This window comes from Coralliovum pocilloporae, assembly GCF_030845175.1.
GTDB lineage: Bacteria > Pseudomonadota > Alphaproteobacteria > Rhizobiales > Cohaesibacteraceae > Coralliovum > Coralliovum pocilloporae.
Window position 1 is genome coordinate 346,029 of record NZ_CP132542.1, and the last position, 55,214, is coordinate 401,242.

Annotated in this window: 61 protein-coding genes and 1 tRNA gene (2 of these 62 cut by a window edge); 29 read left to right on the plus strand and 33 right to left on the minus strand. The window is 54.6% G+C overall.

Features of this window, described 5'->3' with window-relative positions; translation table 11 throughout:
- On the plus strand, positions 1-244 hold the end of the coding sequence (locus RA157_RS01675; protein WP_350334749.1) for an HpcH/HpaI aldolase/citrate lyase family protein. Its footprint begins 644 nt before the window's first position; 244 of the gene's 888 nt are visible here — the last part of the coding sequence; the start codon falls outside the window, past its left edge; the stop codon is at positions 242-244.
- Between the two features lie 5 nt (positions 245-249).
- Here the strand turns inward: RA157_RS01675 and RA157_RS01680 are convergent, their stop codons facing one another.
- On the minus strand, positions 250-852 hold the full coding sequence (locus RA157_RS01680; protein WP_350334750.1) for a flavin reductase family protein: 603 nt from the start codon (positions 850-852) through the stop codon (positions 250-252).
- 2 nt (positions 853-854) lie between these two features.
- On the minus strand, positions 855-1,424 hold the full coding sequence (locus RA157_RS01685) for a nitroreductase family protein (RefSeq protein WP_350334751.1): 570 nt from the start codon (positions 1,422-1,424) through the stop codon (positions 855-857).
- A 187-nt stretch (positions 1,425-1,611) separates the two neighbouring features.
- On the opposite strand from RA157_RS01685, the gene RA157_RS01690 reads away from it, so the two are divergent.
- Entirely contained in the window at positions 1,612-2,577 is a 966-nt protein-coding gene (locus RA157_RS01690) for an RgsD C-terminal domain-containing protein (protein ID WP_350334752.1), read from the plus strand.
- Positions 2,578-2,602: 25 nt separating this feature from the next.
- On the opposite strand, the gene RA157_RS01695 is transcribed toward RA157_RS01690, so the two are convergent.
- The 3 genes from RA157_RS01695 to RA157_RS01705 form a co-directional block, all read right to left on the minus strand.
- Entirely contained in the window at positions 2,603-3,433 is an 831-nt protein-coding gene (locus RA157_RS01695) for a lysophospholipid acyltransferase family protein (RefSeq protein ID WP_350334753.1), read from the minus strand.
- Between the two features lie 124 nt (positions 3,434-3,557).
- A complete protein-coding gene (thrS, locus tag RA157_RS01700) occupies positions 3,558-5,507 on the minus strand; it encodes a threonine--tRNA ligase (RefSeq protein ID WP_350334754.1) in 1,950 nt (649 codons plus the stop codon).
- A 139-nt stretch (positions 5,508-5,646) separates the two neighbouring features.
- Positions 5,647-6,495: a PhzF family phenazine biosynthesis protein gene (locus RA157_RS01705; RefSeq protein WP_350334755.1), complete on the minus strand. Its 849-nt coding sequence runs from the start codon at positions 6,493-6,495 to the stop codon at positions 5,647-5,649.
- A gap of 30 nt (positions 6,496-6,525) precedes the next feature.
- Between RA157_RS01705 and RA157_RS01710 the strand changes: the two genes are divergently transcribed.
- On the plus strand, positions 6,526-6,657 hold the full coding sequence (locus tag RA157_RS01710) for a hypothetical protein (protein ID WP_350334756.1): 132 nt from the start codon (positions 6,526-6,528) through the stop codon (positions 6,655-6,657).
- Positions 6,658-6,664: 7 nt separating this feature from the next.
- Here RA157_RS01710 and yidD read toward each other — a convergent pair whose 3' ends face one another.
- Entirely contained in the window at positions 6,665-6,952 is a 288-nt protein-coding gene (yidD, locus tag RA157_RS01715) for a membrane protein insertion efficiency factor YidD (RefSeq protein ID WP_350334757.1), read from the minus strand.
- A gap of 21 nt (positions 6,953-6,973) precedes the next feature.
- Positions 6,974-7,417, minus strand: coding sequence for an iron-sulfur cluster assembly scaffold protein (locus tag RA157_RS01720; RefSeq protein ID WP_350334758.1), 444 nt, complete (start codon positions 7,415-7,417; stop codon positions 6,974-6,976).
- A gap of 453 nt (positions 7,418-7,870) precedes the next feature.
- Between RA157_RS01720 and folE the strand changes: the two genes are divergently transcribed.
- The 3 genes from folE to RA157_RS01735 all read left to right on the plus strand — a co-directional run bounded on the left by folE (position 7,871) and on the right by RA157_RS01735 (position 10,085).
- On the plus strand, positions 7,871-8,515 hold the full coding sequence (gene folE, locus RA157_RS01725; protein ID WP_350334759.1) for a GTP cyclohydrolase I FolE: 645 nt from the start codon (positions 7,871-7,873) through the stop codon (positions 8,513-8,515).
- Between the two features lie 74 nt (positions 8,516-8,589).
- Positions 8,590-9,015 (plus strand): phosphoribosyl-AMP cyclohydrolase, encoded by a 426-nt coding sequence (gene hisI / locus RA157_RS01730; protein ID WP_350336253.1) that lies wholly within the window; start codon positions 8,590-8,592, stop codon positions 9,013-9,015.
- A 65-nt stretch (positions 9,016-9,080) separates the two neighbouring features.
- Positions 9,081-10,085 (plus strand): patatin-like phospholipase family protein, encoded by a 1,005-nt coding sequence (locus tag RA157_RS01735; RefSeq protein ID WP_350334760.1) that lies wholly within the window; start codon positions 9,081-9,083, stop codon positions 10,083-10,085.
- Positions 10,086-10,166: 81 nt separating this feature from the next.
- Here RA157_RS01735 and RA157_RS01740 read toward each other — a convergent pair whose 3' ends face one another.
- Positions 10,167-10,598 (minus strand): CBS domain-containing protein, encoded by a 432-nt coding sequence (locus tag RA157_RS01740; protein WP_350334761.1) that lies wholly within the window; start codon positions 10,596-10,598, stop codon positions 10,167-10,169.
- Positions 10,599-11,077: 479 nt separating this feature from the next.
- Here RA157_RS01740 and RA157_RS01745 point away from each other — a divergent pair, with 479 nt between their 5' ends.
- Complete coding sequence (locus RA157_RS01745; RefSeq protein ID WP_350334762.1) at positions 11,078-11,692, plus strand: PAS domain-containing protein; 615 nt, start codon at positions 11,078-11,080, stop codon at positions 11,690-11,692.
- Between the two features lie 212 nt (positions 11,693-11,904).
- Complete coding sequence (locus RA157_RS01750; RefSeq protein WP_350334763.1) at positions 11,905-12,513, plus strand: PilZ domain-containing protein; 609 nt, start codon at positions 11,905-11,907, stop codon at positions 12,511-12,513.
- A 202-nt stretch (positions 12,514-12,715) separates the two neighbouring features.
- Here the strand turns inward: RA157_RS01750 and RA157_RS01755 are convergent, their stop codons facing one another.
- Positions 12,716-13,429, minus strand: coding sequence for a hypothetical protein (locus RA157_RS01755; RefSeq protein WP_350334764.1), 714 nt, complete (start codon positions 13,427-13,429; stop codon positions 12,716-12,718).
- 693 nt (positions 13,430-14,122) lie between these two features.
- On the opposite strand from RA157_RS01755, the gene RA157_RS01760 reads away from it, so the two are divergent.
- Entirely contained in the window at positions 14,123-14,683 is a 561-nt protein-coding gene (locus RA157_RS01760) for a transglutaminase-like cysteine peptidase (RefSeq protein WP_350334765.1), read from the plus strand.
- 120 nt (positions 14,684-14,803) lie between these two features.
- Here RA157_RS01760 and RA157_RS01765 read toward each other — a convergent pair whose 3' ends face one another.
- The gene (locus RA157_RS01765; RefSeq protein WP_350334766.1) at positions 14,804-15,331 is read right to left on the minus strand and encodes a gamma carbonic anhydrase family protein; all 528 of its coding nucleotides are present in this window, start codon (positions 15,329-15,331) and stop codon (positions 14,804-14,806) included.
- 48 nt (positions 15,332-15,379) lie between these two features.
- Positions 15,380-15,709 carry a DUF6949 family protein gene (locus tag RA157_RS01770; protein WP_350334767.1) on the minus strand — a complete coding sequence of 110 codons (330 nt, stop codon included), beginning with the start codon at positions 15,707-15,709 and terminating at the stop codon, positions 15,380-15,382.
- A gap of 303 nt (positions 15,710-16,012) precedes the next feature.
- On the opposite strand from RA157_RS01770, the gene RA157_RS01775 reads away from it, so the two are divergent.
- A complete protein-coding gene (locus RA157_RS01775; RefSeq protein WP_350334768.1) occupies positions 16,013-16,738 on the plus strand; it encodes a hypothetical protein in 726 nt (241 codons plus the stop codon).
- Between the two features lie 72 nt (positions 16,739-16,810).
- Here the strand turns inward: RA157_RS01775 and RA157_RS01780 are convergent, their stop codons facing one another.
- Together RA157_RS01780 and cysE are read right to left on the minus strand one after the other, a co-directional pair.
- On the minus strand, positions 16,811-17,026 hold the full coding sequence (locus tag RA157_RS01780) for a DUF3126 family protein (protein WP_350334769.1): 216 nt from the start codon (positions 17,024-17,026) through the stop codon (positions 16,811-16,813).
- 120 nt (positions 17,027-17,146) lie between these two features.
- Complete coding sequence (gene cysE / locus RA157_RS01785; protein ID WP_350334770.1) at positions 17,147-17,974, minus strand: serine O-acetyltransferase; 828 nt, start codon at positions 17,972-17,974, stop codon at positions 17,147-17,149.
- A gap of 166 nt (positions 17,975-18,140) precedes the next feature.
- Here cysE and RA157_RS01790 point away from each other — a divergent pair, with 166 nt between their 5' ends.
- Complete coding sequence (locus tag RA157_RS01790; RefSeq protein WP_350334771.1) at positions 18,141-18,929, plus strand: enoyl-CoA hydratase; 789 nt, start codon at positions 18,141-18,143, stop codon at positions 18,927-18,929.
- A gap of 324 nt (positions 18,930-19,253) precedes the next feature.
- Here the strand turns inward: RA157_RS01790 and RA157_RS01795 are convergent, their stop codons facing one another.
- Together RA157_RS01795 and RA157_RS01800 are read right to left on the minus strand one after the other, a co-directional pair.
- A complete protein-coding gene (locus tag RA157_RS01795; protein ID WP_350334772.1) occupies positions 19,254-20,123 on the minus strand; it encodes an alpha/beta hydrolase in 870 nt (289 codons plus the stop codon).
- Positions 20,120-20,878 (minus strand): alpha/beta fold hydrolase, encoded by a 759-nt coding sequence (locus RA157_RS01800; RefSeq protein WP_350334773.1) that lies wholly within the window; start codon positions 20,876-20,878, stop codon positions 20,120-20,122. Before RA157_RS01800 ends, RA157_RS01795 begins: the two co-directional genes overlap by 4 nt.
- Positions 20,879-21,076: 198 nt before the next feature.
- Between RA157_RS01800 and RA157_RS01805 the strand changes: the two genes are divergently transcribed.
- Together RA157_RS01805 and RA157_RS01810 are read left to right on the plus strand one after the other, a co-directional pair.
- Complete coding sequence (locus RA157_RS01805) at positions 21,077-21,325, plus strand: zinc-finger domain-containing protein (RefSeq protein ID WP_350334774.1); 249 nt, start codon at positions 21,077-21,079, stop codon at positions 21,323-21,325.
- 2 nt (positions 21,326-21,327) lie between these two features.
- Positions 21,328-22,533 (plus strand): FAD-dependent monooxygenase, encoded by a 1,206-nt coding sequence (locus tag RA157_RS01810; RefSeq protein ID WP_350334775.1) that lies wholly within the window; start codon positions 21,328-21,330, stop codon positions 22,531-22,533.
- Between the two features lie 31 nt (positions 22,534-22,564).
- Here RA157_RS01810 and RA157_RS01815 read toward each other — a convergent pair whose 3' ends face one another.
- The 4 genes from RA157_RS01815 to RA157_RS01830 all read right to left on the minus strand — a co-directional run bounded on the left by RA157_RS01815 (position 22,565) and on the right by RA157_RS01830 (position 25,810).
- Positions 22,565-23,431, minus strand: coding sequence for a pirin family protein (locus tag RA157_RS01815; RefSeq protein ID WP_350334776.1), 867 nt, complete (start codon positions 23,429-23,431; stop codon positions 22,565-22,567).
- A gap of 175 nt (positions 23,432-23,606) precedes the next feature.
- Complete coding sequence (locus tag RA157_RS01820) at positions 23,607-24,476, minus strand: phosphotransferase (protein ID WP_350334777.1); 870 nt, start codon at positions 24,474-24,476, stop codon at positions 23,607-23,609.
- A 1-nt stretch (position 24,477) separates the two neighbouring features.
- Positions 24,478-25,401, minus strand: a complete 924-nt coding sequence (locus tag RA157_RS01825; RefSeq protein WP_350334778.1) for an EamA family transporter — start codon at positions 25,399-25,401, stop codon at positions 24,478-24,480.
- Between the two features lie 31 nt (positions 25,402-25,432).
- On the minus strand, positions 25,433-25,810 hold the full coding sequence (locus RA157_RS01830) for a RidA family protein (RefSeq protein ID WP_350334779.1): 378 nt from the start codon (positions 25,808-25,810) through the stop codon (positions 25,433-25,435).
- A 338-nt stretch (positions 25,811-26,148) separates the two neighbouring features.
- Between RA157_RS01830 and RA157_RS01835 the strand changes: the two genes are divergently transcribed.
- Genes RA157_RS01835 through RA157_RS01850 form a run of 4 tightly spaced genes read left to right on the plus strand, consistent with a single transcriptional unit; the run spans position 26,149 to position 31,725 of the window.
- Complete coding sequence (locus RA157_RS01835) at positions 26,149-28,242, plus strand: hydantoinase/oxoprolinase family protein (protein WP_350334780.1); 2,094 nt, start codon at positions 26,149-26,151, stop codon at positions 28,240-28,242.
- Positions 28,239-29,897 (plus strand): hydantoinase B/oxoprolinase family protein, encoded by a 1,659-nt coding sequence (locus RA157_RS01840; protein WP_350334781.1) that lies wholly within the window; start codon positions 28,239-28,241, stop codon positions 29,895-29,897. Before RA157_RS01835 ends, RA157_RS01840 begins: the two co-directional genes overlap by 4 nt.
- Positions 29,894-30,970 (plus strand): pyridoxal phosphate-dependent aminotransferase, encoded by a 1,077-nt coding sequence (locus RA157_RS01845; protein ID WP_350334782.1) that lies wholly within the window; start codon positions 29,894-29,896, stop codon positions 30,968-30,970. The genes RA157_RS01840 and RA157_RS01845 overlap by 4 nt, the downstream gene beginning before the upstream one ends.
- Positions 30,967-31,725, plus strand: coding sequence for a maleate cis-trans isomerase family protein (locus RA157_RS01850; RefSeq protein ID WP_350334783.1), 759 nt, complete (start codon positions 30,967-30,969; stop codon positions 31,723-31,725). Before RA157_RS01845 ends, RA157_RS01850 begins: the two co-directional genes overlap by 4 nt.
- A gap of 79 nt (positions 31,726-31,804) precedes the next feature.
- On the opposite strand, the gene RA157_RS01855 is transcribed toward RA157_RS01850, so the two are convergent.
- The 3 genes from RA157_RS01855 to RA157_RS01865 form a co-directional block, all read right to left on the minus strand.
- Positions 31,805-31,889: transfer RNA gene (locus RA157_RS01855), tRNA-Leu, on the minus strand.
- A gap of 124 nt (positions 31,890-32,013) precedes the next feature.
- Positions 32,014-32,517: a xanthine phosphoribosyltransferase gene (gpt, locus tag RA157_RS01860; RefSeq protein WP_350334784.1), complete on the minus strand. Its 504-nt coding sequence runs from the start codon at positions 32,515-32,517 to the stop codon at positions 32,014-32,016.
- Positions 32,514-33,302 carry a competence/damage-inducible protein A gene (locus tag RA157_RS01865; protein WP_350334785.1) on the minus strand — a complete coding sequence of 263 codons (789 nt, stop codon included), beginning with the start codon at positions 33,300-33,302 and terminating at the stop codon, positions 32,514-32,516. Before RA157_RS01865 ends, gpt begins: the two co-directional genes overlap by 4 nt.
- Before the next feature lie 95 nt (positions 33,303-33,397).
- On the opposite strand from RA157_RS01865, the gene sfsA reads away from it, so the two are divergent.
- The 3 genes from sfsA (at position 33,398) to radC (ending at position 35,753) form a co-directional block, all read left to right on the plus strand.
- The gene (gene sfsA, locus RA157_RS01870) at positions 33,398-34,099 is read left to right on the plus strand and encodes a DNA/RNA nuclease SfsA (RefSeq protein WP_350334786.1); all 702 of its coding nucleotides are present in this window, start codon (positions 33,398-33,400) and stop codon (positions 34,097-34,099) included.
- Positions 34,100-34,217: 118 nt separating this feature from the next.
- Positions 34,218-35,042, plus strand: coding sequence for a type I methionyl aminopeptidase (map, locus tag RA157_RS01875; RefSeq protein ID WP_350334787.1), 825 nt, complete (start codon positions 34,218-34,220; stop codon positions 35,040-35,042).
- Positions 35,043-35,051: 9 nt separating this feature from the next.
- Positions 35,052-35,753 carry a RadC family protein gene (gene radC, locus RA157_RS01880; protein WP_350334788.1) on the plus strand — a complete coding sequence of 234 codons (702 nt, stop codon included), beginning with the start codon at positions 35,052-35,054 and terminating at the stop codon, positions 35,751-35,753.
- A gap of 34 nt (positions 35,754-35,787) precedes the next feature.
- On the opposite strand, the gene RA157_RS01885 is transcribed toward radC, so the two are convergent.
- The 5 genes from RA157_RS01885 to RA157_RS01905 are packed head-to-tail and all read right to left on the minus strand — an operon-like array spanning position 35,788 to position 40,609.
- On the minus strand, positions 35,788-37,407 hold the full coding sequence (locus RA157_RS01885) for an NTP transferase domain-containing protein (protein WP_350334789.1): 1,620 nt from the start codon (positions 37,405-37,407) through the stop codon (positions 35,788-35,790).
- Positions 37,404-38,111 carry an XdhC family protein gene (locus tag RA157_RS01890; protein WP_350334790.1) on the minus strand — a complete coding sequence of 236 codons (708 nt, stop codon included), beginning with the start codon at positions 38,109-38,111 and terminating at the stop codon, positions 37,404-37,406. Before RA157_RS01890 ends, RA157_RS01885 begins: the two co-directional genes overlap by 4 nt.
- Positions 38,108-38,428, minus strand: coding sequence for an XdhC family protein (locus RA157_RS01895; RefSeq protein WP_350334791.1), 321 nt, complete (start codon positions 38,426-38,428; stop codon positions 38,108-38,110). Before RA157_RS01895 ends, RA157_RS01890 begins: the two co-directional genes overlap by 4 nt.
- Positions 38,415-39,683: a vWA domain-containing protein gene (locus RA157_RS01900; protein ID WP_350334792.1), complete on the minus strand. Its 1,269-nt coding sequence runs from the start codon at positions 39,681-39,683 to the stop codon at positions 38,415-38,417. Before RA157_RS01900 ends, RA157_RS01895 begins: the two co-directional genes overlap by 14 nt.
- Positions 39,680-40,609 carry an AAA family ATPase gene (locus RA157_RS01905; protein ID WP_350334793.1) on the minus strand — a complete coding sequence of 310 codons (930 nt, stop codon included), beginning with the start codon at positions 40,607-40,609 and terminating at the stop codon, positions 39,680-39,682. Before RA157_RS01905 ends, RA157_RS01900 begins: the two co-directional genes overlap by 4 nt.
- A gap of 251 nt (positions 40,610-40,860) precedes the next feature.
- On the opposite strand from RA157_RS01905, the gene RA157_RS01910 reads away from it, so the two are divergent.
- The 4 genes from RA157_RS01910 (at position 40,861) to RA157_RS01925 (ending at position 44,181) form a co-directional block, all read left to right on the plus strand.
- The gene (locus tag RA157_RS01910) at positions 40,861-41,331 is read left to right on the plus strand and encodes a BLUF domain-containing protein (protein WP_350334794.1); all 471 of its coding nucleotides are present in this window, start codon (positions 40,861-40,863) and stop codon (positions 41,329-41,331) included.
- Positions 41,332-41,485: 154 nt separating this feature from the next.
- A complete protein-coding gene (locus RA157_RS01915; protein WP_350334795.1) occupies positions 41,486-41,917 on the plus strand; it encodes a hypothetical protein in 432 nt (143 codons plus the stop codon).
- Positions 41,918-42,058: 141 nt separating this feature from the next.
- Positions 42,059-43,168 carry a branched-chain amino acid ABC transporter substrate-binding protein gene (locus tag RA157_RS01920; protein WP_350334796.1) on the plus strand — a complete coding sequence of 370 codons (1,110 nt, stop codon included), beginning with the start codon at positions 42,059-42,061 and terminating at the stop codon, positions 43,166-43,168.
- Positions 43,165-44,181: a P1 family peptidase gene (locus RA157_RS01925; RefSeq protein WP_350334797.1), complete on the plus strand. Its 1,017-nt coding sequence runs from the start codon at positions 43,165-43,167 to the stop codon at positions 44,179-44,181. Before RA157_RS01920 ends, RA157_RS01925 begins: the two co-directional genes overlap by 4 nt.
- 12 nt (positions 44,182-44,193) lie before the next feature.
- Here the strand turns inward: RA157_RS01925 and RA157_RS01930 are convergent, their stop codons facing one another.
- On the minus strand, positions 44,194-47,697 hold the full coding sequence (locus RA157_RS01930) for an indolepyruvate ferredoxin oxidoreductase family protein (protein ID WP_350334798.1): 3,504 nt from the start codon (positions 47,695-47,697) through the stop codon (positions 44,194-44,196).
- Positions 47,698-47,856: 159 nt separating this feature from the next.
- Between RA157_RS01930 and RA157_RS01935 the strand changes: the two genes are divergently transcribed.
- Both RA157_RS01935 and rpe read left to right on the plus strand, forming a co-directional pair.
- A complete protein-coding gene (locus tag RA157_RS01935) occupies positions 47,857-48,330 on the plus strand; it encodes an Lrp/AsnC family transcriptional regulator (RefSeq protein ID WP_350334799.1) in 474 nt (157 codons plus the stop codon).
- Positions 48,331-48,421: 91 nt separating this feature from the next.
- Positions 48,422-49,108, plus strand: coding sequence for a ribulose-phosphate 3-epimerase (gene rpe / locus RA157_RS01940; protein ID WP_350334800.1), 687 nt, complete (start codon positions 48,422-48,424; stop codon positions 49,106-49,108).
- 2 nt (positions 49,109-49,110) lie between these two features.
- On the opposite strand, the gene RA157_RS01945 is transcribed toward rpe, so the two are convergent.
- Positions 49,111-49,386, minus strand: a complete 276-nt coding sequence (locus RA157_RS01945; RefSeq protein WP_350334801.1) for a hypothetical protein — start codon at positions 49,384-49,386, stop codon at positions 49,111-49,113.
- A gap of 172 nt (positions 49,387-49,558) precedes the next feature.
- Between RA157_RS01945 and purB the strand changes: the two genes are divergently transcribed.
- Both purB and RA157_RS01955 read left to right on the plus strand, forming a co-directional pair.
- On the plus strand, positions 49,559-50,866 hold the full coding sequence (gene purB / locus RA157_RS01950; protein WP_350334802.1) for an adenylosuccinate lyase: 1,308 nt from the start codon (positions 49,559-49,561) through the stop codon (positions 50,864-50,866).
- Positions 50,867-50,871: 5 nt separating this feature from the next.
- Positions 50,872-51,426 (plus strand): RBBP9/YdeN family alpha/beta hydrolase, encoded by a 555-nt coding sequence (locus tag RA157_RS01955; RefSeq protein ID WP_350334803.1) that lies wholly within the window; start codon positions 50,872-50,874, stop codon positions 51,424-51,426.
- Here RA157_RS01955 and RA157_RS01960 read toward each other — a convergent pair whose 3' ends face one another.
- From RA157_RS01960 to RA157_RS01975, 4 genes are all read right to left on the minus strand, one after another.
- Positions 51,427-51,639 carry a hypothetical protein gene (locus RA157_RS01960; protein ID WP_350334804.1) on the minus strand — a complete coding sequence of 71 codons (213 nt, stop codon included), beginning with the start codon at positions 51,637-51,639 and terminating at the stop codon, positions 51,427-51,429. It abuts the gene before it with no gap.
- A gap of 105 nt (positions 51,640-51,744) precedes the next feature.
- Entirely contained in the window at positions 51,745-52,515 is a 771-nt protein-coding gene (locus tag RA157_RS01965; protein WP_350334805.1) for an HpcH/HpaI aldolase family protein, read from the minus strand.
- A gap of 109 nt (positions 52,516-52,624) precedes the next feature.
- Positions 52,625-53,572, minus strand: a complete 948-nt coding sequence (locus RA157_RS01970; protein ID WP_350334806.1) for a hypothetical protein — start codon at positions 53,570-53,572, stop codon at positions 52,625-52,627.
- A 263-nt stretch (positions 53,573-53,835) separates the two neighbouring features.
- Positions 53,836-54,159, minus strand: coding sequence for a DUF1476 domain-containing protein (locus RA157_RS01975; protein ID WP_350334807.1), 324 nt, complete (start codon positions 54,157-54,159; stop codon positions 53,836-53,838).
- A 303-nt stretch (positions 54,160-54,462) separates the two neighbouring features.
- Between RA157_RS01975 and purC the strand changes: the two genes are divergently transcribed.
- On the plus strand, positions 54,463-55,214 hold the 5' portion of the coding sequence (gene purC, locus RA157_RS01980; RefSeq protein WP_350334808.1) for a phosphoribosylaminoimidazolesuccinocarboxamide synthase. 13 nt of this gene lie beyond the right edge of the window; the window shows 752 of its 765 coding nt (coding positions 1-752); its start codon is at positions 54,463-54,465; its stop codon lies off the right edge, out of view.

Genomic DNA, 55,214 nt, shown 5'->3' on the forward strand with positions numbered 1-55,214 from the left:
AGCCCGCCGGGATGGCTTTACAGCCAAAATGGCAATCCATCCGGCACAGGTCCCGGTTATCAACGACGTTTTCACCCCGGACGATGCAGCAATCACCCATGCAGAAGCGGTCGTCGCGGCATTCGCTGCATCAGAGCAGACGGGTGTCGTCGGACTTGACGGAGAGATGCTTGACCGCCCTCACCTGCTACGTGCCAGGCGCGTTCTTGAACGGGCCCGAGCTGCCGGTATGCTAAACGACTGACCCGATCAGTTCTGCGGCCGATTGAGTGAAAAAACCCGATCAACCGTACTGTAATCCATATATCCGAGGCGGGCCAAAAGCTGCATCTTCTCTGAATCAACCAGGCCGTCTTTCAGATAGGCATCATCAATATGAATGCCGGTCACCTGCCCGATGACCATCCAGTGTTCGGCAGATTCTCCTGAAAGGACAGTCAGGGGCACCGTCTGAAGATAGCGGCATTCCAGTGCTGCAGGCGCTTCCGCGACACGCGGCACCGGCACAGACACGGAGTCGGCCATGGTCAACCCGGCCAGCTCAAACTCGTTCACCTCGCGCTCAACCGGAGCGGATGTGGCATTCATCGCATCCCGCAAGGCATAGGACGCCATATTGCAGACAAAGGCACCGGTTTCCTCGATATTGAGCAGGCTGTCCTTGCGTCCCTGGCTGGAAAACATCACCAGATGAGGCCTGGACGCCACCGCATTGAAAAAACTGTACGGGGCGAGATTGACACTTCCATCCTTACCCACTGAGCTGATCCAGCCAATTGGCCTTGGCCCTACCAGGGCCTTGAACGGATCATGTGGCAAAGTGTGGTCGTTCTTGACCGCGTCGTAATACATGGTCAGCCTTTCCAGGATGTTGTGATGTCTTCAAGGTTCGGTCTTGGCCGCTCGACCGGGGCCTGATCGGGCGTCCCGATATGGATAAAGCCAGCAAATCGCTCGTGATCCTCACAGCCAAGAAAACGGGCCGCAACCGGGTCAAACGCATACCATTCCGTCAGCCACTGCGCGGAATAGCCAAGCGCCCGCGCGCCATGCAGCATATTCATGCAGACCGCACCGGCGGATAATTCCTGCTCCCACACAGGTACTTTGTGGTCAGCATTGACGCAACTGATCACACCAATCACGCGGGGGGCACGGCTGAAACGGTCTTTTTCCTGCTTCAGGCGCTCTTCGGAAGCATCGGGTTCCCGGTCCCGCCAGCACTCGGCAAGCCAAGTGCCTATCATGTCCGCATCTTCCGGGTCATAAAGAACAAACCGCCATGGCGCGAGTTTTCCATGATCCGGCACGCGTGCCGCAATGGTCAGAAGGGTCTCGATCTGCTCATCATCCGGCCCGGGTCCGGTGAGAAAATTTGCCGGCACAGTGCGACGGGAAAGCAGATAATCGCGAAGCTGATCCATAGACCAAAACCCTCTCTTGCAGAGCAAAACCGAAGCCCTGACCTTCTGAGCAAGACTTGACCCCAAAAGGAAATAAGCCTCTGGGGGTGCCTCCACAAGGCCAAACTTCATTGATATAAGGCATTGTTGGAAACAGCGGTGATTCAAAGCTGCGCAAACGCGGCACGACGTTCAAAGGCCAATTGGAATGATACGACTGACATCTGCAATCTTATGGGTTTTGGTCAGCCTGGGAACGGCCTCTGTTTCAGCCCAGACAACTTCTCCCGGTCCACTAGACCTGAACGCAACACTGTCGGACCTGCCTCCACAGGGTCAAACAGGCCCGGACGCATCTCAACAGAACAGTCTTACCGACGGAACCAGTGCACCAGCGGATGCAGAAGCTCTTATCCTACAGCTGCAGGCCCAGCTTCATGCAGACGGGCCACTGATTCCGTCCGGCCTTACCTGGCGCATCTTCCAGGCTGAGGATGGCATTGAAGGTGTAACGCCGATCGGTACGCAGAAAGGCGGCAGTGTTGCCCTTCCACTGCAGCCGGGCTCCTATATTGTCCACGTGAGCTTCGGCCTTGCCAGCGCCATCAAGAAGATTACTGTGCAACAGGACAACCAGTCCGAGACCATCGACCTCAATGCCGGTGGCATGCAGCTTGATTCTGTTGTTGGCGACCGGAGACCGGTGAGCCGCTCACACGTGACATTTGACATCTTTTCCGAGCCGGATCAGGCAGGCAATCGCAAGCTTCTGCATCAGAAAGCGGAGTTCAACAAGATCGTCCGGCTGAATGCGGGAACCTATCATGTCGTCAGCCGGTACGGTGAGAGCAACGCAATCGTCCGCGCGGATATCCGCGTGCGTCCTGGAAAGCTGACCAACGCCACCATCATCCACCGGGCCGCCATGATTACACTGAAATTCGTCAACGAACCCGGAGGCGAAGCCCTGGCCAACACGATCTGGACGGTTCTGACACCCGGCGGGGACACAGTGGCAGAGAATGTCGGCGCCTTCCCCACCATGATCCTTGCAGAAGGCGACTACACAGCGGTTGCCAAGCATGAAGGCGAAATCTTCAACCGCGATTTCTCGGTGGAAGCAGGAGTCAATCGGGATGTGGAAGTCCTATCAACCCGCTTTGAAGCGCAATAATCGCACTTCAGGAGATCATTCCTGGTCAGGCAGCCATTTGTTGTTCTGCTGCCAGTTCGTGAACACGCCTGTACAGTTCATCAGTCAGAGCCTTGCGATCAGACTGCATCTCGAACTGGTCAAATGAGATCAGCGCGCCCACCCGCACATACATGGTCCGCCCTCGTAAACGCTTGAACTCCCGGATCAGAAGCGACAGGCGCAGGGTCTGACTGAACTTGCTGACAAGGTGAAATAGCGGGCCATTCTGTCCTTCAAAGTAAACAGGCATAACAGAGGCCTTTGATGCTTGGATCAGCTTAGCCACAAAGGTTTTCCACGGCAGATCAACAGCCTGGCCGAGAGGCCTCTCGGCAGTGGCAACACCACCAGCAGGAAACACAACAATTGTCGTTCCTTCCGCCAGAAGTCGCAGCGCTTCCTTCTTGGTCGCAATATTCGCCTGCAAGGCTTCCCGACTCTCGGAGAAATCAACCGGCAGGGAATAAGGCCTTATTTCCGGAACTTTCAAAAGTTCACTGTGGATCATCACCTTGTAAGGGCGCCCCAGCTTTTCTGCCAGAGACAGAAGCGCAATACCATCGCCAATCCCGAACGGGTGATTTGCGACAATCACCAACGGCCCTTTCGGAACTGACCGGACCGGCCAGCCCTCCCCCTTGATCGACAACGTCACCCGGATCAGATCCAGAAGGTCGGACATTGGCGTATCGCACTGATCAAGAACGCGTTTCTTCCAGATCGCATAAAGCGGCAGGAACTTGTTTCGACCGGACAATCCTTCCACCAGCCGGATCACCATACGACGCGCGAAAGGGTCCGACGGGCTCGCATAGCTCAACTCTGGAAATTTCACAGGCAGCCTCTAGTTCAACCGGGTTATCTGTTCGGAAAACTAGGTTCTGCAGATGACAGGATGATGAAAGGGCCGGTCAGGTTTCCCCGACCGGCCCTTTAAAAGGCCTGACGACAGAACGACTTCAGCCCTTCCGCCGTTTGACGTCAGGAGGTGTCATTTCCTCAAGCATCATAGCCATGGCATCATCAAAGCTCATGACCGTCTGATCCTTGGAGCCAAGGCGACGAATATTGACAGTCCCCTCTTCCGCTTCGCGATTACCGCAAACGAAAATCAGCGGAACCTTCGTCACTGAATGCTCACGAACCTTGTAGTTGATTTTCTCGTTGCGAATATCCAGCTCAGCCCGAACACCCGCCGCGCGAAGCTTCTGGGCAACCTCAGCAGCATAATCATCCGCAGCAGACGTGATTGTCGTCACAACAACCTGCGTCGGAGCAAGCCACAGCGGGAAGTGACCGGCATAGTCCTCGATCAGGATACCCAGGAAGCGTTCCATGGAGCCGCAGATAGCCCGGTGGATCATCACCGGCGTCTTCTTCTCGCCATCAGCATCAACGAAGAATGCTCCAAAGCGCTCTGGAAGGTTGAAGTCGACCTGCGTGGTGCCGCACTGCCATTCACGTCCGATTGCATCCCGAAGGGTATATTCGAACTTCGGCCCGTAGAAAGCACCTTCACCTGGCAGAATGTCGGTTTTGATCCGACCTTCCGACTGCTCTTCAATCGTCTTCAGAACCTCAGACATGACCGCTTCGGCATGATCCCAGAGCTCATCAGACCCGACACGCTTCTCCGGACGGGTCGACAGTTTCACGACAATCTCGTGGAAGCCGAAATCGGCATAGGTGGAGAGAATCAGATCGTTGATCTTGAGGCACTCTTCCGCCATCTGATCTTCCGTGCAGAAGATATGCGCATCATCCTGAGTGAAGGCACGAACCCGCATCAGGCCATGCAGGGCGCCGGATGGTTCATAACGGGACACAGATCCGAACTCGGACAGGCGCAACGGCAGGTCACGATAGGACTTGAGGCCATGCTTGAAGATCTGCACGTGGCCCGGGCAATTCATTGGCTTGATGGCAAAAACGCGGTCATCTTCCGTCTGGGTGACGAACATGTTCTCACGATACCAGTCCCAGTGCCCGGAGGTCTCCCACAACGCCTTATCGAGAATCTGCGGCGCATTGACTTCCTGATAGCCGGTATCATCCAGCCTGCGGCGCATATAGCTGATCATCTCCTGAAAGACTGTCCAGCCCTTCGGATGCCAGAACACAACGCCAGGTCCCTCTTCCTGGAAGTGATAGAGATCCATCTCGCGACCCAGGCGACGGTGATCCCGTTTCTCCGCCTCTTCCAGCATGTGGAGATAAGCCTTGAGTTCTTTCTCACTTGCCCAGGCAGTGCCATAGATACGGCTCAGCATCGGATTGTTGGCGTCTCCACGCCAGTAGGCGCCAGCGACTTTCATCAGCTTGAAAGCAGGGCCAATCTTGCCAACTGACGGCATGTGAGGGCCTCGACAGAGGTCCAGCCAGTCCCCTTGCCTGTAGATCTTCAGGTCTTCCCCTTCGGGAATCATATCCACCAGTTCGACCTTGTAGTGCTCGCCTTTCTCAGCAAAGAACGCTTTCGCCTCATCACGGCTCCACAACTCTTTGGTAAAGGGTGCATCACGCTCGATAATCTGGCGCATCCGCTTTTCGATGGCCGCAAAATCATCCACGCTAAACGGCTCGTCGCGTGCAAAGTCGTAGTAAAATCCGTTTTCGATAACCGGCCCGATCGTCACCTGTGTTCCCGGGAAAAGATCCTGCACGGCTTCTGCCAGAACATGGGCACAGTCATGCCGGATCAGCTCAAGGGCTTCCGGGGCATCCCGCGTTACGATCTCGATATCTGCGTCTGCATGAATAGGGTCACTCAGATCAGACAGAACACCATTGATCTTGGAGGCAACAGCCTTTTTCGACAGGGATTTGGAAATGGCCAGCGCAACGTCTGCTCCGGATACACCGGGCTCCATTTCTCGCGTGGCACCATCGGGGAAAGTCAGCGTAATCATGTCAGTCTCCTGCTCACTCACTGCATACCGCGCAGGTAAGCGCTTTTTGTCGACTTTCCTCTAAACGCTTCGCAGACGAAGGTCCACCCGCGAGACTGAGAAACAGGATGATTTTGGCATCAGGAGGCGTTTTTGAACCCTATTCCGCGTGAGGATTCATAACGCGGGCTGCGCCGGATACCCGGATAGAGCTTCCTCGTTCATCACTTAAGGTGACCGTAAGTCGTGACGGCATCCCCATATCCTCTCCCTGCCGGATGATGAACTCCCCGCCATGCGGCCAATCCAGATCCCTCAGATACCCGCCAAGAGCCGCAGCGGCTGCTCCGGTGGCCGGGTCCTCAACGACACCTCCAGACGCAAAGGCATTACGGACACGAAATTGCTGATCTGTTTCAGCATGAACAAGGGCAACAGTCACAAGGCCATGACTGTTCATGACATCACGTCCGTACTCAAGGTCATAAGCCATTTCAGCCAGACGGGAACGGGATTGAAGGGCCAGAACCAGATGCCTTGCACCCGCTTCCATCACAGCAGGCGGTATCCGGGCATCAAGATCATCCTCTGTCAGATGAAAGAGATCCAGGGCCTGATTGAGCAGATCGTCTGTTACTGCAGTACTGCGCGTCGGAGGTGACTGCAGAGCGGCCTGAAAGGTGTTGCCAACCTCCTGTCCTTCGACTGTGATATCTGCCTCAGAAAGCTGCAGGTGGAACGTATCACCTCCCTCTTTCATGGCCAGGGCCGCGCCAAGAGCTATGGTGGCATGGCCGCAGAACGGCACCTCCTGCTCTGGAGAGAAATAACGCACAATCCAGCTTTTCTGATCCGTGTCAGGAGCTGCAAAGACCGTCTCGGAATACCCCACATCAGCAGCAATCTGCTGCATGTCTTCCGGTGTCGGCAGTGTCTTATCGATATGGACACCTGCCGGATTACCACCGCGGTCATCCAGCGAAAAGGCTGCAATTCTCTGTATTGTCATCACCGGCTCCCCATCTCTGATAAGTCTCATATGGAAAGCAGCAGGTTGACCGTCAACGGGCAAAATACCGGAGTTCAAAACCCTGGTGTCCCAAATACCGGTGTCCCAAATACCGGTGTCCCCAATACCGGTGTCCCAAATACCGGTGTCATAGTCTCATGATCAGTGCCTAACGCTTTTCAGCGCTGTCTGCCATGGCCCGATAAGTCCAGGGCTTGTACCAGCGCGCCGCCGGAGGAAGCGTTTCAGGAACCGGGTCAAACCCGCAATAACCAAGGGGATTGCAACGAAGAATACGAAACAGCCCCATCCAGCCACCAGCCCAGAAGCCAAAACGCTCCATGGCCTCATGGGTGTAATAAGAGCAGCTCGGCTCATACCGGCAGGAACGCCCGATCAGGGATGACAGGGTCAGTTGATAGGTTCTGATCAGAATTTGCGCGAGACGTTTCAGCACCTGTTTCCTGTCTCTACGACCCTATGCTGCCGCGCCTTCATTTTTCTCGATCTGGGAGACGGCATCCACCACCGCATCAAAGGTCAGAAGCGTCGAGGCATGGCGTGGCTTATAGTCACGCACCGGCTCAAGAAACTGCAGATCAGACCAGCGGCCATTTGGAGCATCACCATTTTCTTTCAGCATGGCATACATCTTTTCACGCACATCACGGAGCTCAGATGCAGATGCACCGACAACGGAGCGAGCCATAATAGAGGATGCTGCCTGGCCAAGTGCACAGGCCTTGACGTCATGGGCAAATTCCGTGACCACGCCATCTTTCATTTTCAGGTCGACGGTCACCGTTGAACCACACAGCTTACTGTGCGCGCGGGCCGTCGCATCCGGTTCGGCCAGGCGGCCGATAAACGGAATATTGCCCGCAAGCTCCAGAATCTTCTGGTTATAGATATCGTTGATCATACTCGAGCGCCCATAGAAACAGTCAGGAGGCCAACTCCTGAACCTCATCATATAATGCCGCATTTGCCCCTTGCACAGAGGAAAAACCCGCACCAGGACATTGTGAACCAGCTCACCACGCCGTAACGTATGGACGAACAGGCGAAATTGCAGACAGAAATGGAGCGGTCACCTTTTATCTTTATTTTGCATTCCAGCACCAAACCGATTATATGCAGTGCGCAAGAGATCGTGACTCTGTGAAGTCATCGATCACGAAACATGATGAGGGCCATTACAGCGCTTTGTCCTTATGGTCGCATCACTTTGCGTTTCGCGTTTAGATTGCTATATTGATTTCTTCATGTGTCTGGTGCGACGAAAAATATGGATGAGAAGTCTTGAAAAGGACAGCTCACAAATTCGTCGTTGGCTATGAGAAAGGCTGGTAAGCCAGCAGCGGAGGTCCAAGAGATGGACGCAGTTGTGAAAGAACTCCTCAAGGCAGACGAAACATCTGCCAACAGCTATGGACTGCACCGCCCTTCCCGCGAGGAAGCGGAAGCGGCTGTACGGACACTGCTGGGCTGGATTGGTGAAGATCCAAACCGGGAAGGTCTTCTGGACACACCGTCACGTGTTGTGAAGGCCTATGGCGAGTTCTTCAAAGGCTATAATGAGGATCCGGATCAGGTTCTTGAGCGCACATTTGAAGAAGTGGGCGGCTATTCCGACATGATTCAGGTCCGGGATATCCCCTTCTACTCTCATTGCGAACATCACATGGTGCCGTTTATCGGCAAGGCGCACATCGCCTATTTCCCATCAAAGGGCGTTGTCGGCCTGTCCAAACTTGCGCGCGTTGTGGATGTTTATGCCCGACGTTTGCAGACCCAGGAAAATCTGACCGCAGAAATTGCCGGTTCCATCGAACGGGCACTGAAACCGCGCGGCCTGGCCATCATGATCGAAGCTGAACATCAGTGCATGTCTTTGCGCGGTGTACAGAAAATCGGCGCGTCCACCATGACCACATGGTTCTCCGGCAATTTCGACGGGGATGCAACATTGCAAGCCCGTTTCATGATGGGTGTCCGCGGGGCTTTGATTACACCATAAGACCGCACTGACCGCCACCTCTACCAGACAGGATTCCGATCGTGACCGTGTTCGCCAGTCGCGCCGATAAGAAAATGCTTGAGGATGGCAAGGAACTCGCCCCCAGGTTTGACGAAAACGGCCTCATTCCCTGCATTACCACTCATGCAGAAACCGGCGACCTTCTGATGGTCGGCTACATGAATGCGGACTCTCTGGCAAAAAGCATCGAATGCGGCGAAGCCGTCTACTGGAGCCGGTCACGGCAGGAGCTCTGGAAAAAGGGTGAAACCAGCGGCCAGACCCAGAAAATCGTCGAGATGCGGACGGATTGCGATCAGGATGCAATCTGGATCAAGGTTCTTGTAGAGGGCAATGGAGCCACATGCCATGTGGGCTATCACTCCTGTTTTTATCGCTCCGTTGAACTTGGCGAGGCAGGCGCGAAACCTCCTGCCCTCAAGTTCGAAGAGACCTCAAAAGTCTACGATCCAGATGAGGTTTATGGTCGCAAATCATAAAAAGTGACCATTTTCACTAAATAAAGAGAAATTTCTGAGATGATGATTTCAAAGGAGAAATTGTCATGCTCTATGATGTTGTCAGGCGCATGCTTCCCCCGGACAGCCGCAACAGTCAGGCTGTTGATGATGAACCGGTTATCTGGGATCCGAGAGAAACAGAGAAACCGTCAATCGGACTGGCCCTGGGTGGCGGTGCGGCGCGCGGATGGTCCCATATCGGTGCTCTCAAGGCCCTGAACGAGGCTGACATCCGCCCGGATATCATCGCGGGCACATCCATCGGCGCCGTTGTCGGCGGCTGTTACGCCGCCAATCATCTTGACATGCTGGAGGATTTCGCTCGCAGCCTTACTGGTCGCCGCATTATCGGCCTTCTCGATTTCAACATAAGAGGTGGTGGCCTGATTGGCGGGTCAAAGCTGAAATCTCTGCTGGAAGATCAGCTCAAGAACATTGCCATTGAATCGCTCAGCCGCAAGTTCATCTGTGTGGCAACCGAGCTCGGCACCGGTCACGAGATCTGGCTGCGCAGAGGACAATTGGTGGAAGCCATGCGGGCCTCCTATGCCCTGCCCGGGATTTTTGAGCCCGTCCCGTTAGGCAAGCGCTGGCTGGTGGATGGCGCTCTTGTCAATCCGGTGCCCGTATCGGTTTGCCGCGCTCTTGGTGCCCGTCTGGTTATCGCCGTCAATCTGAACATGGATACATTTGGTCATGGCTCCGTTCTTCAGGATCTGGAAGTGGGTCAAAGCGAAGAGCCAGAGGTCAAAACGTCCTTTCTCGAAAGTCTTGGTCAAACCAAGCGTTCCATCAAGCGACAGCTCCTGGGCGCATCAGGCCAGGGCCCCGGATTATCATCCGTCATGATGGAAAGCTTCAATATTATCCAGGACCGGATTGCCCGATCACGTCTTGCAGGCGATCCTCCGGACATCATGATCGGGCCACGTGTCGGTGATATCGGGTTGTTCGAGTTCCAGAAAGCAGAGCAGGCGATTGAAGCGGGCTATACGGCAACGGTGCGCCATATCGACGAAATCCGTGACATGACGCGCGCTCTGGCCTGAAGCGATCTGTTGCTCGTCAAACCGCCGTACCGGACGAAAAAATGACTATCGCAGAATGGACGCCAGCAATGGGTCTTGATCCTAGGCAGATGCTATATAGGAGCGCATCTGTTCTGCTTCCTGTTCTGCCTGCCGGATACGACGCTTGACCACATCACCAATCGAGATGATCCCGATGAGCTTGTCCTTGTCCATAACCGGCACATGACGGAAGCGACCGGCCGACATTTTTTCCATGACGGCCATAATCGTATCATCTGAGCATACGGTAACCACCGAGCTGGTCATATGCTTATCGACGGTATCCGATAAGGCGTCCCCGCCACTCTTGGCAACAGCGCGAACAATATCCCGCTCGGACAGAATACCCACAAGTATTCCGTCACCATCGCATACGACAATCGCACCAATCTTCTTTTCCGCCAGAACCTGCGCGACATCTGCCAGTGTCATGGACGGCGCAGCACATGCGACCTCGTTTCCTTTTTCCGCCAACATAGAACCAACTGTCATCGCAACCTCCTTGCTACGGTTTTGGGTTTGCGAAAACCGCCCGGCAGCGCGGTCGATACCCGGAAAGGGTCATGATCACCGGAAGTTGCTGAAGATGCAAGGGCAAGGGCGCGGTTTGCCTGCCTTTCGTCATGCGACTTGAGGTGCATGTGGTACACGCAAAAAAGAAGCCCGGAGCGCTATTTCTGCGCTTCCGGGCTGGTCGCCTCCCAGGATCCCGCCCCGAGATCTGAGATCAAAGTGTGCTCAAATATGAAGTGCAGTCTTTATCGCTGCCTCAGCACCAAAAGGCAATCATAACCGTCTGTTAACCTTAACTGCACCCGCCCCGCGCCATCGCCCTGGCACAAACAGGGTTGGCACACCCTGTGCAAGATATCCGGCAAGGGGTGCATCAGGATGTTCAAACTGTCCCAGTCTTGAACAGATGTCACAATACTGAACAGATAAACGGCCGGGGCCAAAAGGGGCATATCGGGATGAAACATACGGTAACACAGGAACTCTACGAGTACTGGAACAGTCTCCGGCACGGGCGGCTTGCCCCCAATCGCAGCGAAATCGAGCCAAGCGCGATCCGCAACCTCCTGGGCGACACATTCATTCTGGAAGTGGTGGATCGTGACACCTATAACTTCCGCCTCGCTGGCACGCGCCTCTGCGGCTCATACTGCAGGGAGTTGAAAGAACGGAACCTGCTTGATCTTTGGACAGGGCATGACCGCGAGGCGGTGGCAACCCTGCTGGCAACAGTCAGTGAAGACGGTGCAGTCGCGACAGCCGGCTTCTCAGGGCGCACGGAACGGGGACAAACACTCGAATTCGAACTCATCCTGCTGCCACTGATGACAGACGGAGAGAATGTCACCCGGATTCTCGGCGCAATCGTTGCCCACGACACCCCCTACTGGCTCGGCATCTGGCCAATCATCGCACAGAACCTCGGCAGCGTCAGCTTGATCTGGCCGGATGATGAACCTGCATTCCTGCGCCCGATGCGAGCTCAGGCTCAGGCCGAAATGCCTCTGGTTATTACCCAGCAGCCCAGCAAACGTATCGGACATCTGTCAGTCTATCAGGGCGGGAAAACCTGAGCATAGCCAGCCTTTATCCCTCATCGCCCGCGTCACGAAACAGATGAGGTGAAGCAAGAAAGGCTGGATAAGCTATAAATCCCTGCACAATCAGGCATTTTGATGCGCTGGCGTTACCCCCTGTTAACCATAGACACATAGGCTGAAGCTCAGTTGCACTGCATGGAGCATCCATGCAGTATACTTGATTAAGGCAGCATGAGCAGGTCCCGATGATACCCGAGCAAAAGCCCGAGCAGAAAAAACGGCTTTATGAGCGGCGACGCTTCCAGCGCGTCAACATCAACCTGCTTGGCCGTTTCATGCTTGAAAACAAACGGGAATATCCCTGCCAGGTGATCAACATGTCACCGGGTGATGCAGCCATCATTGCGCCTGTAGGCGGCAAACTGAACGAAAAAGTCATCGCCTATGTGGATCACATCGGTCGAATCGAAGGCAAGATTGCCCGTCAGTTTGATGGCGGCTTTGCCGTTCTTCTGAACGCAACCAGCCATAAACGCGAGAAACTGGCAGCACAGCTCACATGGCTGGCCAACCGTGATATTCTCAATCTGCCGGAAGATCGACGCCATGACCGGCAAGAGCCGAAAATCTCCTCGTCCCGCATGACGCTTTCAGACGGAAGACAATATACCTGCCGCGTTATTGATGTTTCACTCTCTGGCGCAGCTGTCTCCATGGCAGTCAAACCGGCAATCGGCACACCCATCACACTTGGAAAAATGCGGGCCCGTATTGTCCGCCACCTTCCTGACGGTGTTGCTGTCGAATTCTCAAGCATCCAGCCGATGGAAGTTATCGAATCCCATCTGAGCTAGAGCAGATCGATTTTCGCAGCCAAGTTTCCGCAACTAGCGAAAACAACCTATGGATACTCAACTCTCTTCCAGCCCTCTATCTCAGTTTTAATTTCTGAACGTATTTTGGAAAGAGCAGCTGCGAAAAAGTTGGAAGCCGGATAAGACCGACTCTTTCAGACCTCCAGAGGTCGACTGAATAAACAATCGACCCTCAAAGAACTCACACCTGATTCAAGAGTTTCATATCGGCTTTATTCAAAGTCAAAACAGTTCCAATCCCGAACCCACGCCACTGTGTTTTGGGAATGTTGGCGCGATTGAGTTTTTCTTCGGTAAATTCCTTTGAAGCATCATATGCAGAAGGTAGTCTGAGAAGTGAACCGAGATGCCTTGAGATATCCTTGTTTCCGAAGCGGCGCACATGATCATGCTGGCCGAAGCGGCGCACTCTTTCTTCAGTTCCAATATCCTGAAAAGTTTCGTCATACTCTCCGTTCATAAACGGAATGATGCATACATGCTTGCCTTTCGCAGTAAGCATTCGGTGCAAATGAAAAAGTGTATAAGCAATATTACATGGTGTGTGCTCAAGCACATGACTATGAAGAATTAGATCAAAATGATCGGAGCGCCAATGATCCAAGTCGCAAAGATCTATGTGCTTACACTTCGGAGCAAAACGCTGATACAACTCAGGATAAAAATCGGCAGTCACATAATTTTCGGATTCTGAAATGAGAGAAATCTTGTTGTAAATGCTACGCTCGGGAGCGATGTGTAGAATTTTCCAGTCGGGCTTAATATCAAGTCTCTCAAGGTACATCCACATCAAGCGGGTACGCTCCAAAGAGCCGCAATTCGCACACTTAGCGTTCGGACGCTTGTTCATATCAACAAACTTATCACCACCGCAAAAATTGCATTCAAATTCCATCGTCAAACCTTCGGCTCGGATCGGGCTCTTAACTCTTAGAAATTTAAAGCATCTGACATACAGCTATGGGAGCAATCAGCAAATGCTTACTCACATATTGAGCTAATTGATATGAATGACTAAAGCAAACCGAAATTTGACCGACGATCCGAAAACACCCCGATCTGCTATCAACCAGCTTTAGCAACGCGAAGCTGCACCTTGCTACCAAATACTGAACAGGTTGACTGCACCAAACCTATCCTAAAATCCGAGGTCGCTCGGGATTCCGTACAACACAGGAACCCTATTTTCTGGTTAAACCGGAAAAAAACAGCATATCTGCATTTTTTTTGACAGGCTGTACTTACCTGTAATCTAGTTGAATCTGCGGACTCAGGCAAAATGTCGCCAGTCAGGCTTGCCCTCCAGCCTGTGACTGACAATTGCTGTTCTTCTTGATTTTAAAAGGCTTTTCGCAACATCAGTGCCGAAGCACATCATTTGATTAAAATTAGAAACAAACAAGACTCAAAACCAAATAAAATACATATAAAAATCAATATTACTTTGAATTAAAACCAATTAATACTTTTATTCGTCTATAAAAACGATTGTGAAATAGTAATCACCATAACGGGGACGGTGATTACTATGAAAAACATCAGATCAAGTCTGAAAGCATGCTATAGATTAACAACGGCGCTCTGTCTCTTGGCAGGCAGTATCTGGACAGCAGAAGCCGCGGATCAGAGGTTCATGCAGGTGGCGGGTGTCACATCCACACCAATTGGTCATGTGCAATTCTGCCGATCCAATCCCAAAGAGTGCCAGATAACGGCAGAACGAGCACCCCTTGTACGGCTGAATGAGGCCACCTGGCGAGAACTTGTTGCCGTGAATGAATATGTAAACCAGAGCGTAGCCCCTGTAACAGATCAGGACCTGTACCAGACGGCGGAATACTGGACATATCCGACACGTTATGGCGATTGCGAAGATTACGCCCTGCAGAAACGCCGCATCCTGATGGAACGCGGCTGGCCATCCGGGGCACTATTGATCACGGTTGTGATCGATACGGATAATACCGGTCATGCTGTGCTGACCGTAAGAACTGATCAGGGAGACTATGTGCTCGACAACCAGGATTACCGCGTTCTGGAATGGGAGAAGACCCCCTATCGCTATGTGAAACGCCAATCACCCAGGAACAGCGGCGTATGGACGCGCATTCTGGATGAAAGACCCAATATTGTCGCGAGTATCCGCTGACAAACCAGCTTTGTAATGGAGACCCCGAAGAACCCGGTCGCGTCCCCACTCCCCGTCCCCAAATAGACCGGGTTCACAAGCCGGCCCTTCCCCGAGGGCCGGCTTACTTTTTAGAAAGATCTACAGAGATACAAGGCCGGACGCATAACGACGGCCGTTTTCGACATAATGTGCGGCAAGTCGACGATTGTTCTGGGCAGACGCATCATCAAGCTCACGAATAACTTTCCCCGGCATACCAACCACCAGAGAATTGTCCGGAATTTCCTTGCCTTCGGGAATAAGCGCATTCGCTCCGATAATACAGTTACGGCCAATACGGACACCGTTCAGAATGGTCGCCCCCATACCGATCAGAGAATTTTCTCCAATCATACAGCCATGAACAATAGCAGAATGGCCGAGTGTACATCCAGCGCCGATGGTCAGAGGAAAGCCCATGTCTGTGTGAAGAACACACATATCCTGAACATTGCTGCCCGCACCCACTGAAATCAGCTCATTGTCACCACGCAACACGGCTCCAAACCAGACAGTCGCATCCTGCTCCAGACGAACCTTGCCAATAACCTGGGCATTATCGGCAACCCAGCACCGGTCCGGATCCACAATTTCCGGCTTGTTCCCATCGAGCATGTAGAGCGTCATAAGCCAGACTCCGTTAGGCAAGGCCTGTTCAAAAGTAAGGGGTTACTATCATCGGAAAGCCAAAACAAAATCCAAAACAAACAGACCCGAGCAGAAGCTCCAGACTGCAGCAATCCCCGCACTGGCCGCAAGCCAGCCAATATGCCGCCCCTCAATCCGACGGCCCCTGATCGCATTGCGCATGATGATAAACGGTCCACCGATACAAATCGTCACCAGTGTCAATGCCGTCATCGGCAAGGTCGGCCCATCAAAACGGAACCCCGCCGGCTCCGATGTAACGAGCTGGTAGAACGACCCCAGCAACCCGGCAACAACAAAGCCCGTGCAAGCGATATACAAAGCCAACATCAACTCAAAATACATCATCGCCCCCATGCGAAACTGTCTCGATCTGGCGCATCCTGATCTATTAATACTTTATTAAGCAAATGAGGTGCCAGTCCAAAATCGTGGATCAATTCCGCTCCGGGTTGCGCAAAGTCTTGTTTTTCCCGCTACTTTCAAGAAGAATATTGTTATGAGAACTGAGATGTTCAGGGATGATCGTTTCGGAATGATACAGGGGCACAATTTGAAACAACCATCCAAGCAGACTGGAGAAACACTGACGGATTACAGCACTTTTGCCGTATATATGTCTGTGAGCACGACCTGTCGGGCTCAATAGGAACGACTGCCATGCCTCTGTTCAGGGAAAGACCTCCTGATTCGACAGCAGCCAGACGCTGGCCATTTGTTATCCTGCTTATGGCCCTGCTCGGCATGCTGGCCATGTTGATATTCGACACCTGGCAACAGATGCACAAGCTGCCGGAAGGACCAGAGGTTTATCTCCAGTCTCCTGAAACACTGGTCTCGATGAGGCTGGAAAAATGGAAGCTCGCCATCCCCCGTTCAATGCTGATACGGAAACCTGACAGCAGTCAGAACAGCATTGATATGGAAGTTCTGTGGCCGTCGCTTGCCGGACGCAAACCGGAGAATGCAAAAGCCTTCTCTGACGGCTCAGCGAACAGGCGCATCATTCATCTGCATATAGAACCCCGGCGAGCCAGGGCTGACAGCAACACCCGCTTTGAGACAACCTATCAGTATGTTCTGGAAACAGACGACAAAAGCCGTGTGCAAGGCCTCAACCTTCGGGTATTCAGATCAGGGTCGGGATATCCTGGTGAACTACTCGCCTATGGCCCTAAAGATCAGCCGAGCCCGTCCTTTGTAGCACGTTGTCCTGATCCCAAACGCGTGGTTCTGCCTGAAAACTGCTTGAGGGAAATTCACCTGAACGAGGATTTGACGATGCTGATCCAGTTCAGACCCGCCCTTCTCAAAAACTGGCAGGAACTGGACCGCCGCCTGACCGGCCTGATCGACATTTTCATGACCAGAGACCCGGCACAGTAAAACCTCTCAATCATCGGACACAAAAAAAGCGCCACAAAGGCGCTTCTTCACTGTCTGAAGGAGTCTTATTGCTCAGTCTTCGAGATCGTAGTCCAGAATGGCCATGGAGAAATTGTAGGACAGATCATCCTCATCCTCATCATCCCGATACAGGATGCCGATAAACTCTTCGCCGATATAAACTTCTGCTGAGTCATCTTTCTTCGGGCGTTGACGAACAGTGATTTCGGCATTTCCGAATGTCTTTTTGAGATAATTTTCAAGTTTTCCCAGCTCAGCGCGGTTCACGGCAGTTCTCCTGTCATAGTGACTAGTCACGGATCAGGCGGCGTGATGCACCATCACGCCGCCTCTGTAAAGTCCGGTTCTGTTTTTGCTCGGGGAAAACCCCCAAGATCAATCTGTCAATCAATCATCCGCAAGAGTGTGATCCATCGAGCGGGATGGTTCAGAGCAGCCCGCCTGTCCGACGACACGGGCAGGCACACCAGCCACCGTGGTCTCTGATGGAACTGGCTTCAGGACAACCGAACCGGCAGCAACCCGTGAGCAGGAACCGATCTCGATATTGCCAAGAATCTTGGCGCCCGCACCAATCAGAACGCCCCGGCGGATTTTCGGATGCCTGTCTCCACCGGTCTTGCCGGTCCCGCCAAGCGTAACATTCTGGAGGATGGATACATCATCTTCAATAACAGCCGTACTGCCGACAACGATGCCCGTTCCGTGGTCAATAAACACACCCTTGCCAACCGGCACCATCGGGTGGATATCAACCTGAAACACCTCAGATGCCCGGCTTTGAACATAGAGCGCGAAATCCCGGCGCCCTTGGTGCCAGAGCCAATTGGCCAGCCTGTGTGCCTGAATGGCATGGAAGCCTTTGAAATACAGGATCGGCTCGATCATACGGTCACAGACCGGATCACGGTCAATGACCGCACCGATATCAGCCCGCAACAAATCCTTCAGCTGAGGATCACTGTCAAACGCATCAGAATAGGCCTGTCGGATCAGATCCCCATCCATGGATGGATGGTCCAGTCGGTCGGCAATTCTCTGACTGACCGCTGCTTCAAGCGTGTCATGATTGAGAATTGTCGTATAGAGAAAGCTGCCCATAGCGGGGTCGCAACGAACCACATTCTCAGCATCTTCACGGATCGCGGCCCAGACCGGATCACAGTTCCCGGCAAGGCCGGATTGTGCATTTGATTGTCTCATTGAGTCCGTCATGAGGAACACCTCCAAAACCGATATCCGGTTTACATAGGATACGCATACTGCATCTGAAAGGGTTCTTAGCACAATTTATCACTTCGGACCAATTGACCGAAATGCCAGAACCGGCTTTGTCAGAACAGAGTTTACAAACCTCCTCGATCAGAACGAGCGTGAAGACATGACCGAACAGCACCTGCTTCTGTCCCATGATGGTCCGGTATCAACAATCACCATCAACAACCCGGCCCGCCGGAATGCCCTGAGCCTCGCCATGTGGACAGCCTTGCCCGATCTTGTCCACGAAGCTGAGAGGCGCGATGAGACCCGAGCTATCATCCTGAGGGGCAGTGGTGACGACACCTTTGTCGCCGGAGCCGACATCTCCGAGTTCGAAACACTGCGGTCCAATGCAGAAGACGCCAAACACTATGAAAAGTCCAATATCGATGCGTTCAATGCCCTGCGTCAGTGCAAGCGGCCAACCATAGCCATGATACGCGGCCACTGCCTAGGCGGGGGTCTGGGGCTGGCCATCTCATGCGATCTCAGGATTGCCGCTCACGGCTCCCTGTTCGGCATCCCCGCCGCAAAACTCGGCCTGGCTTATCCGCCCTCTGCCGTACGTGATATTGTCGCGCTCGTCGGCCCGGCAGAAGCAAAAGCCCTTTTCTTCGCCGCAACCCCCATCAATGCAGAACGAGCATCCGCTATTGGCTTGATCAACAGTCTCACATCAGATGAGGATCTGGAGTCCTCAACGGCCAAACTGGCTGAGACCATCGCACGCAATGCGCCGCTCACTCTGCAGGCCGCAAAAGCCGCCATTGATGCCGCTCTGCCCGGCGCTACAGAGACAGAACAGCAGCGCGCTAACACACTGGCAGACACCTGTTTCAACAGCGCTGATTTTGCCGAGGGCCGGACAGCCTTCCTCAACAAGCGACACCCCGTTTTTACCGGACATTAGTGTCAAGACTCATTGCTGCGCGAGCTTTAAGACAACACCTCAAGCAGGGCAGAAAAGACATAGGCAACACGCACTTACTATGACGAGATGAATCAATCTGCCCGGACTTTGAATCTGATTCAGAAGTTCAGGACTCCGCGACAGATCCTGATTCTGGGGCCATTTCAATCCTGTCATATGAATCGATATCAATCAGCTTTTCTGAAAAAGGGAAAAATCCGCAATCTCTCTTTCCCAAACCGGGCAAAGACTTGAATCAGCTTCTTAACGTAGTGATTCAAGTTCAAAACAAACACGCACAAGACCTTGAATCAAAAAAAGAATTCAAACAAGAAATTCGACAATAGCATCCGTAAACCGATCATTTCGATCACCGGCAACCATATGCCCGGCCCCTGCTATATCCCGGTAATGGGCGTGAGGCACAAGCGTGCGGAACCGCTGGGCCAGCTCTTCTGACACCAGTTCCGACCGCTGCCCGCGCACCAGCATAAGAGGACACGTGACACTGCTGGCAGCCCGAACGAGCGCCTCTTCCACGAGAGCAGCATCTGTTGAAACAGGTCTCGGGCCATCCAGGAAACGCGGGTCCCAATGCCATCTGTACCGGCCATCTTTGCCCAGCCTCAGGTTCTTTCTGAGACCATCAAGAGATTGAGGTCTGGCCCTCTGGGGCAGATAGCCGTGAATAGCTTCTGCAGCATCCTCAAGAGAGGCAAAGCCAAGCTCCACATGCTGCCGCATGAAACCTGTAATCTGAGCGACACCGCGAGGATCAAGCCATGGCACCACATCCACCAGCACAATGCCGGAAAAGAGCCCATGCCCGGCCTTGTCCTCCGCAAGCAGAGTTGAAAGCCCGCCAAGACTGGCGCCAATGGACAAAGGACGCGTTCCAAAGCGCTCGGTCATGTCAGCAGCAACAGCAGCAACATCGTCAGCAAAGTCGAAGAAACTGTAGTTAGCAGAAGAGACCCAGTCGCTTTCACCGTGGCCACGATGGTCAATCGCAACACAGGTTATGCCAGCGTTTGAAAGACATCTGGCAGTGCCAGTCCACGCATGCCGTGTCTGCCCGCCACCGTGAAGAAGAAGAGCGACCCCGGAGCTGTCCCCGGCTGCTGGCCAGACCGAACCGGCAACGCGATTGCGGGCCACACCGGAAAACCATATGGCTTCAGGTTCATCCGTCACGTGCTGCTGACCCTCGCAAGGAAGTCAACGACACCAGCTTTGTAGACCCTGTCGCCAACTGCCAGCATGTGATCTCTGTCCGGAATATCCAGAACCTCAGCCCCCTCGATGAGAGCGCCCAGGTCATGTCCTGAGCCGGAAATCGCATCCCGTGTGCCAACCGCAATCAGACAGGGAACCGAAAGGCCGCTGATTTCCTCTGCACTGATTTTCTGACGTGACGCCCGCATGCAGGCTGCCAGGGAGCGAAGATCGCTGCCGGTCTGTTCAGCAAACTGGCGGAAAGAGCGACCCGTCTGGTTTTTTACCTGATCAAGACTGTCGGCTTCCAGCGCCTCCACAATCGGAGTAGGCGCACCAACGCCATGGACCATACCCATGCCAAGACCGCCAAACACCACAGAACGAACCCGCTCAGGATATTTGAGCGACAGGAAGGCCGAGATACGTGCGCCCATGGAATATCCCATGACATCCGCTTGTGCGATATCGAGATGGTCAAGCAGACGTCGTGCATCTTCCGCCATGGCAGGAGACGGATAGGCTGCAGGGTCATGGATTTTTTCACTTTCTCCATGACCGCGATTGTCAATGCTGATGACCCTCCGCCCCGTCTTTAAAAGCGTATCCACCCAGCCCGTATACTGCCAGTTTACATGACGGTTCGAGGCAAAGCCGTGGATTAGCAGAATTGGCTCCCCCTGCCCTTCATCAGAATAGGCAAGACGGTATCCATCGGACAGGAAGTCAGGCATGCGGAATCCTTAACCTTGACGTAAAAGGAAGATGTCAGTGAATCCAAAATGACTCATTTCCACCGGCTTTTGAAGTCCCTGAGGGTTCATTTTCGCAGTTTCACTGGAACCGGGCCAAAGGCGCGACGGATTGGCACTTTAACTCGTAGCGTCTGAAGAGTATGGTCCGCTGCAGACTTGCAGAAAGGGCATCTGGTCATGGCGGATTCGATCATTCCACATTTTCAGAACGACAAGGGTGTCGATATGATTGAGATCGGCGTCAAGGAATTCAAGTGTTGTGGCGCAACACCACCCTATGACCACCCTCATATCTTTCTCGACATGGGCGCAGACGAAGAAATCCTCTGCCCGTATTGCTCAACGCTCTACCGCTACAATGCCGAACTGGATGCCCGGGACAGCCGCCCTGACGGCAGCCTGCTCGTCCTGGATGCAGCCGAGTAATCGTGCCTTCCCTGCAGAATGCCGATAAGGCCATGGCATCTGCCATTATCTCGGGTGGTGGCATCGGCGGGCTTTGTGCCGCCATCGCTCTCGCCCGGTCAGGATGGCAGGTCACCGTTCTGGAACGCGCCTCTGAGTTTCAGGAATTTGGCGCAGGCCTGCAGCTCTCAGCCAATGCCTTTCATATCCTTGCAGACTGGGGACTGTCCGACGTCCTGCTGGCCCATGGTGTTGAACCGGATGGGGTTGAGATAAGACGCGCAGAGACCGCTCGCCTCCTCGCCCACGTCCCCGTCAATACATCCCGCACCCGATATGGTGCGCCTTATCTGGTTATCCATCGTGCCGACCTACATTCAATCCTTCTGAATGCTGCTCGATCGCTCCCGACACTATCCTTGCGGACCGGTTGCGTCATAGCAGACGCAACGCTCAGGGAAGATGGTGTTTCTGTCCGAATTGCAGATGGCTCTTGCGAAGACCAACAGTCAGCGGACATGCTGGTTGTCGCCGATGGTGTCTGGTCAAAGCTGAGAACAGAGCTCTTTCATCTCCCTCAGGCACAATATAGCGGCATGACAGCATGGCGGGCGCTCATTCCGATGGATGCTGTTCCAAACGGCATATCGCGCACCGCTACCTCAGCCTGGCTGTCAGGCAAAGGGCACATGGTCCATTACCCGGTGAACGCTGGCACCCATTTCAACATTATCGTCAATATTCCGGACAAATGGCAGGAAGAGACCTGGTCGGCAGAAGCCAACGGCGCAGACCTGCTGTCAGCCCTGGCAAGCTGGCATGACACACCACTGTCCTTGCTGAAGGCCGTTCCGGACTGGACCAAATGGGCTCTTTGCGCTCCAAAGCCAACGGGGCGGGCCGCAAAAGGACTTGCTGTTCTGGTCGGAGATGCAGCACATGCCACCCTGCCCTTCATGGCTCAGGGCGCGGCGATGGCAATCGAAGATTCAGCTGTTCTGGCACGATGCCTCAATGAAGACACCGACACCCCTGCGGCCTTGCAGACGTTCGAACAGAAACGTGCCCATCGGGTTGTCAGTCTGGTCAAGGAAGCAAACAAGAACCGGACAATCTACCACCTGTCAGGCCCGGCAGCCGTAGCCCGGGACATGACTTTAAGAATGATGCCCGAAGACAGGCTCCTGGCACGCTTCGACTGGATCTATGGCTGGCGCTACGATCGCTAGAGGCGACTGAGGTCAAAACTCATCGCTGACCCTAGAACCGACCTTCCCGATAGTCTTCAAAGGCCTGCAGAATCTCAGCACGTGTGTTCATAACAAAGGGGCCGCCACGCGCCACCGGCTCATTCAGCGGCATCGCAGCTGCAACAAGAACCTTGGCATCTGTCAGCGCTCTGATTTTCAACTTGTTTCCCGCTCCCAAAACGCCCAGTTGGCTCGTCCTCACCCTTACAGGCTCAGCCCCACGGGAAATCACCTCCACAGCGCCTTCATGGACGAAAATAAAAGCGTTGTTCCGTACATCAATACAGTCTTCAAACACGGAATCCGCATGCATATGCACATCCCAGTAGATCGGATTGGTGGCAATATCCTGAACCGCAGCCGAGGTACCCGCGTCCGTATCTCCAGCAATCACTTTGACCGTAACGCCCTGCTCGGGCCGGGCTTCAATGGGAATCAGTTCATTGTCGAATTCCTGATAGCCAGGCTCGTCCATCTTGTTGATTGCCGGCAGATTGATCCAGAGCTGGAAGCCTGACAGAAGGCCGTTATCCTGCTCCGGCATTTCAGAATGGATCACTCCGGATGCCGCTGTCATCCACTGAACGCCACCCGGCTCAACAACGCCGCTATGGCCCTGGTTGTCCCAGTGGCGAACTTTGCCCGCCTGCATATAGGTGACCGTCTCAAATCCGCGATGGGGATGATCGGGAAAGCCGCCGATATAATCGTTCGGCTCATCGGAATGGAACCAGTCGAGCATGAGAAACGGATCAATCATATCAAGATCCGGCGTGCCGATATAACGGCGTAGCTTGACACCATCGCCATCAGACGACGCATGCCCGTCTGTCACAAGCAATACAGGCCGCAAGGCTTCTGCCATCATATCCGCCATATTGCCCTCGCAAGCTTTCTGTTCATGATCGTCCCCCTGATCATACACCACGTCACAAACCTGAACGTCTTACCTGATATGTGGCTATGTGCTTCGAACACTAGACCTTATCTGGAAAAACACTGTGTTCACAGAGCTGGAACGGTCAAAGCATCTCACGAGAATATGATCACAGTCAGCAGGTCTCAAGGCGATCATATGCCCGGTTCATCCGATCTTCCAGCATTCGCTGAAACGCATTGTTCCCCGGCTCTTCAAGAGCCCTTACCCCGGCCCAGAGCGCAGACAATCCATCACAGACAGGCTTCAGGCAGGATACCCGTTGCCAGAACGTTTGGTCTCCGACAAGAGGCACATAAGCCGTCTTAAGAACTGCCTCGTCTTCGGAAGAAAGCCCGGTCTCACAGATAAGATAGGCAAGGTCGAATGCCGGATCGCTCATGCCGGAATACTCCCAGTCAATAAACCGGACAGCTGCGCCATCATCGATGATATTGCCTGCAACCAGATCTCCATGACAGGGACAAGACTGCGGCCTGGCATCCTGCCATCGGTTCTTGAGCGCTTCGATCTGCCTGATCACCATATCGTAGGTGACAAGCAGTTCAGCATCAGACACCATGGTCTGATAGAGAGCCAATGCCTTGAACGGATCAAGCAAGCCCTCAAAAGCCTCTCCATTATTGTGAAGCTGCATCAGACCGGAGGCTATCCGCCCGAGATATCCCGGGTTCGAACTCTCAGCATGATCCAGGAAGGGCAAGACAAGGATGCCGCCTTCCGGATCGCAATAGGTCACCTGCGGTGCCAGGCCCAGCGCTGCCGCTCTTTTCAAATTATGACACTCTGCACTGCGATTGATAAACGCATCAGTCCCGCCCCCGGACAGACGCAAGACAAACACTTGGGAGCCAAAATCAAGGCGATAAACCCGATTGGTCAGCCCGCCCAGACGGCTGATGGAAAACGCGCGTCTCTGAAACGATTGAAAACAGTCAAGCGTTCGAACGAGAAATCGCAGATGCTGTTCATCATCATCAGACAAGTCAGGCGCTCTCCCTGTTGCTCAGAATATCCAGTCCGATAAACAGCATGACAACGACGAGGCCACTGGCCGTCAGCCAGGTCCAGCTGTAGACCGGAGACAGTCCTTCCAGCAGAAAAGTCACGACCGGCAAAGCCGACATGGTGACCATCAGCGTATAGGGATCGCAGCGTCCAACCCCGACCTGCAGGAGATAAAGCGGCAGCAGAACGCCAACAACTGAAACGCCCAGAATGATTCCCCATAGTTCCAGTGTAATCGCGCCGAACGGGTCACCATCAACCAGCGCAAGAATCAGGGATAGCGGGATAATCACATAGAACCGATGCGCGAGGACCGCGCCAAACGACCACCCCCTGCCGATCAACCGCTTGGACAAGATGGTAATCAGAACCGCTCCGATACCGGCAAGGACACTTGCCACAAGCCCAATCCACGCATGGGTGCCAGAGAGAGCATAACCTTCTCCGGACAGTGCCGACAGCCCCAGGAAGACGCACCCAAGACCAATTCCCAGGCTGACAATGACCTGGACAAGAGCCGGTTTCTGACCGGCAACGACAAACGCAATCAGCAGGGCCAGCATTGGCCCGACACCAATCTCGATTGCGCCGACGATGGCAGGCTCAATAAGCTTTAAGGCAAAGAAAAAACAGAGAAATGTTAAAGCGGTCGCGAGATTAAGCCCCAAAAGAGCAAGCCAGTCCCGTTCTCCCTGACCGGATGAAGACCGAATGAGAAAAACCAGAGCCGTCAATGAAAAGCTGACAAAGACAAAGGCTGGTGATGAGACATCCGTCAGCCATGTGCCAAAGGCAATCTTGCCCAGAGCCTGAAGAATGACAGCTGCAAGAACCGCAAGGCGGCCCAGTCCCACCCGGTGAATAAGCCCCACTTGGTGAATAAGTCCCCGTATCTCGACCATAGTGCAACTGACTCCTTTGAAAGGAGTGGTCCTAATCCTTGATTGCAGTCACTTCAATCTCAATCTTCATTTTCGGATCAGCCAGCCCGGCGCTGAACATGGTCGCTGCCGGTTTGCTGCCACCAAAGGCATCACGCAAGGTGGAGTGGCATTTCGGAAAATCATCAGCATCCGGCAGAATATAGTGCACCCGCACCACCTGATGCATGGCGGCATCCGCTTCATTCAACGCCCATTCGATATTCTTCAGACATTGTTTCGTCTGCTCGACAACATCGTCCGAAATCGTCTGCGCCGCATAGTCATAGCCGGTCGTCCCGGACACAAACACCATGTTTCCATGTACCACAGCCCGTGCATATCCGATCTGTTCTTCAAACACAGACCCCTGAAGAATTTCACGTCGCATCTCTCGACCTCCCGTTACAGTGCCGCAAACCCGTTACTGGTTAGATATTATACGAAGAGGTCTTTTCGGATACAGGCTCCACACAGAACAACGAAGACCTCATAGCATAACAACAGCTCCACTGAATCGGATTGAGATTCCGTATATTGACTTTTCCTGAATTGCTGAAAGACTGAAAGTTGAACAGGGATTGGAACAAATGCCAGTCAGGGTATGCTTCAAACGCTATGACCGCCGGGCCACGGGATGTGATCTCGTCGTCTAGTCTGCGTTGTTTGAAAATCAGTCACCCTTAATTGCCAGTTTTATGGCAGGCAACGCCAGTCTCCGGCCTTCCCATGCTTACATCCCAGCAATTGCGTCTCGCCATCGATATAGGCGGCACATTTACAGATACTGTACTGGTTGACTCTAACCAGCAGGTTCTGGCTTCAACGAAAAACCCGACCACACCCGCCGACCCGACAGAAGGAGCCCTCACGGGCATCCACCATGTCCTGGGTGTATCTGGGTACAGCCCTGCGGATATCGGGCTGTTCATTCACGGCACCACACTTGCGACCAATGCCCTGATAGAGCGGTGCGGTTCCAAGGTATCGACGATCACGACCCATGGTTTTCGGGACATTCTGGAAATCGCCTATGAACGCCGTTACAGCCAATACGATATCAACATCAGCAAGCCTGACCTGATCGTTCCACGCTCCCGGAGTTTTACGATTGGCGGTCGCGTTGATTTCATGGGCAAGGAGCTGGCTCCACTGGATGACAACGGCATCGAGAATCTGGTTGTGGAACTTGAAGCAGCCGGGACAGAAGCCGTTGCAATCTGCCTGCTGCACTCCTACGCAAACCCTGACCATGAACGCCGGTTAGCGGAAGAGCTGAGGATACGGCTGCCGGACATTGCCATTTCCCGCTCCAGCAAAGTAAGCCCTGAAGCCCGCGAATTTGACCGGCTCTGCACAACAATCGCAAACGCATATGTGCAGCCGATGATGTCAGCTTATCTGTCAGACTTCGAACAGCGGATACACGCCCTCGGCATCACCTGCCCGATCCTCATGATGACCGCAAGCGGCGGCATGACGACCCTCAAGACAGCGGCTGCCTATCCAATCCGACTGGTTGAGTCAGGCCCGGCAGGCGGTGCCATACTCGCAGCCCAGGTCGCAAGGGACATATCAGCCGATAAAGTCCTGTCTTTCGACATGGGGGGAACAACGGCAAAGCTGTGCCTGATCGACAATTATGAACCTCAGTCAACGCGACATTTCGAGATTTCCCGGGCCGAACGATTTGTGAAAGGCAGCGGCATGCCGGTTCGGATCCCGGTGCTGGACATGATCGAAATCGGAGCTGGCGGCGGTTCAATCGCCAGCGTTGACCGGCTCGGGAGATTGCAGGTCGGCCCCAAAAGCGCAGGAAGTGAGCCAGGGCCAGCCGCCTTTGACCGGGGAGGCACACATCCAACAGTAACAGACGCCGACCTTGTTCTTGGTTATCTTGACCCAGCCTCCTTCGCAGACGGACATATCACCCTCGATGAAACCAGAAGCCGCAACGCCATTGACAATGAGGTCGGGCACAAACTTGCCACGGACGAGATCAGAACGGCTGCCGGGATCAGCGAGATCGTTGATGACAGCATGGCCAGCGCGGCAAGAATGCACGCTGTTGAAACCGGCAAGGATCTGGGTGAACGGGTCATGATCGCCTTTGGCGGTAACGGACCCTTGCATGCCACACGGGTGGCAAAGCGCGCTGGTGTATCACGCATTCTGGTTCCCCCTGAACCTGGCGTCGGCTCGGCAGTCGGGTTTCTCTTCGCGCCAATATCTTATGAAATTGTCCGCAGCCGCTATACCTTGCTGGAGAGTTTTACGGCAGCAGATGTGAATACCTTGCTCGCTGATATGGAAGCGGACGCCAGAACCGTCGTCACAGAGGCGGCTCAGAACCAGCCGCTCATACGCAAACGCATCGCCTTCATGCGATATCACGGACAAGGTCATGAGTTGGAGATTCCACTGCCAGACCGCCCGCTGGAAAACAGAGACTCGGAAACACTGAAAACGGCCTTTGAGGAAGAATATTGCCGTCAGTTCACCCGTGCCGTGCCGGATATGGCTATCGAAATCCTCAACTGGGGACTGAAGCTCTCAACATTTCATGAATACGCTGCAGAGACCGCCAAAGACCACTCTGTAACAGAGGTCAAACCTCCGGCCACACGCAGGATATTATGCGATGTCACCGGCGAAGATGTGCATGCCAGCATCTACAAGCGCAAAGACCTTACTGCAGGAACTGTGATTTGTGGTCCTGCCCTGATCCAGGAAACACAGACCACGACTCTGGTAAGCGCTGATTTCGCCGCTTCAGTGGACAGCCTCGGCAATCTTGTTCTGTCACGAAAGGACACATCATGACCAGCTTGTCTCCCATGCGCTTGCAAGTGCTCTGGAACAGATTGCTTGCGGTGGTCGAAGAACAGGGTCAGGCTCTTATCCGGGCAGCCTTCAGCCCGATCGTACGTGAATGCGGCGATATCTCAGCGGGTATCTTTGACTGTGACGGCCGCATGCTGGCGCAGGCGGTGACCGGCACACCCGGACACATCAACACCATGGCCGAAGCCGTAAAACTGCTGCTGCAGCAGTTTTCACTTCAGAGCATGAAACCCGGCGACATCTACATGACGAACGATCCATGGATCGCCTCCGGCCATCTCAATGATTTCCTGCTGCTTATGCCGGTTTTCAAGGACAAGCAGATTGTCGGTTTCACCTCATGCACCTCTCACCTGGTCGATCTTGGCGGTCAGGGTATGGGGCCGGAAGGATCCGATATTTATGACGAAGGCCTCTGTATTCCGCCCTGTAAGCTGGTTGATCAAGGGCAGATCAACAGCCTCCTGCTTGACATCGTCAAGGCAAACTCCCGCGAGCCTGTGGCCAATGAGGGAGACATATACGCCCTGATCGCCTGCTGCGAAACAGGAGCCCGGCGGCTCATCGACATGATGGGTGAATTCAGGCTCGATGACCTGAAGCCTCTGGCGGATTACATCATCCAAACCTCTCTGTCCGGAACCCGAAGAGCAATTGCCGAAGTACCGAACGGCCTCTACCGATCATCCCTGCGTATTGAGGGATACGAGGAGCCAATCAGTCTTCATGCGGCCCTGACAGTCTCAGATGAAGAAATTCATCTCAGCTTTGACGGCACCGCCCCCTGCTCGGCCAAAGGCATCAATGTTCCGATAAATTATGCAACCGCCTATTCGGTATTTGCACTGCGCTGTATTATCGGGTCAGACATTCCCAACAATGCAGGATCGCTGGAGCCATTCAAAGTAACGGCCCCCGAGAACTGTATCCTGAACGCTCAGCGCCCCGCGCCGGTGGCCATGCGGCACACAATAGGCCAACTGACGCCTGATCTGGTCTATGGCTGTCTGTCCCAGGCGCTTCCCGATCACGTTCCCGCAGAAGGGGCGTCCTGCATGTATGACCTGCCCGTCCGCAATACACCGGACGCATCTCGCGAGAGCGTCTTCGCACTAGAACTGGTTTTCAACGGTGGCACCGGTGCCCGCCCCTCAAGAGATGGTCTTTCGGCGACGGCCTTCCCCAGTGGGGTTTGGGGCAGCCAGGTGGAAACCACAGAATCCGCGGCACCTGTCATTATCTCCAGACGGGAATTGCGAACAGACAGCGGCGGTGCAGGAAAATTCCGTGGCGGTCTCGGTCAGCACATAGAAATGCGCTCATCAAATGCAGACGATATCCTGCTCTTCCTGTCCGTGGAACGAACCCGGTTTGCAGCCCGCGGCAGACAGGGCGGCATGAGCGGAGCCACAGGCAGCATCAGGCTGGGAGAACAGGGAAGACCATTACCGGCAAAGGGGGAAGTCCGTATTCCCGCTGGCGAAACCCTTGTTTTCGAAACCCCTGGCGGCGGCGGCTTTGGAAGCCCGAATGACCGTCCTCCTGAGGCGATCGCACACGATCTCAGAGAGGGTCTGATTTCCAAGGATCATGCCCGGGATCTCTATGGTTTTGCTCTGGAGGAGGACACATGACCCTACCTCAACCTCACATCGGGGCAATGGCTTCTTATCAGCTTGCAAACCTTGAAGCGCCAGAAGGTACGCGCCTGATCTCCATGGCACAGAACGAAAGTCTGCGTGCACCCTCTCCTCTCGCGCTGGATGCAGCACATATGGCTCTGTCTGCGGGCGCCACGTATCCGGACCCGGACTGGTCAGAACTGCGTGCTGCAATCTCACTGGTTCACGGCCTTCCCGAAGATCGCATCCTGTGCGGGGCGGGATCGATGGAACTCATAGCCTCCATTGCTAATGCCTATCTGGGCACCGGAGACGAGGTACTCACAAGCGACTACGCCTATGCATTCATCAAGACTGTTACACAATTCACAAATGCCCGCTTCTGCTCAGTGCCCGAGATCAATCTGGCCGTCTCAACGGACGCCTTGATCGGAGGCATCACACCAGCAACAAAAATTGTCTTTGTGGCCAACCCTGGAAACCCAACAGGAACACGCATTTCATCAGCAAAACTGCGAGAGCTGCGACAGGCCCTTCCTGAAAATATCCTGCTGATTATTGATGAGGCCTATGGCGAGTTCAGCGACCATCTGGATGAGCGTCTGTTCGACCTTTCTGAAACAACCAACACAATTATCCTGCGGACATTGTCCAAGAGCTATGGCCTTGCAGGCATGCGGGTCGGTTGGGGCTGCTTCCCCGAACACATATCAGAGCAGGTTCGAAAAATCCTCAACCCGAACAATGTGTCGATTGCAAGCCAGTCTGCAGCCACAGCAGCGATGCATGATCAGGATTACATGTCTGAAACATGCAGAATAACAGCGCAGTTGCGAGACCGGTTCTCAGAACAGCTACAAGAGCTCGATATCCAGGTAAAAAGCAGCCACACCAACTTTGTACTGCTGCAATTCAGGAACAACGCTGAAGCCTCCCATGCCAATAGGCATCTCGTAAAGAACGGTATTCTGATGCGGCAAATGCAGGGATACGGGCTGGGGCATTGCCTCAGAGCCACAATCGTGGCGCAGGATGACATGATGTTCGTTACAACCAGACTGAACGAGTGGAGCAGAACACGATGACTGAAATGAATGGACGTGCTGCGCATCGCATCGGGGTTCTGGTTCCATATACGAACACCAATCTGGAAAGCGACTGCGTCCTGATGCGACCGGAAGGTGTCAGCTTTCACTTCGCCCGCCTCGGAGGCTATGAAATAGATGCAGTTCCTGATGCCGAACAGATGTTAGGGCTCGGGCATTCCGATATTGCAGAACCCCTCAAACTGATCGCAGGCGTGCGCCCCGACGTCGTTCTCTACGGCTGCACATCAGCAACCCTGTCCATCGGGCCTGATTTTGATCGGAAACTTGCCAGCGATATCGAAAACACGATTGGCGCCAAAACTGTAACAGCAGCCAGTGCACTGGTTCATGCCCTGAAGACGCTCGGCAAAACAAAGATCGCCTTTGCATCTCCCTATACTGCCCCACTCAACGATGACGCCATCCGTTTCCTGGCCCGGTTCGAGATCGAAACCGTGTCACGCGCAGACTACCCCGAAGCTCTGGGCAATTTCGGCCAGGGTGCCCTGCCGCCCGAACAGGTCCTTGAGCTCGGCATGCAAGCCAACAGCGACGAAGCTGAAGTCATCGTTCTGTCCTGCACCGATATGCGATCAGTGGAAATCATCGATCACCTGGAACAGTCAACCGGCAAGCCTGTCATAACATCCAATCAGGCCATGCTGTTCCAAGCGCTACAGCTTCTGGGAGAAACCGATTTTCGCGAGGGCTTTGGCCAGCTTTTTACGGCCCTCTCTCAGCCACAGCGCTGACAGAAAAAAGGAACTATTCCGGATAAATACCGTTCAAGAAGCGATCTGTTTAAGCTTATAACAAAGAGCAGAGAAATAATGGTGCGGTCAGAGGGACTCGAACCCTCAAGCCCGGAGGCGACGAATTTTAAGTCCGTTGCGTATACCAATTCCGCCATGACCGCGATGCTGATTCTCAGCGAAGACCACATACTAATATGCGACTGGATTCGCCCACACAAGATGCAATCGTATTTGGGTGTGCTGCATCACCTGACACACAACACACCCTCTATAGCCTGGCTTTTCTTAAGCGTCATCGCCTGCAATGGGAGGCTGGAAGCTGAGGCCCATATCCCACGGGAAATAAATCCAGGTGTCCTGGCTGACTTCCGTAATGAAGGTGTCAACCAATGGCCGCCCCTTGGGCTTTGCATAAACAGTCGCAAAATGGGCCTTTGGCAACATGTCGCGAACAACCTTGGCTGTTGTACCGGTGTCAACAAGGTCATCAATGATCAGAACACCTTCACCCTGGCCACCCTCAACGCCGATAACATTCGGATCAATCGCCTTGATCACATCCAGTGAGCCCTGGTTCTCATAGTCATGGTAAGAGGCGATACAGACTGTCTCAATCGTGCGGATACCCAGTTCCCGGCAGACAATCGCGGCAGGAACAAGACCTCCACGGGTAATCGCGACCATGGCCTTCCATTCGCCAATTCCGGCGAGCCGCCAGGACAGGGCCCGGGAATCCTGATGGAACCGGTCCCAGGACACCGGAAAGACCTTACGATCAGTTGCAGTCATGTTTGTTTCTCCATTTCGATGCGGGCCCGAATAGAAGCGACCATGGTCTCTACCGCTTGTTCAGCAGTCTCCAGCGCGTCTTCATCCCGACTTCTGATAACAATCTGTGTGGCGAATTTCTCACCGTCAAAATAAGGATAGGATCCCATTGAGACAGCCGGATGCTGCTTCTGCAAGGCACCCAGCTCACCGCCGATCCATCCTTCACCAACGCCAGCTTCAACGGAACGAGACAGCATCTTCCGCCCTGTTTCAAGGGTTGGTGCGATTTCATCCATCATGGCATGCATGACAGCAGGAACACCCGCCATCACATGCACATTGCCAATGCGGAATCCCGGAGCACCGGATACCGGGTTATGAATCAGGTCGGCCCCTTCCGGAATACGGGCCATACGCAACCGGGCCTCATTCAGGTCGCCGGGCTCATAGCGTGCTTCGAGAATGGCAACAGCGCGGGGGTCATGAGGCAGATCAACACCGAACGCGACAGCCATGGCATCGGCTGTTATGTCATCATGCGTCGGTCCAATGCCACCCGTGGTAAAGACATAGGTATAAGCGGATCGCAGAGCATTGACTGCCGAGACAATTGCATCAATTTCATCTGCAACAACCCTGACCTCTTTCAGGTCAACCCCGAGCGCTGTCAGATACTCTGCGATGAACCCGGTATTGGTATCCTTGGTACGGCCGGAGAGAATCTCGTCGCCAATAACCAGAACAGCCGCTGTTACCGGCGACGACAAATCCAACTCGGCAGATTCTGATGCGGGGTTCGACATTGCAAATCTCGTTCTAACAACGCATTTATGAACCTACGTCCTAGCCGCTTTACCCGTGGCACTCAAGCCATCACCCCTTCAAGCAGAGACAGATCATGAAATTGCCCCAGAATCTTATCCAGGGAACCCTGCTCAAGCGCTACAAACGCTTCCTTGCTGATGTGGAACTGACAGATGGCGAGATCATCACGGCCCATTGCGCCAATCCGGGCTCCATGCTTGGTCTCAAGGATCCGGGCTGTAAAGTCTGGCTGTCTCACTCGGACAATCCAAAGCGCAAGCTCAAATATTCCTGGGAGCTGACCGAGCTGGAGAATGCCATGGTCGGCATCAACACCAACCATCCCAATGCCATTGTGGCAGAAGCCATTGAAAACGGCAGCATTCCCGCTCTCAAGACCTATGACAGCCTCAAACGCGAGGTGAAATACGGCAAGAACTCCCGGATCGATATCCTGCTGGAGGGTGCTGAAGGCGGCAAAACCTATGTGGAAGTGAAGAATGTCCATCTGTGCCGGGAAGAAGGGTTGGCTGAATTCCCGGATTCCGTCACAGCCAGAGGGGCCAAACACCTGGCCGAGCTGTCCGATATGGTCCGGGACGGTCATCGTGCCGTGATGGTTTTTCTGGTACAGAGAACCGATTGTGACCGCATGGCACTGGCGCACGATATCGACCCCAAATATGGCGAAGCCTTCGATGCGGCACGGGAAGCGGGTGTGGAAATGATCGCGGTAGGCTGCGGCATTACCACTGAAGAAATCACGGTAAACCGCTCTGTCAAACTGGAAGAGTGATGACAGACGGCCAATTTACGGGTAATCGAACAGAAACACTTACTATCAAGCGCGTCTGACTGTCACTTGCTCACAGAACCAAGACAGCGCGCCAGACAGAGGGACCTGCTGAGGGCCGATGGTACGATATATTGATGCCGCAGAAGCGCCGATGGCCAATGACGGCGTAATCAAACTCTACAATAAGGATGATTTCGCGGGCCTTCAGCGAGCCGGACAACTCACGGCAACTGTTCTGGACAAGCTTGCAGATCTGATCGTTCCCGGCATCACCACTGAAGAGATTGACCGGGCCGTCTATGCCTTCGGCCTGGAACATGATGCAGTTCCGGCGACGCTCTATTATCGCGGATATACCAAATCCAGCTGTACATCCATCAATCATGTGGTCTGCCATGGCATTCCCAATGAAAAGCCCCTCAGGGATGGTGATATCATCAATGTGGACGTCACCTATGTGGTTGATGGCTGGCATGGGGATTCAAGCCGCATGTATATGGTGGGTACACCCAAGCGGGCCGCAGAGCGTCTGGTGGATGTGACCTATGAATCGCTGATGCGCGGCATCGAAGCGGCCCGTCCGGGCAACACCACGGGTGATATCGGTGCTGCAATCCAGACTTTTGCTGAAGGCGAGCGCTGTTCAGTTGTCCGTGACTTCTGTGGCCACGGCATTGGACGCCTGTTCCACGATGCACCGAACATTCTGCATTATGGTCGCCCGGGGGAAGGTGTGGAGCTGCGCCCCGGGATGGTCTTCACCATCGAGCCGATGATCAACCTTGGCCGGGCCCACGTAAAGGTTCTGTCTGATGGCTGGACCGCCGTAACCCGCGACCGATCTCTTTCAGCCCAGTTCGAGCATATGATCGGGATCACCGAAGATGGATGTCAGATTTTCACCCAGTCACCATCTGGCCGCAACAAGCCACCCTATGTATGATCGGTCTTCATGAGTGGCTTTGAAGATAAACCGGCTCCCGCACCCCATTACATGGGGCACAGGGATCGTCTGCGGGCCCGGTTCCACGAAGCCGGAGCAGACACCCTTGCCGACTACGAGCTGCTTGAACTGATTCTCTTCCGGGCTATCAAGCGACAGGATACAAAACCGCTCGCCAAAGAACTCATAGCCCGGTTCGGCAGCTTCTCTGAAGTCCTGTCTGCGGCTCCCAATCGCCTCAAGGAAGTCAGTGGAGTGGGTGATGCGGTTGTAACCGAACTGAAGCTGGTGGAAGCCGCAGCCAAACGCTTTACGCTGGGCGAGGTAAAAAAGCGTCCCATGCTTGGTTCGTGGTCTTCGGTGATTGAATATTGCCGCACGGCCATGGCCTTTTCCGACAAGGAACAGTTTCGCGTGCTGTTTCTGGACAAGAAAAACGCACTCATCACAGATGAGGTTCAGCAGACGGGCACTGTCGATCACACACCGGTCTACCCGCGTGAAGTGGTCAAACGCGCTCTTGAGCTGTCAGCCACGGCCATCATCCTGGTGCACAATCATCCGTCCGGTGACCCGACGCCGTCCCGGACCGATATTCAGATGACGAAAAAGATCATCGATGTCGCAGAGCCGCTTGGCATCACCGTTCACGACCACATTATTGTCGGCAAGGATGGTCACGCGAGCTTCCGTGGTCTGAAGCTGATCTAGGATCAAGACTCATTGCTGACGCCCATTCTGTTTATCAGGTTTCTTCGATCCTGGCCCCGGCCTCAGCCGCCTGTTCCGGCGTATCAATATCGATGACAACGCCTTCATCACCACATTCAAGCTCTATGACCGCATCCGGATAGGCCTTGAACAGTGCCCGCGCACCCTGATCTCCGGACAAGGTCTGAAGTTCAGCAAAATATCGTCTTGGCCACAAAACCGGATTGCCCCGCTGCCCATTGAAATGCGGCACAATGATCGCAGTATCCGCAGCCGGGTCCCGTTCCAACAGAATCTTGCGGATTGTCTCCGGCGCGATAAGCGGCATATCGGATAGCATGATCAATACGGCCCCCACATCATCAGGCACAGCCGCGATACCCGCAGCAACGGATGTTGAAAGACCATCAGCGAACCGGTCATTATGTGCAAACCGCACATCCCGGTCAGGAACCGCCGCCTTAATCCGTTCTGCATCATGACCGGTGACAACAATCAGTTCGTCTACGCCGCCTCGCCTGACCACATCAAGCGCCCGTCTGATAAACAGCTCACCGCGATAATCCGTCAGAAGCTTGTTGGCCTGCCCCATTCTGCGGGATTGCCCGGCAGCAAGGACAACAGCCGCCACTCGAGGCAACGGCCTGTCCGCTGTCCGCTCCCGCCTCGGCTGTGGGCGTGATGTGATTTCTTTCAAGAGTCCACCAACCCCCATAGCCTGAATATCTTCCTGTCCCACTTCAAGCCCCGCCAGCATTCGCTCAAGCACCCAGTCAAAGCCGTTCTCCTTTGGAGAGCGAGCACACCCGGGCGCCCCAATCACCGGCTTGGTTCCAAGTCGGGCCGTCAGGAGCAGGTTGCCCGGATCAACCGGCATGCCGAAATGGACGATCTCTCCCCCCGCCTGTTCGATGGATGAGGGAACCACATCGGCACGGTCGACAATGGCGGAAGCGCCAAAAACGATGATCATGTCATGGTCTGCATCCGCATCCCGGATGGCAGAAGCCACATCATGCTCCCTGTGAGAGACGCGAAACTCACGCCCCAGGCGGGCACCCAGCATTGACAGACGGGATGCCAGAACCTGTCTCGTCTTGTCCATGACCTTATCCGTCATGCCTGGCAGAACGGTAGCAACGAGTCCAACCCGCAATGGTCTGAACGGCTGAATAGAGAACCCGCGAGAAGCCTCTGCCAGGGCCTCAGCCCTGGCAATCAGGGCCTCGGAAACAGCAAACGGAATAATCTTGATTGTCGCGGCAATCTGACCTTCGGAAGCCCGGTCGAGCGGTTTGAGTGTTGCTACGGTAATGGCCGGGTCAAGCCTGTTGATCTCGTTGATCGTCGCCTCATCAAACTGCAGAAGGCCACTCTCGGATGCGATCAGGTTACAGCGCCCTGTAAACGGCTCTTCCTCAAGGCATCCATCTCCGCAAAGGGCATGAGCCAGACGCCGTGCTGCCTCATCTTCATGACAATCGCCAGCTTCGAGCAGCGCGACAACCACCTCATCAATCCCAGCGCGGTCAAGACGGCCAAGCGCTTCTCTATCCAGTCTGTGCCCCTTTTTAAGCGCACCGTCTTCAAGACGCACTGAATGAGCAAGAATGCCACCCTCAGCCTCCGCCAGGCGAACCGGGCCAAACTTCATATGCCCTGCCCTTTCTCAGATTTCGCCCCGCGCAGACGCAGGATAACCTCTGCAAGAACAGACACTGCAATCTCGGATGGGTTGGAGGCCCCGATATCCAGTCCGATGGGCGCATGAATACGCGAGAACGCATCTTCACTGACGCCCGCTTCCTCCATACGGATCTGCCGCTTGCCATGGGTTTTCCGACTGCCCAGCGCCCCCACATAGAAACAGTTCGCTTCAAGCGCCGCCATCAGAGGCATATCGTCAATTTTGGGGTCATGCGTCACCGCAGCCAATGCGGTGTATGGATCAAGTCCCAGACCCGGAAGCACCTCATCAGGCCAGTCCGCATATAATGGAAAACCCTCAAAGCGGTCCTCTGTGGCAAAGGCCGTCCGCGGGTCGATAATTGTCACATCCAGTCCGGCAATCCGGGCCATCGGAGCAAGAGCCTGCGAAATATGGACCGCCCCAATCAGAACCAGACGCGGTGCCGGGACATGCACGGCAAGAAAGACCTGTTCACCACCGGCCAGATCAGCAAGACCTGATTTCCCACTTCTGAAGAACCCGTCGAGCGCACTTTCGGCAAGGCCGATATCCTCTCCCGGGCGAACCAGAGACGCAGCACCACCGTCGGGTCTGCTGACAAGCGCGATGGGCTCCCGTCGGGCTCGGGCTTCGTTCAGTTCTCTGATGAGTTCAGCGGAAACACTCATAGCGTCACCTTTTCCACCAGAACCCGAATACGTCCACCGCAGGACAGCCCCACTTCCCAGGCGGTTTCATCGGCAACGCCAAACTCGAGCACTTTGGTTGTTCCGGTCTCGATGACGTCAATGGCTTCTGAAATCACCGCCCCCTCCACACAGCCGCCAGAGACGGAGCCTTCGAAATTACCTTCGGAATCGATTGCCAGATGGCTCCCAACGGCGCGCGGTGCCGACCCCCAGGTTTCCAGAACCGTCGCAAGAGCAACAGATCGCCCTTCCCTGCTCCAGGTTTCTGCAATCATCAGCGGATCATGCCTGTCCATGGACCTCTCCTCCAGTCTTCGCGTCAGAAGGCCTTATACCAACGGGCCTTAGCCATTGCTTTGGGTCCCTGACAGCCGTTGTCTCGCCCGACAGAGCCGCGCACAGATCTGCCATGGAATTCAGGGAATGGATCGGACGGAATTCATCCACATGAGGCAACATCATGCGAATGCCTTGCGCACGCGCCTCAAAAGCTTCGAACCGCAAAAGCGGGTTCAGCCAGATAAGCCGTCTGCAGGATCTGTGAAGTCGATCCATTTCTACAGCCAGATCCTCATCCGTGTCCCGCTCAAGACCATCTGTGAACAGGATGACCGTTGGCTTCTGGCCCAGAACACGGCGTGACCAGTCCCGGTTAAACCGATGAAGCGCTGTTGCAATCCGGGTTCCGCCCGACCAGTCCTCAACAGCAGCTGAGCAGGCATCCAGTGCCTCATCGGGATCCTTTGCCTGCAATTGCCGGGTAATATTGGTCAACCGTGTGCCAAAGACAAAACTGTGAACCTTGCGTCCGCGCAGCTGTAACATGTGCAGAAAGTGCAGGAAAATACGGGTGTATTGCCCCACCGATCCGGAAATATCACACAAGGCGACAATCGGCGGATGCGTTTCGGTTTCCGAGCGGAAATGCGGGATGACCAGATCACCGCCCGACCGCATCATATGTCGCACGGTCCTGCGCATATCAAAACGCCGGCCATTCGACGACGGCTGAAACCGTCGGGTGCGAACAACATCACTGGGCAAAGCCAGTTCGCTGATCGCCTGTCGCGCATCGTCCAGCTCCGCAACTGTCATCTGTTCGAAATCCTTGGACTGCAGGATTTCCTTGCCTGAGACCGTGAAGCGCGCATCAACCTCCAGATCCGGTTCCGGCAGTTCCTTTTGCTGATCCTGTGCCTTGAGCAAGGCCTCCGCCGCACGCGCCGCCCCCGCCTTCTGTTTTTCAGCCCGGGATGGATTTGCCACCGGAGACAGAATTGAGATCATCTTTTCAACAAGGCCACGGCTGCGCCAGAAGAGCTCAAACACCTCATCAAAGACAGCCCGATGATCGCGGCGTTTGACGAAGACAGACTGCAGCACCCAGTAGAGATCATCCCGTGATCCAATCCCTGTCATTGTCAATGCGTTCACCGCGTCGACCACATGTGCCGGTCCCACAGGAAGCCCGGCCGCACGCAGGGCACGTCCGAAATAGGCGACATTTTCAGCAAGCCGCCCGCCATTGGTCGGGGCCGTCTGTTCGGTCATTCCACCCCGTCCAGATCCTTCCGGATGTCGGTCAGGATTTCATTGATCCGGCTGCCTTCCATACGGGCGATATCATCCTGATACTTGAGCAGCACACCCAATGTGTCGGAAATCACATCCGGGTCCAGAGCCAGCTGATCCAGTTCCATCAGGGCTGTAATCCAGTCGAGCGTTTCAGCCACGCCCGGATTCTTGAACAGCTCTTCATCCCGAAGCCGCTGAACAAAAGCAACCACTTCCCGGCTCAGCGTCTCTCCCGCACCCGGACACTTGGCTTCCACGATTGCCAGCTCCCGCTCGGCACTCGGGTAATCAACCCAGTGATACAGGCAGCGCCGCTTCAAGGCATCATGGATCTCACGGGTTCTGTTAGTGGTAACAATCACAAGAGGCGGCTGTTCCGCACGGATCGTCCCAAGCTCAGGAATGGTGATCTGATTATCTGACAGCACCTCAAGCAAAAATGCCTCAAATGCCTCATCGGTCCGATCAAGTTCATCAATCAGAAGCACGGGCGCACCCTGGGTCTGATCCTGTTCCAGCGCCTGTAACAGCGGACGGCGGATCAGAAATTTCGGATCATACACATCCCGCGACAGGCTCTCCCTGTCCTGTATACCGCTGGCTTCCGCTGCCCGGATTTCGATCATCTGGGCAGCATAGTTCCACTCATAGACAGCGGATGCGATATCCAGTCCCTCATAACATTGCAGGCGGATCAGACGACGCCCCAGACATTGCGAGAGAACCTTGGCAATTTCCGTTTTCCCGACACCCGCTTCCCCCTCCAGAAACAGCGGACGTTTCATGGTAAGGCTCAGAAACAGCACGGTTGCCAGTGATCTGTCGGCAATATATCCGGCTCCGGCCAGAAGCGAGAGCGTTTCATCAATGGATTTCGGCAAATCTTGCGCCGTTGTGAGCATCAGACTGGTCCCGCCTCATCATTACATCACCTCCTATATAGGTGACCCGGTTCTCTTATGGCAGAGGATTTTCCGTCCACGCCCGAACCTTCATCCATGATGTATTCAGGTAGTCCTATTTATAGTCAATAAGACCTTTCGGCCATGATCTCAGTAAGCTTTTGACAGTTAACGAATTTTCCAGAGATTGCACTTACCTTGTTTCAAGATGTTATCTAATCGGATTAACTTGAGAGACGAGAGCACGCGAAATGTATCTCTTCAGACTTGTTTATTACAGCCGCAATACCGTAGCGACGACGAACAAATCCGCTTTCAAGGAAATCAAATCAATTCTGGATGCTGCCGCCAGAAACAACACGCGCGACGGCATTACGGGTGCGCTGCTGTTCAACAACATCTTCTTCGCACAGGTGCTGGAAGGAGATCGTAAGGCTGTCACAGAAACATTCTGTCGGATTTCCAGAGATCAGCGTCACAGTGATATCGTTATTATGAGCGCAACGCCTGTTGACGTCCGCATGTTTGACCAATGGTCCATGGCATTTGCCGGACGTTCTGATACAGCCGATAAGCTCTATGTTCGCTTTGGCCTGTCTTCTGAGTTCAACCCGGCCAAGATGACATCCGAAAGTCTTGTTGCTTTCATCCAGGAGATGGCGCAGTGCGAAGAGCATGTGGCGCATGCAGGCACGGACAAGGCAAAAGCCACCGCCGCATAACATCAAAACGCATCAGTATTTCATTCAGCAACCGCCCGTTTTCAGAGGCATTCTGACAGCGGGTTGAATGCTGTCCAAAAAAGATTCGAAAAAACTTTGAACCTTTTTCCGTCCTCCGTCGACACATGGTCAGTTCAAGGCAATGGAGGACATCATGACCAGCACATTCAAGAAAACCGCAACCGCACTCGTCGCCGCTGTAATGCTCAGCACATCCATGGCATCAACCATGACAACCACTGCAGAAGCAGGTTACCGCAGCCATCATCGTCATCACGGCCACAGCAACGCCGGTCGTGCAGCAGCAATCGGCCTGGCAGCAGGCATCGGCATCGCCATCCTCGGCTCAGCATTGGCAGCCAAGAAGGCACGCCCCAAATACGGCACCAGCGAATATGCCTGCATGCGGGCCCGTCAGTGGAAAGAGCTTGTCGACTCAGCCCGCGATATCCTGAAGCGTGACATTCGACTGCAGCGCCGCTACGGCGGAAACGAAGCAAGCGTCCGGTTCTCAAGACAGGAATTGAAGCGCCGACAGAAAGAACACAGACGTTGGGTTCGCAAGTGCCGCGCCCGTCTCTACTAAGAGACAGAAAGACCTCAACCACCCCAGCAAACAGCCGCTCAAACGAGCGGCTGTTTTCTTTTGTCTTCGGAAAGGGTCATTGACCTTTCAGGTTCATCGGACAACAATCCGGCCAGCTTTCAGATTCCGGACCCATTATCCATGGCCATCAGGCATATCACACGCTCTTTCTTCGCCCTCCTAACGGTGCTCGTGAGCTTCAGTCTTCCAACGCAGGCTCAGGAAACCCTGCGCGTTGGCCTCGCAGCCCCAATGAGCGGCCCTTTCCTTGAATTCGGCAAGCAGATGGAAAACGGCATTAATCTGGCCGCGGAAACCGTCAAAGAACGCGGCGGTCCTGATATCGAGCTGGTGATTGCCGATGACAAGTGCACCCGCGACGGAGCAAAGGCTGCAGCCAATCAGCTTGTCGGTGCCAGGGTCGATGTGGTGATTGGCCATGTGTGCTGGGGAGCGTCTGTTGAGGGTGCCCGCATTTATGCGGATGCAGATATCCCGCAGATATCACCAGCAACCCGTCACCCGAGCTTCACAGATGAGGCATTTGGTAAGCCGGGGCTGAGATTCCGCCTCACCGGTCGCGACGACCATTTCGGCCGGATTGCCGCCGACTATCTGAAAACACTCAGCATCTCTGGCCGGGTAGCTGTTCTTCACGACAACAGCGCCTTCGGCAAGGATACGGCCACACGCCTGAAAGACGCGCTGGAAACTGCTGGCACACGCCCTGCCCGCTTTGAGGCCTTTCAATCGGGCCTCAGCGAATATGGCAGCCTTGCCATCCAGCTTGAAGCGGATGCGATTGATGTTGTCTTTCTTGGCTCCTATCACGCAGACGCCGCCTTGATCGTCAAAGCATTGAAGGAACGCGGGGTGGCTATCAGCGTTGTTGGCGGCGATGCGATCCTCGTCGATGACTTCCTGCTTCAGGCCGGAGACACGGCTGAGGGCATTCAGGCAATTGCCGCACCTGATCCGCGCCAGCTTCTGACCGATCCGGATCTTCTTGCGACTTTCAAGGAGAAAGATATCGAAGCCTTTGCCCTGACTATCCCTTCTTTCGTCGCCGTAGAACTGATTGTAAGTGCCCTATCTGCCAATCCGGCTGATCTTGCAAAGGGACTCCTAGAAACGGAGCATGGAACTATACTCGGCCCGATCCGGTTCGAGCAGAATGGTGATTCAAACCTGCCGAGTTTCGTCCCCTATGTCTGGCGGGACGGGGCGTTCCAGCATAAAGTCGGACCATGAAAACCGGCCCTCTCAATCTAATCACTGATGTGGACGGCCTTTTGGTCGGAAATGCCGATGATGCAGACCTGAAATCCGGCACAAGCGTTATTCTGCCAGATCAGCGATCCGTTGCAGCCGTGCATGTTATGGGTGGGGCACCTGGCACGCGGGAAACCGACCTCCTCAGCCCGGAGCAAACCGTTCAACATGTGGATGCGCTGGTGCTCTCAGGCGGCTCAGCGTTCGGTCTTGATGCCTGCAGCGGCGTACAGGCCTGGTTGCGGGAGCAGAACCGCGGTTATCCTGTGACCGATACGCTCAACATCCCTATCGTACCAGGCGCAATCCTGTTTGACATGCTGAATGGCGGCAACAAGGGTTGGGGATTGTATCCGCCCTATCGCGATCTTGGTTACAAGGCAGCTCAGGCTGCCTCACGCCATTTCGAACTCGGCTCAACAGGTGCCGGTGCAGGCGCAACAACAGCCAATATCAAAGGCGGGCTCGGCTCTGCATCTTCTGTGTCAGAAACAGGCCATACAATTGGCGCGCTGGTTGCCGTCAATGCGCTCGGGCAGGCCACAATTGGCTCGTCAGGTCATTTCTGGGCACATCCGTTCGAAATCGACAATGAGTTCGGCGGGTTCTGCGCCCCTCACCCTTCGCCGAAGGATCAGGCACACATCAAGACCAAGCTTGATATGCAAAAGCCCGGGGCCAACACCACCATTGCGGTAATCGCCACAGATGCCATTCTGACAAAGTCGGAGGCCAAGCGGTTGGGCGTCATGGCGCATGACGGTTTTGCCCGCGCGCTCTGGCCCGCGCATACCGTCCTCGACGGGGATCTGATTTTCGCTCTGTCGACCGGGAAAAAGCCTCTCGACCAATCCGCCGGAGCCATGGTGGAACTGGGAGCCCTTGCAGCCAGCACAATGGCCCGCGCCGTCGCCCGCGGTGTCTATCATGCCAGCGCAGACGCAACGGACAATCTGCCAACCTGGCAAAACCGGTTCGGAACCCGGCTCTAAGATCAAGACCCGCTACTCGGCAGCTTCCATCAGATGCGGCCCATCCTCATGGTTGATCCGCTCTGCTTCCAGCCTGTTCAACAGGGTCAATCGCCGTTTTGCCGCTTTCTCCATAACCTGTTCCTTGACCGGTCCAAAGCCACGGATAGCATCCGGAACACGGGCAATCTCGGCCAGAAGGCCATAGGGCACCGGTCCGTCCAACTCGGCCAGAATAAGCTCAACATCGGACAGATAGGTTTCAATCAGCGCCCGTTCCGCCTTGCGCTCTGCTGTATGGCCAAACGGGTCATACCAATGCCCGCGCAAACCCTTCAGACGAGACAGCAGACGAAATGCACCGAAAACCCAGGGGCCAAATGCCCGCTTCTTCGGCCGACCACTTACAGGATCAATCGGAGACAGAAGCGGTGGGGCCAGCATCACGCGTATCTTGCTCCGGGAGGAGAACTGAGCTGACAGCGCCTCTTCAAAGGCTGGATCAGCATAAAGTCGAGCCACCTCATACTCATCCTTATAGGCCATCAGCCGGTAGAGGTTCTCCGCCACCAGTCCTGTGATGCGCAAACCGCCATGAGGCTGAACTTCATCCATGCGGCGAACACGTTCTACAACGTCACGGAACCGCCGGGCATAAGCTTCATCCTGATAACCAGTCAGCTCTTCACCCAGGAATGCGATACGTTCATCCAGCCCCATCTCGGCAGGCTTTTCACGGACCGGGATCTCATTGAGCAAAGCCTCCGGACGGCTGAACAGCACGCGCCCTGCATGGAAAGCACGAATGTTCCGGTCAATGGCTGCCCCGTTCAGCCGAATAGCCATCTCGACTGCATCCAGGGTCAACGGCAGAACGCCGCGCTGATAGGCCATGCCTACCAGAAGCATGTTCGTATAGATGGCATCTCCCAGCACCCGCTCCGCCACTTGAGCCACATCATGCAGAACCAAGTCACGGGTTGCTTCTCTGAGGGTATGCGACAGTTTTTCCTCGTTGAAGGACAAGGTCTGCTTGATGGTAAATTCAGCTGTCGGCGTTACATGCCCATTGGCGACCGCAACGGTCTTCTCATCATTCAGAAGCATCAGCGTTTCCGCACTACCCGCAACAAGCAGGTCTGATGCAAGCAGGATATCGAGGCTCGCAACAGGAATGCGTGGTCCTTGTATGGACGCCCCCTTGCCTCCAAACCGGATCTGCGAGGTCACCGGCCCGCCTTTCTGCGCCAGACCGGTCATATCAAGCGTTGAAACATTCACGCCATCCACATGAGCCGCCATGGCCAGAACCGCAGCGACAGTCGTCACGCCCATGCCACCGATACCGGTGATCAGCAGATTGACAGTCTCCTTGAGTTCCCGTTCCCTGATACGGGGAAGGTCAGCAGCCAGCGCAGCAATATCCAGCCCGTCACCCTTATCTGACCGTTTCAGTTCGGCATCGTCCACCCAGACGAAGGACGGACAGAAGCCCTTAACGCAGGAATAGTCCTTGTTACAGCTCGACTGATTGATAGCTCTCTTCGTGCCATGGTCAGTCTCAAGCGGTTCGAGCGACACACAGTTCGACTGGACCGTGCAATCGCCACAACCTTCACAGACTTTCGGATTGATAAACAGACGTTTGGGCGGATCGTCATGCAGTCCCTTCTTGCGCCGACGACGTTTTTCCGCGGCACAGGTCTGGTCATAGATGATCACCGACACACCCGGATAGGCCGCACAGTCAGCCTGGACCAGCGCCAGTTCATCACGATCATGAACAGGAACGTTCGGAGCAAGCAGAGAGGAGCCTGTGAACCGCTCCGGCTCTTCTGAGACCACACAGATTTTCTCAACACCTTCTGCGGAAACCTGGCGGGTAATCTGCTCAACACTCAACGGCCCATCATGGGCCTGGCCGCCCGTCATGGCCACCGCATCATTGAAGAGGACCTTGTAGGTCACGGGAACCCTGGCAGCCACTGACTGGCGGATGGCGAGAATGCCGGAATGGTAATAAGTCCCATCCCCCAGATTGACAAAAGCATGTCCATCCCGCTCAAACGGGGCCTGGCCAACCCAGTGAACACCTTCACCGCCCATGGCCACCAGTCCATCTGTGACACGACCGGACAGCTCTGCCATGGCATGGCAACCAATACCGGGCATGGCCCGGGCGCCCTCGGGCACCACGGTGGATGAGTTATGCGGGCAGCCGGAGCAGAAATACGGGGTCCGTTTGGCTGTATCCTGATGAGCATCAGCCCAGACCGCCTGCTCTTCAATCCGTTGCGCGACGGACCGGATAGCATCATCACGGGCCAGTTCAGGCATGAAGCCCAGCAGAGCCGGAACCAGTTCAGCCACAGACAGGTCACGGATTGAGGGCATAAAGGGCGCGCCATCCGGTGTTGCCTTGCCCCAGATTTGCGGACGCTCATCAGCGGACCAGTGATAGGCAATATCCTTGATCTGCGGCTCCATTAGAGCCCGTTTGTGTTCAACCACCATCAGCCGGTCGAGGCCACGGGCGAAGTTTGAGAAGCTGACATTCTCAAGCGGCCACGGCATGGCGACCTTATAAAGTCCGATCCCAAGCTCCACCGCCCGTGCATGACCGATCCCAAGCACTTCAAGCGCCTGACGCAGATCCCGATAGGCCTTGCCGGTGGCAACGATGCCAAAGCGAGGCCTGTCTGAACCGAACCGGATCGCGTCCAACCTGTTTGCACGCACGAAAGCTCTAGCGGCAGGAAGCCGCAATTCACGAACCAGAACTTCGTTTTCAAGGCGTGTTGCTAGACGTACCGGCCTGTTCTGCTTCGCCGCAAGTCGCGGATCATGGTGCGCACGCGGCAGATTGACCGCCAACCTCTCGGGATCAACAGAAACAATACCCGATGAATCCATCGTGTCGGCAAGCGCAATCAGGCCAACCCAGAGGCCGGAATAGCGGGAGAGCTCAAGACCAAGCAAACCATAATCAAGCACATCCTGAAGGTCAGCAGGATTGAGAACCGGAATTTCCGCATCCATCAGAGCAAATTCACTCTGGCAGGTCATGGTAGAGGATTTGGCCAGATGATCATCGCCGCAAATGGCAAGGGCTCCACCCTTGGCCGATGACCCACTTACATTGGCATGCTTCAGGGCATCACTGGCACGGTCAACGCCGGGTGCCTTGCCATACCAGATACCGAACACACCATCATAATCGCTGCCGGCTCCGGCTTCGCCAACCTTCTGGGAACCCCAGACAGCCGTCGCACCAAGCTCCTCATTCACACCCGGCTGAAAGACAATATCCAGCTCATCCAGATGAGCCTGTGCAGCCTCTAACTGTTGATCAAACCCACCGAGCGGGGACCCTCGATACCCTGAGATGAAACCACCAGTGTGGAGGCCAGCCAACCTGTCGAGACGGGCGCGATCCAGCGCGACCCGGACCAGCGCCTGAATCCCGGTGAGATAAACTGAGCCATTTTCCCGAGCATATTTGTCGTCGAGCGTGATACGCTTCGCAAACGCATTCATGCTTGCCTCCTCAGTCATTCGCGGGCTGTTGTTCTGCCTCTGCGAATGTCAGCATGGTTGACCTACATAATATTTTGGTCCTTTTCCGGGGAATTTCCTGTGCTATTGTTGCTCAAGAAACCCCTTTAGGAGGAACAGCCTTCCGCTGTTTTGGGAAAATTGGAAAAAAACCTTCTCGACCCCTCTGATATTCGAATCCTCAGAATCCTGCAGAGAGACGCCTCTCTTTCCATCGCCGAAGTGGCCCGCCAGGCAGGAACATCCCAGACACCCTGCTGGCGACGCATCAAGAAGATGAAGGAGACAGGAATCATCCGGCAGATTACAGCCGTGGTTGATCGCGAATCTGTCGGCCTCAATTTTGTGGCCTACACCTTCGTCAAGCTGGGTCTTCCAAACCGGGAAAACATGGAAGAGTTTGACCGGCTGGTCCATCACTGGCCGGAAGTGGTCACCTGTGAACGCATTACGGGCGCGGTTGACTATCTTCTGAAAATTGTTTCGGACGACATCAAGACCTATGACGACTTCCTCCGCCTGAAACTGCTCGACAATCAACTGGTCAGCGACGTTCAGTCCCGGATCGTGGTCAACACCGTCAAGGACACGACCAACCTGCCCTTACGCGAATGAAAGAGCGGGAGACCATCGGCACATCTTGTTCTCACTCGTCAGCTATGCTAGCTGCGTGGCATTCTTGTCCCATTGCCTGGAAGGATCTCCCATGGCTCGCCCGCTTCAGATTGCCCCATCCATTCTCGCCTCCGACTTCGCCCGTCTCGGTGATGAGATCAAGGCTATTGATGAAGCAGGATGCGACTGGATCCATGTGGATGTGATGGATGGTCATTTTGTGCCCAACATCACCATCGGCCCTGATATTGTCAAAGCCATCCGGCCCTATACCGACAAGGTCATGGATGTCCATCTGATGATTGCCCCGTGCGACCCTTATCTGGAAGCCTTCGCAAAGGCAGGCTCGGACATCATCACGGTCCACGCCGAGGCAGGCCCTCACCTGCATCGATCCCTTCAGTCAATTCACGCACTTGGCAAGAAAGCCGGTGTCTCCTTGAACCCTGGCACCCCTGAAAGCGTTCTCGAATATGTTCTGAACGACGTGGACCTCATTCTCGTGATGAGTGTCAATCCAGGCTTTGGCGGACAAAAGTTTATCCGGGAATCGGTCGACAAGGTCCGCCGCATCAAGCAGATGATTGGCGATCGCCCGATCGATATCGAAGTCGATGGCGGCGTTACAGTGGAAACCGCCCCGCTGGTGGCTGAAGCTGGCGCAAATGCTCTGGTCGCCGGGTCAGCCGTTTTCAAGGGCGGCACCCCGGATGACAACAGCGTCTACAAAGACAATATCGCAGCAATCCGGGCTGCAGCGGAAAACGTTCGCGGCTGATATCAGCTCGCAAGCTTCAGCGGCAGGTCTACCGGTGTGTAATTCGAGACCGGGCAAGGCCTGTCCAGCCATTCCCAGAAACTGACATTGATCTTCAGGATACAACGGGCCATGCGAGGGCCCTTGTTTGTCTTGATACAGGCTTCCTCACCCACCTTGTAGTAGTTGCCATAATTCTGGCAGCGGCATTCGGGATATGGGTGTTTCTTCTTGGCAGCAGCCTCTGCAATGGGCATGGAAAGCGCCAGAGAGAACATCATGATCAGGATGTGTTTCATCGCCAAACCTCCCTTCATGCGGCCATTATGTCAGATTTTGAAACAAAAAGCGCCTAATTGCTGCAGGAAGGCCCGTAAGGCTCATTGAGTCTTGCGACAAGCTTTGCTAGACGAGGCTCAAATTTATTCCAACAGTCGAACGACCTTCCCGGTCGTGGTGAAAGGAACCACGATGATCCCTCGTTATTCTCGTCCGCAAATGGCAGATATCTGGTCACCGGAATCAAAGTTCCGCATCTGGTTCGAGATTGAGGCGCATGCGCTGGATGCGCTGGCCGAACTCGGCGTCGTTCCAAAGGAAGCCGCAGAAACCGTTTGGGCCAAAGCCAGGGATGCAGAGTTTGACGTGGCCCGGATTGATGAGATTGAGCGGGAAGTCAAGCATGACGTCATCGCCTTCCTCACCCATCTGGCCGAGATCGTTGGCCCCGAGGCCCGCTTCGTTCACCAGGGCATGACCTCATCTGATGTTCTGGATACCTGCTTTAACGTTCAGTGCGTCAAGGCGGCAGACCTGCTGCTTGAAGATCTGGACGCTCTTCTGGCTGCGCTGAAGCGTCGGGCTTTCGAACACAAGATGACCCCGACCATTGGCCGGTCCCACGGCATCCACGCCGAACCGGTCACCTTCGGCCTCAAAATGGCCCAGGCTTATGCCGAGTTTGATCGCTGCCGCACCCGCCTTCTGGCAGCACGTGAGGAAGTCGCCACCTGCGCCATTTCCGGTGCGGTCGGCACCTTCGCCAATATCGACCCCCGCGTGGAAGAGCATGTTGCTGAAGCCATGGGCCTGAAACCTGAACCGGTTTCAACCCAGGTCATCCCCCGTGACCGTCACGCAATGTTCTTTGCGGTTCTCGGCGTTATCGCCTCTTCTGTCGAACGCCTGGCCGTCGAGGTTCGTCATCTGCAGCGGACAGAAGTTCTGGAAGCGGAGGAATATTTCTCTCCGGGCCAGAAAGGCTCATCCGCCATGCCGCACAAGCGTAACCCGATCCTCACCGAAAACCTCACCGGTCTGGCCCGCATCGTACGCGGCATGGTCACCCCAGCCCTTGAGAATGTTGCTCTCTGGCATGAGCGGGACATCTCCCATTCCTCAGTCGAGCGTATGATCGGCCCGGACGGAACCGTGACCCTCGACTTCGCTCTTGTCCGCCTCACCAGCGTTGTCGACAAGCTGGTCGTCTATCCTGAAAACATGCAGAAGAATATGGACAAGCTCGGCGGCCTTGCTCATTCCCAGCGCGTTCTGCTGGCTTTGACACAGGCCGGAATTTCCCGCGAGGATTCCTACCGTCTTGTTCAGCGCAATGCCATGAAGGTCTGGGAACAGGGTGCTGATTTCCGGGCTGAACTGAAGGCTGATCCGGAAGTCTCCGCTGCCCTGACCGATGCTGAGATCGACGAGAAGTTTGACCTCGGATACCACACCAAGCATGTGGACACGATCTTCCGTCGCGTCTTCGGTGAGAGCTGATATCAATGCGCACTCAGGACGCAGACATTCTCATTGTGCCCGGCCAGGCCGGGCTCATTGGTGATCACTGGCTCGAACGCTGGCATCGCCAGTTGAAGACCGCGCGTCTGGTGGAGCAGGAAAACTGGCTGGAGCCTCAGCTTGAAAGCTGGTGCTCCAACCTCATCAAAGCGGTCGATGCCGCAACACGACCGGTCGTACTCGTCGGTCATCAGTGCGGCGTGCTGACCATCGCTCATGCCGCCAGTGCATTTACGCCGGGAAAAGTCGCCGGTGCCTATCTTGTGGCCCCGGTCAACGCCGATGACGACAAGACAACACCATTGGCCATGCAATGTTTCGGACCGGTTCCGAAAAACCGGCTTCCCTTCCCAAGCAAGGTAATCGCCAGCCGCAGCAACCCGCTCTGCAAATATGCCAAGGCCCGCAAGATGGCAGAAGCCTGGGGGTCAGAGGTGCAGGATGCAGGTGATGTGGGCACGATTGACCAGGCGAGCGGTCATGGCCCCTGGCCCGAAGGCCTGATGAGCTTCGGTGCCTTTCTCAAAAAGCTCGGGTAATCACGCAGCCTGCTTTGGTTCGACCAGGTGCAAAATGCGATTGGCCACATAAAGCGAGACGGGAACAGCAATCGCAACGCCAATGGCCGCCGCCAGAATCAACAGGCGCCCATCCATATCGCCAGTCCCGAAGATGGTCAGCGGAACCAGCACCGAGAAGCCTGCAAGTGTCGGTGCAATCACAATGAACATGATCACGGCAAGTTTGATCATAATCGCCTCCAGAGCCTTGAAACTGCGGATATACAGTTCCTCTTTCAGGCGAACTCTGACAAACCTCAACCGAGTTCGGATTGATCTACATCAACAAATTCGAATTTAAGAATTCAACTGGGACAGAACAGCATTCAACCCGACATCCATGTAGACCATGTCCGCGCCAACAGCGACACATTGGAAGCCAAGATCACGGAATCTGTGCGCCTCTTCAGGGTCTCTTGCATAAATCGCCGTAACCTTGCCATGGCGCTGGCAGGCTGATGCAATATCGGCCAGAACGGTCTGCAGATCCGCGTCGGATGAGTTCACCGTTTTTCCGTTGGAAAGCGAGATGGAAAGGTCATTCGGCCCGACCAGAACACCATCCAGTCCCGGTACAGACAGGATATCTTCAAGATTATCCAGAGCCTCTCTTGTCTCAATCATGGCAAAGCCGCAGACCTCATCATTCGCCTGATGAAGGAAGTCGACGCTTTCCCGTCCGTTCTGCTGCAATTGTCGTGTTCTGAATGCCCCCCAGCTTCTCTGGCCGACAGGCGGATAGTTCATCGCATCGACAAAGGTCTCGGCCAGAGCGCGATCGTTGATCATCGGGGCAATAACACCATGCGCACCCCAATCCAGAACGCGCCCTGCGAGATCAAATCGTCCGATTGGCACCCGGACGACAACCGGCTTTCCGGTCAGATAAATATGGCTGATCATGTCCCGCGCATCTGATTCCGCAATCAGGCCATGCTGCATGTCAATGATCACACCATCGAAGTCGGACCGCGCACATTGCTCCGCAAGAAGTGGCAGCGGCAACACACTCCAGGCGAAGTAAAACCGACCACCATCCTTGAGCATTTTCAAAAAAGACTGCGTCACGACCATCATACTCCCTTGGCTCACTGACAGATGAGACCAAGACCCTATACCGCAGATACAAAAAAGGCGACCACTGATGGGTCGCCCTGAAATTCAATCACATTCAACCTTATGCCGCTTCTTGAGGCTGAATGGGTACCATACCTGTGGGCGATGCCGGGTCGACCTCAAAGTCAACCATCAGCTTGTGCTGTTTGCGCTGGGCCAGGCCGCTATATTTAACAGCAGCTGCAAGTCCGGCTTTTGCCCAGAACCCGGGACCTGACAGGGCTGTGGACTTGGCTTTTACACCAACAAAATGCCGCAGAACCGCATTGGCATAATTCACCGCATATGACCGTCTTATATCGTCGGTCCAGTATTCGACCGTCATAGAGACGTTGAGACAATCATGATTGTCTATCCGATGCGGTCCGTTCAGACGCCATGTCAGCATGTCACCGGGCTCGATATCAAAGACCTCGGCATAATTGTCAAAGGCCGGGTCGTAGGGAATCTCTTCCTCGGTTACGTTCAGCACTACATCCTCAAGGCTTTCGCGGGAGAGGAATGGCGCCTCCGGAGGATAGACATAAACACGTTTGCTGCCGCGAAGCTGGATGAGCCCCTGCCCCGGCACATCCATATGATAAAAGACACGTGTCTTCGGCGAAGACAACAGAATCCCCAGGCGACGCTTAAAGGTCTTGAGACCTGGAACCGCGTCCTCAAGCTGGGAAAACAGTGTCTCTTCAATCTGCTTGAACCGAGGGTCCGTTTCATTGACATTCCGCGCATTGACCCAGATAGGCCCTTTACTCACGGCTTCAATGATTCCCTCTCCACGCGCGCTTCCCAAGCGACCCACGTGCCAGGAGCGAATATCATGTCCCTGATTATCCATTGTAGACACATAAAGCAGGTCATCCGGATGGTGACCGATAAGGTCTGCCAGCGCTGTATCACTGAACAGGCCCGTATCCTGCAGTGCATGAGAGAAACGAACGGTTTCGTTGCCCCAGATATCAGACAGGTTCTCAGGCAGGTCGTTCAAAACCCGGTCAAGAGACAAAGACATGGATAGACACCCCCAGATCAATAAAACACCAGACCTTTCACCTGACTTGGCAATGGTGCTTTAAGAGTTTGTTTCTGCGCGAGCTTTTGTCTGAAGCACGCTATAGTTCCGGCATTGCCGGTATTTAGGGGCAGCATAGCGCAGCTGTCTTAAAGACCAGTTTGAAGAAACGGACATTTGTCTCTTTGGTTAATCGGCAATGAAAAAACCGCGCTCCTTCAAAGAAACGCGGTTTTCAGAATCATATGCGAGGCACAGGCTGCCTAAGCTTCGGTGGCAATCTGCTCGCGTGCAGTGGCCATCAGCTCGTCCATGGTCCGGCGAATCTGGTGGTCAGACTGCTCGATACCGGCACTGTCGAAATCGCCGCGAATCTTGCGGAACACATCTTCATCGCCCGGCTCGTCAAAGTCTGCACGAACCACTTCCTTGGCGTAGTCAGCGGCCTTTTCGCCGGACAGGCCAAGCTTTTCAGCCGCCCAAAGGCCAAGAAGCTTGTTCCGGCGGGCTTCCGCCTTGAAACGAAGTTCTTCGTCATGGGCAAATTTTCTTTCAAACGCATCTTCACGCTGATCAAACGTGGTCATGTAAACCTCCTGGGGCCGCAATCGGTCACGAACCTGATTTGAGATGTCCTTTATGGATTTAATAGGGCTAACCAAAGGTAAAAACAATGCGACAAGAGGTGGTAATGCCCAATTTCAGCGAAAGTTCGAAAGATCATTGTGAAACCGGGCACTTTCTTGTAGTGTCGCGCCGCAAAGGCGGTGGGGATTCTGATGTCCGCCGCCTCCATTATTTGTCACGGAGAAATCCACCCGGATAACCGCTGCAGCGGAAAATCAGCCCGGTTGAATGGATGCTCTCATAGCAGAACACGGTATACGCCAATGAACCGTCGCCGCCGCATTTACGAAGGTAAGGCCAAAATTCTATATGAAGGACCGGAACCCGGAACGCTGATCCAGCATTTCAAGGATGATGCGACTGCCTTCAACAACAAGAAGCACGATATCATCGATGGCAAGGGTGTCCTGAACAACCGCATTTCGGAATTTGTTTTCGAGCACCTGAACCGGCTTGGCGTACCCACGCATTTTATCCGCCGTGTCAACATGCGCGAACAGCTGGTTCGTGAAGTTGAGATTGTGCCGCTTGAGGTAATCGTGCGCAATGTGGCTGCAGGATCTCTGTGTACCCGCCTCGGCCTTGAGGAAGGCACTCAGCTCCCGCGCTCCATCATTGAGTTCTGCTACAAAAAAGATGAACTGGGCGACCCGCTGGTGGCTGAAGAGCACATCACTGCATTCGGCTGGGCCAATCCGCAGGAACTTGATGATATCATGGCACTGACCATCCGCATCAATGACTTCCTGTCCGGCATGTTTGCTGCTGTCGGCATTCGTCTGGTGGACTTCAAGATCGAGTTTGGCCGCCTTTGGGAAGGCGACATGATGCGCATCGTTCTGGCCGACGAGATTTCACCGGATTCCTGCCGCCTCTGGGACATGAGCACCGGCGATAAGATGGACAAGGACCGGTTCCGCAAGGATCTTGGCGGCATGATCGAAGCCTATCAGGAAGTTGCACGCCGCCTCGGCATTCTCAACGAAAGCGAACGCCCTGTTACGGACGGCCCGCG

Bases quoted from the DNA above. Each gene is read 5' to 3' on its own strand.
- RA157_RS01680 (WP_350334750.1), bottom strand. From the start codon at position 852: ATGTATTACGACGCGGTCAAGAACGACCACACTTTGCCACATGATCCG.
- RA157_RS01685 (WP_350334751.1), bottom strand. From the start codon at position 1,424: ATGGATCAGCTTCGCGATTATCTGCTTTCCCGTCGCACTGTGCCGGCA.
- RA157_RS01690 (WP_350334752.1), top strand. From the start codon at position 1,612: ATGATACGACTGACATCTGCAATCTTATGGGTTTTGGTCAGCCTGGGA.
- thrS (WP_350334754.1), bottom strand. From the start codon at position 5,507: ATGATTACGCTGACTTTCCCCGATGGTGCCACGCGAGAAATGGAGCCC.
- RA157_RS01705 (WP_350334755.1), bottom strand. From the start codon at position 6,495: ATGACAATACAGAGAATTGCAGCCTTTTCGCTGGATGACCGCGGTGGT.
- RA157_RS01710 (WP_350334756.1), top strand. From the start codon at position 6,526: ATGGAAAGCAGCAGGTTGACCGTCAACGGGCAAAATACCGGAGTTCAA.
- RA157_RS01720 (WP_350334758.1), bottom strand. From the start codon at position 7,417: ATGATCAACGATATCTATAACCAGAAGATTCTGGAGCTTGCGGGCAAT.
- folE (WP_350334759.1), top strand. From the start codon at position 7,871: ATGGACGCAGTTGTGAAAGAACTCCTCAAGGCAGACGAAACATCTGCC.
- hisI (WP_350336253.1), top strand. From the start codon at position 8,590: ATGCTTGAGGATGGCAAGGAACTCGCCCCCAGGTTTGACGAAAACGGC.
- RA157_RS01735 (WP_350334760.1), top strand. From the start codon at position 9,081: ATGCTCTATGATGTTGTCAGGCGCATGCTTCCCCCGGACAGCCGCAAC.
- RA157_RS01740 (WP_350334761.1), bottom strand. From the start codon at position 10,598: ATGACAGTTGGTTCTATGTTGGCGGAAAAAGGAAACGAGGTCGCATGT.
- RA157_RS01745 (WP_350334762.1), top strand. From the start codon at position 11,078: ATGAAACATACGGTAACACAGGAACTCTACGAGTACTGGAACAGTCTC.
- RA157_RS01750 (WP_350334763.1), top strand. From the start codon at position 11,905: ATGATACCCGAGCAAAAGCCCGAGCAGAAAAAACGGCTTTATGAGCGG.
- RA157_RS01755 (WP_350334764.1), bottom strand. From the start codon at position 13,429: ATGGAATTTGAATGCAATTTTTGCGGTGGTGATAAGTTTGTTGATATG.
- RA157_RS01765 (WP_350334766.1), bottom strand. From the start codon at position 15,331: ATGACGCTCTACATGCTCGATGGGAACAAGCCGGAAATTGTGGATCCG.
- RA157_RS01770 (WP_350334767.1), bottom strand. From the start codon at position 15,709: ATGGGGGCGATGATGTATTTTGAGTTGATGTTGGCTTTGTATATCGCT.
- RA157_RS01775 (WP_350334768.1), top strand. From the start codon at position 16,013: ATGCCTCTGTTCAGGGAAAGACCTCCTGATTCGACAGCAGCCAGACGC.
- cysE (WP_350334770.1), bottom strand. From the start codon at position 17,974: ATGACGGACTCAATGAGACAATCAAATGCACAATCCGGCCTTGCCGGG.
- RA157_RS01790 (WP_350334771.1), top strand. From the start codon at position 18,141: ATGACCGAACAGCACCTGCTTCTGTCCCATGATGGTCCGGTATCAACA.
- RA157_RS01800 (WP_350334773.1), bottom strand. From the start codon at position 20,878: ATGCCTGACTTCCTGTCCGATGGATACCGTCTTGCCTATTCTGATGAA.
- RA157_RS01805 (WP_350334774.1), top strand. From the start codon at position 21,077: ATGGCGGATTCGATCATTCCACATTTTCAGAACGACAAGGGTGTCGAT.
- RA157_RS01815 (WP_350334776.1), bottom strand. From the start codon at position 23,431: ATGGCGGATATGATGGCAGAAGCCTTGCGGCCTGTATTGCTTGTGACA.
- RA157_RS01825 (WP_350334778.1), bottom strand. From the start codon at position 25,401: ATGGTCGAGATACGGGGACTTATTCACCAAGTGGGGCTTATTCACCGG.
- RA157_RS01830 (WP_350334779.1), bottom strand. From the start codon at position 25,810: ATGCGACGTGAAATTCTTCAGGGGTCTGTGTTTGAAGAACAGATCGGA.
- RA157_RS01835 (WP_350334780.1), top strand. From the start codon at position 26,149: ATGCTTACATCCCAGCAATTGCGTCTCGCCATCGATATAGGCGGCACA.
- RA157_RS01840 (WP_350334781.1), top strand. From the start codon at position 28,239: ATGACCAGCTTGTCTCCCATGCGCTTGCAAGTGCTCTGGAACAGATTG.
- RA157_RS01845 (WP_350334782.1), top strand. From the start codon at position 29,894: ATGACCCTACCTCAACCTCACATCGGGGCAATGGCTTCTTATCAGCTT.
- RA157_RS01850 (WP_350334783.1), top strand. From the start codon at position 30,967: ATGACTGAAATGAATGGACGTGCTGCGCATCGCATCGGGGTTCTGGTT.
- gpt (WP_350334784.1), bottom strand. From the start codon at position 32,517: ATGACTGCAACTGATCGTAAGGTCTTTCCGGTGTCCTGGGACCGGTTC.
- RA157_RS01865 (WP_350334785.1), bottom strand. From the start codon at position 33,302: ATGTCGAACCCCGCATCAGAATCTGCCGAGTTGGATTTGTCGTCGCCG.
- sfsA (WP_350334786.1), top strand. From the start codon at position 33,398: ATGAAATTGCCCCAGAATCTTATCCAGGGAACCCTGCTCAAGCGCTAC.
- map (WP_350334787.1), top strand. From the start codon at position 34,218: ATGGTACGATATATTGATGCCGCAGAAGCGCCGATGGCCAATGACGGC.
- radC (WP_350334788.1), top strand. From the start codon at position 35,052: ATGAGTGGCTTTGAAGATAAACCGGCTCCCGCACCCCATTACATGGGG.
- RA157_RS01885 (WP_350334789.1), bottom strand. From the start codon at position 37,407: ATGAAGTTTGGCCCGGTTCGCCTGGCGGAGGCTGAGGGTGGCATTCTT.
- RA157_RS01890 (WP_350334790.1), bottom strand. From the start codon at position 38,111: ATGAGTGTTTCCGCTGAACTCATCAGAGAACTGAACGAAGCCCGAGCC.
- RA157_RS01895 (WP_350334791.1), bottom strand. From the start codon at position 38,428: ATGGACAGGCATGATCCGCTGATGATTGCAGAAACCTGGAGCAGGGAA.
- RA157_RS01900 (WP_350334792.1), bottom strand. From the start codon at position 39,683: ATGACCGAACAGACGGCCCCGACCAATGGCGGGCGGCTTGCTGAAAAT.
- RA157_RS01905 (WP_350334793.1), bottom strand. From the start codon at position 40,609: ATGCTCACAACGGCGCAAGATTTGCCGAAATCCATTGATGAAACGCTC.
- RA157_RS01910 (WP_350334794.1), top strand. From the start codon at position 40,861: ATGTATCTCTTCAGACTTGTTTATTACAGCCGCAATACCGTAGCGACG.
- RA157_RS01915 (WP_350334795.1), top strand. From the start codon at position 41,486: ATGACCAGCACATTCAAGAAAACCGCAACCGCACTCGTCGCCGCTGTA.
- RA157_RS01920 (WP_350334796.1), top strand. From the start codon at position 42,059: ATGGCCATCAGGCATATCACACGCTCTTTCTTCGCCCTCCTAACGGTG.
- RA157_RS01925 (WP_350334797.1), top strand. From the start codon at position 43,165: ATGAAAACCGGCCCTCTCAATCTAATCACTGATGTGGACGGCCTTTTG.
- RA157_RS01930 (WP_350334798.1), bottom strand. From the start codon at position 47,697: ATGAATGCGTTTGCGAAGCGTATCACGCTCGACGACAAATATGCTCGG.
- rpe (WP_350334800.1), top strand. From the start codon at position 48,422: ATGGCTCGCCCGCTTCAGATTGCCCCATCCATTCTCGCCTCCGACTTC.
- RA157_RS01945 (WP_350334801.1), bottom strand. From the start codon at position 49,386: ATGAAACACATCCTGATCATGATGTTCTCTCTGGCGCTTTCCATGCCC.
- purB (WP_350334802.1), top strand. From the start codon at position 49,559: ATGATCCCTCGTTATTCTCGTCCGCAAATGGCAGATATCTGGTCACCG.
- RA157_RS01955 (WP_350334803.1), top strand. From the start codon at position 50,872: ATGCGCACTCAGGACGCAGACATTCTCATTGTGCCCGGCCAGGCCGGG.
- RA157_RS01960 (WP_350334804.1), bottom strand. From the start codon at position 51,639: ATGATCAAACTTGCCGTGATCATGTTCATTGTGATTGCACCGACACTT.
- RA157_RS01970 (WP_350334806.1), bottom strand. From the start codon at position 53,572: ATGTCTTTGTCTCTTGACCGGGTTTTGAACGACCTGCCTGAGAACCTG.
- RA157_RS01975 (WP_350334807.1), bottom strand. From the start codon at position 54,159: ATGACCACGTTTGATCAGCGTGAAGATGCGTTTGAAAGAAAATTTGCC.